41 protein-coding genes (1 of these 41 running past the window's edge) are annotated in these 57,671 nt (G+C 60.0%); 13 read left to right on the forward strand and 28 right to left on the reverse strand.

Annotated elements, in window-relative coordinates; genetic code table 11:
• Positions 1 to 107: 107 nt before the first annotated feature.
• The 4 genes from queA to ABCP74_RS02110 all read right to left on the reverse strand — a co-directional run bounded on the left by queA (position 108) and on the right by ABCP74_RS02110 (position 5,211).
• Entirely contained in the window at positions 108 to 1,319 is a 1,212-nt protein-coding gene (gene queA / locus ABCP74_RS02095; RefSeq protein WP_343000696.1) for a tRNA preQ1(34) S-adenosylmethionine ribosyltransferase-isomerase QueA, read from the reverse strand.
• 133 nt (positions 1,320 to 1,452) lie between these two features.
• Positions 1,453 to 2,463 carry an ornithine carbamoyltransferase gene (gene argF, locus ABCP74_RS02100; RefSeq protein WP_055285784.1) on the reverse strand — a complete coding sequence of 337 codons (1,011 nt, stop codon included), beginning with the start codon at positions 2,461 to 2,463 and terminating at the stop codon, positions 1,453 to 1,455.
• A 32-nt stretch (positions 2,464 to 2,495) separates the two neighbouring features.
• Positions 2,496 to 3,740, reverse strand: a complete 1,245-nt coding sequence (locus ABCP74_RS02105; RefSeq protein ID WP_343000695.1) for an arginine deiminase — start codon at positions 3,738 to 3,740, stop codon at positions 2,496 to 2,498.
• A gap of 28 nt (positions 3,741 to 3,768) precedes the next feature.
• A complete protein-coding gene (locus ABCP74_RS02110; protein WP_035137320.1) occupies positions 3,769 to 5,211 on the reverse strand; it encodes a YfcC family protein in 1,443 nt (480 codons plus the stop codon).
• Between the two features lie 253 nt (positions 5,212 to 5,464).
• Between ABCP74_RS02110 and ABCP74_RS02115 the strand changes: the two genes are divergently transcribed.
• Both ABCP74_RS02115 and ABCP74_RS02120 read left to right on the forward strand, forming a co-directional pair.
• Entirely contained in the window at positions 5,465 to 6,715 is a 1,251-nt protein-coding gene (locus tag ABCP74_RS02115; RefSeq protein WP_343000693.1) for an arginine deiminase, read from the forward strand.
• A 2-nt stretch (positions 6,716 to 6,717) separates the two neighbouring features.
• A complete protein-coding gene (locus ABCP74_RS02120; protein ID WP_052044062.1) occupies positions 6,718 to 7,374 on the forward strand; it encodes an XRE family transcriptional regulator in 657 nt (218 codons plus the stop codon).
• A 61-nt stretch (positions 7,375 to 7,435) separates the two neighbouring features.
• Here the strand turns inward: ABCP74_RS02120 and ABCP74_RS02125 are convergent, their stop codons facing one another.
• Both ABCP74_RS02125 and ABCP74_RS02130 read right to left on the reverse strand, forming a co-directional pair.
• Positions 7,436 to 8,011 (reverse strand): epoxyqueuosine reductase QueH, encoded by a 576-nt coding sequence (locus tag ABCP74_RS02125; RefSeq protein WP_148332089.1) that lies wholly within the window; start codon positions 8,009 to 8,011, stop codon positions 7,436 to 7,438.
• 10 nt (positions 8,012 to 8,021) lie between these two features.
• Positions 8,022 to 8,588 (reverse strand): DUF3267 domain-containing protein, encoded by a 567-nt coding sequence (locus tag ABCP74_RS02130; RefSeq protein WP_343000692.1) that lies wholly within the window; start codon positions 8,586 to 8,588, stop codon positions 8,022 to 8,024.
• A 132-nt stretch (positions 8,589 to 8,720) separates the two neighbouring features.
• Between ABCP74_RS02130 and ABCP74_RS02135 the strand changes: the two genes are divergently transcribed.
• Complete coding sequence (locus ABCP74_RS02135) at positions 8,721 to 10,871, forward strand: class I tRNA ligase family protein (RefSeq protein ID WP_343000691.1); 2,151 nt, start codon at positions 8,721 to 8,723, stop codon at positions 10,869 to 10,871.
• A 149-nt stretch (positions 10,872 to 11,020) separates the two neighbouring features.
• Positions 11,021 to 12,124, forward strand: coding sequence for an RsmB/NOP family class I SAM-dependent RNA methyltransferase (locus ABCP74_RS02140; protein ID WP_343000690.1), 1,104 nt, complete (start codon positions 11,021 to 11,023; stop codon positions 12,122 to 12,124).
• A 24-nt stretch (positions 12,125 to 12,148) separates the two neighbouring features.
• On the opposite strand, the gene ABCP74_RS02145 is transcribed toward ABCP74_RS02140, so the two are convergent.
• The gene (locus tag ABCP74_RS02145; protein WP_343000689.1) at positions 12,149 to 12,319 is read right to left on the reverse strand and encodes a hypothetical protein; all 171 of its coding nucleotides are present in this window, start codon (positions 12,317 to 12,319) and stop codon (positions 12,149 to 12,151) included.
• Between the two features lie 191 nt (positions 12,320 to 12,510).
• Here ABCP74_RS02145 and ABCP74_RS02150 point away from each other — a divergent pair, with 191 nt between their 5' ends.
• Positions 12,511 to 13,602 carry a beta/alpha barrel domain-containing protein gene (locus ABCP74_RS02150; protein ID WP_089572116.1) on the forward strand — a complete coding sequence of 364 codons (1,092 nt, stop codon included), beginning with the start codon at positions 12,511 to 12,513 and terminating at the stop codon, positions 13,600 to 13,602.
• Positions 13,603 to 13,683: 81 nt separating this feature from the next.
• On the opposite strand, the gene ABCP74_RS02155 is transcribed toward ABCP74_RS02150, so the two are convergent.
• Complete coding sequence (locus ABCP74_RS02155) at positions 13,684 to 14,574, reverse strand: DegV family protein (protein WP_343000688.1); 891 nt, start codon at positions 14,572 to 14,574, stop codon at positions 13,684 to 13,686.
• A 320-nt stretch (positions 14,575 to 14,894) separates the two neighbouring features.
• Here ABCP74_RS02155 and ABCP74_RS02160 point away from each other — a divergent pair, with 320 nt between their 5' ends.
• From ABCP74_RS02160 to ABCP74_RS02170, 3 genes are all read left to right on the forward strand, one after another.
• Positions 14,895 to 16,811, forward strand: a complete 1,917-nt coding sequence (locus ABCP74_RS02160) for a fructose-1,6-bisphosphatase (RefSeq protein WP_343000687.1) — start codon at positions 14,895 to 14,897, stop codon at positions 16,809 to 16,811.
• Positions 16,812 to 16,890: 79 nt separating this feature from the next.
• Positions 16,891 to 17,286 carry a GtrA family protein gene (locus ABCP74_RS02165; protein ID WP_271746517.1) on the forward strand — a complete coding sequence of 132 codons (396 nt, stop codon included), beginning with the start codon at positions 16,891 to 16,893 and terminating at the stop codon, positions 17,284 to 17,286.
• A 219-nt stretch (positions 17,287 to 17,505) separates the two neighbouring features.
• Positions 17,506 to 17,913, forward strand: a complete 408-nt coding sequence (locus ABCP74_RS02170; RefSeq protein ID WP_055250894.1) for a GtrA family protein — start codon at positions 17,506 to 17,508, stop codon at positions 17,911 to 17,913.
• A 159-nt stretch (positions 17,914 to 18,072) separates the two neighbouring features.
• Here the strand turns inward: ABCP74_RS02170 and ABCP74_RS02175 are convergent, their stop codons facing one another.
• The 7 genes from ABCP74_RS02175 to ABCP74_RS02205 all read right to left on the reverse strand — a co-directional run bounded on the left by ABCP74_RS02175 (position 18,073) and on the right by ABCP74_RS02205 (position 28,272).
• Positions 18,073 to 19,002 (reverse strand): DUF4430 domain-containing protein, encoded by a 930-nt coding sequence (locus ABCP74_RS02175; RefSeq protein ID WP_343000686.1) that lies wholly within the window; start codon positions 19,000 to 19,002, stop codon positions 18,073 to 18,075.
• 9 nt (positions 19,003 to 19,011) lie between these two features.
• Positions 19,012 to 22,440 (reverse strand): DUF4430 domain-containing protein, encoded by a 3,429-nt coding sequence (locus tag ABCP74_RS02180; RefSeq protein WP_343000685.1) that lies wholly within the window; start codon positions 22,438 to 22,440, stop codon positions 19,012 to 19,014.
• A 431-nt stretch (positions 22,441 to 22,871) separates the two neighbouring features.
• On the reverse strand, positions 22,872 to 24,635 hold the full coding sequence (locus ABCP74_RS02185) for an ABC1 kinase family protein (protein WP_343000684.1): 1,764 nt from the start codon (positions 24,633 to 24,635) through the stop codon (positions 22,872 to 22,874).
• Between the two features lie 8 nt (positions 24,636 to 24,643).
• Positions 24,644 to 25,060, reverse strand: a complete 417-nt coding sequence (locus ABCP74_RS02190) for a hypothetical protein (protein WP_161116160.1) — start codon at positions 25,058 to 25,060, stop codon at positions 24,644 to 24,646.
• 99 nt (positions 25,061 to 25,159) lie between these two features.
• Complete coding sequence (locus ABCP74_RS02195; RefSeq protein WP_343000683.1) at positions 25,160 to 26,683, reverse strand: C69 family dipeptidase; 1,524 nt, start codon at positions 26,681 to 26,683, stop codon at positions 25,160 to 25,162.
• A gap of 99 nt (positions 26,684 to 26,782) precedes the next feature.
• Positions 26,783 to 27,637 carry a bifunctional 5,10-methylenetetrahydrofolate dehydrogenase/5,10-methenyltetrahydrofolate cyclohydrolase gene (locus tag ABCP74_RS02200; RefSeq protein ID WP_343000682.1) on the reverse strand — a complete coding sequence of 285 codons (855 nt, stop codon included), beginning with the start codon at positions 27,635 to 27,637 and terminating at the stop codon, positions 26,783 to 26,785.
• 2 nt (positions 27,638 to 27,639) lie between these two features.
• Positions 27,640 to 28,272 (reverse strand): cyclodeaminase/cyclohydrolase family protein, encoded by a 633-nt coding sequence (locus ABCP74_RS02205; protein ID WP_343000681.1) that lies wholly within the window; start codon positions 28,270 to 28,272, stop codon positions 27,640 to 27,642.
• A 376-nt stretch (positions 28,273 to 28,648) separates the two neighbouring features.
• On the opposite strand from ABCP74_RS02205, the gene ABCP74_RS02210 reads away from it, so the two are divergent.
• The 3 genes from ABCP74_RS02210 (at position 28,649) to ABCP74_RS02220 (ending at position 32,872) form a co-directional block, all read left to right on the forward strand.
• Entirely contained in the window at positions 28,649 to 29,245 is a 597-nt protein-coding gene (locus tag ABCP74_RS02210; RefSeq protein WP_343000680.1) for a hypothetical protein, read from the forward strand.
• A gap of 241 nt (positions 29,246 to 29,486) precedes the next feature.
• Positions 29,487 to 30,080 (forward strand): hypothetical protein, encoded by a 594-nt coding sequence (locus ABCP74_RS02215; protein WP_195621080.1) that lies wholly within the window; start codon positions 29,487 to 29,489, stop codon positions 30,078 to 30,080.
• A 305-nt stretch (positions 30,081 to 30,385) separates the two neighbouring features.
• A complete protein-coding gene (locus tag ABCP74_RS02220) occupies positions 30,386 to 32,872 on the forward strand; it encodes a phosphatidylinositol-specific phospholipase C (protein WP_343000679.1) in 2,487 nt (828 codons plus the stop codon).
• A 94-nt stretch (positions 32,873 to 32,966) separates the two neighbouring features.
• Here the strand turns inward: ABCP74_RS02220 and ABCP74_RS02225 are convergent, their stop codons facing one another.
• The gene (locus ABCP74_RS02225) at positions 32,967 to 33,236 is read right to left on the reverse strand and encodes a hypothetical protein (RefSeq protein ID WP_217107993.1); all 270 of its coding nucleotides are present in this window, start codon (positions 33,234 to 33,236) and stop codon (positions 32,967 to 32,969) included.
• Between the two features lie 168 nt (positions 33,237 to 33,404).
• Here ABCP74_RS02225 and ABCP74_RS02230 point away from each other — a divergent pair, with 168 nt between their 5' ends.
• Positions 33,405 to 34,454: a PDDEXK nuclease domain-containing protein gene (locus ABCP74_RS02230; RefSeq protein ID WP_217108061.1), complete on the forward strand. Its 1,050-nt coding sequence runs from the start codon at positions 33,405 to 33,407 to the stop codon at positions 34,452 to 34,454.
• Between the two features lie 57 nt (positions 34,455 to 34,511).
• Here the strand turns inward: ABCP74_RS02230 and ABCP74_RS02235 are convergent, their stop codons facing one another.
• Positions 34,512 to 35,849 (reverse strand): TFIIB-type zinc ribbon-containing protein, encoded by a 1,338-nt coding sequence (locus ABCP74_RS02235; RefSeq protein ID WP_343000678.1) that lies wholly within the window; start codon positions 35,847 to 35,849, stop codon positions 34,512 to 34,514.
• A gap of 218 nt (positions 35,850 to 36,067) precedes the next feature.
• Here ABCP74_RS02235 and ABCP74_RS02240 point away from each other — a divergent pair, with 218 nt between their 5' ends.
• The gene (locus ABCP74_RS02240; RefSeq protein ID WP_217107995.1) at positions 36,068 to 37,249 is read left to right on the forward strand and encodes a cation diffusion facilitator family transporter; all 1,182 of its coding nucleotides are present in this window, start codon (positions 36,068 to 36,070) and stop codon (positions 37,247 to 37,249) included.
• 12 nt (positions 37,250 to 37,261) lie between these two features.
• Here the strand turns inward: ABCP74_RS02240 and ABCP74_RS02245 are convergent, their stop codons facing one another.
• The 11 genes from ABCP74_RS02245 to ABCP74_RS02295 all read right to left on the reverse strand — a co-directional run.
• Entirely contained in the window at positions 37,262 to 38,245 is a 984-nt protein-coding gene (locus tag ABCP74_RS02245) for a hypothetical protein (RefSeq protein WP_217107996.1), read from the reverse strand.
• A gap of 180 nt (positions 38,246 to 38,425) precedes the next feature.
• Entirely contained in the window at positions 38,426 to 40,093 is a 1,668-nt protein-coding gene (locus ABCP74_RS02250; protein ID WP_217107997.1) for a formate--tetrahydrofolate ligase, read from the reverse strand.
• 146 nt (positions 40,094 to 40,239) lie between these two features.
• A complete protein-coding gene (gene ruvB / locus ABCP74_RS02255) occupies positions 40,240 to 41,307 on the reverse strand; it encodes a Holliday junction branch migration DNA helicase RuvB (RefSeq protein ID WP_118079537.1) in 1,068 nt (355 codons plus the stop codon).
• Positions 41,307 to 41,927 carry a Holliday junction branch migration protein RuvA gene (gene ruvA / locus ABCP74_RS02260; protein ID WP_217107998.1) on the reverse strand — a complete coding sequence of 207 codons (621 nt, stop codon included), beginning with the start codon at positions 41,925 to 41,927 and terminating at the stop codon, positions 41,307 to 41,309. The genes ruvB and ruvA overlap by 1 nt, the downstream gene beginning before the upstream one ends.
• A complete protein-coding gene (gene ruvC, locus ABCP74_RS02265; RefSeq protein ID WP_035137351.1) occupies positions 41,927 to 42,448 on the reverse strand; it encodes a crossover junction endodeoxyribonuclease RuvC in 522 nt (173 codons plus the stop codon). The genes ruvA and ruvC overlap by 1 nt, the downstream gene beginning before the upstream one ends.
• Before the next feature lie 137 nt (positions 42,449 to 42,585).
• Positions 42,586 to 44,571 (reverse strand): NAD(+) synthetase, encoded by a 1,986-nt coding sequence (locus tag ABCP74_RS02270; protein WP_217107999.1) that lies wholly within the window; start codon positions 44,569 to 44,571, stop codon positions 42,586 to 42,588.
• 117 nt (positions 44,572 to 44,688) lie between these two features.
• Positions 44,689 to 45,051, reverse strand: a complete 363-nt coding sequence (locus tag ABCP74_RS02275; RefSeq protein WP_089572163.1) for a desulfoferrodoxin family protein — start codon at positions 45,049 to 45,051, stop codon at positions 44,689 to 44,691.
• A gap of 165 nt (positions 45,052 to 45,216) precedes the next feature.
• A complete protein-coding gene (locus ABCP74_RS02280) occupies positions 45,217 to 48,681 on the reverse strand; it encodes a DEAD/DEAH box helicase (protein ID WP_343000677.1) in 3,465 nt (1,154 codons plus the stop codon).
• 58 nt (positions 48,682 to 48,739) lie between these two features.
• Entirely contained in the window at positions 48,740 to 52,543 is a 3,804-nt protein-coding gene (gene dnaE, locus ABCP74_RS02285) for a DNA polymerase III subunit alpha (protein ID WP_217108001.1), read from the reverse strand.
• Between the two features lie 175 nt (positions 52,544 to 52,718).
• Complete coding sequence (locus tag ABCP74_RS02290; RefSeq protein ID WP_217108002.1) at positions 52,719 to 56,351, reverse strand: UvrD-helicase domain-containing protein; 3,633 nt, start codon at positions 56,349 to 56,351, stop codon at positions 52,719 to 52,721.
• Positions 56,352 to 56,354: 3 nt separating this feature from the next.
• On the reverse strand, positions 56,355 to 57,671 hold the 3' portion of the coding sequence (locus ABCP74_RS02295) for a PD-(D/E)XK nuclease family protein (protein ID WP_217108003.1). 1,782 nt of this gene lie beyond the right edge of the window; 1,317 of the gene's 3,099 nt are visible here — the last part of the coding sequence; its start codon lies beyond the right edge, outside the window; it ends in the stop codon at positions 56,355 to 56,357.

Below are 57,671 nucleotides of genomic sequence, written 5' to 3' on the forward strand. Positions count from 1 at the left end.
CGAAAGGGCGCTGACCTTCTGGTCGCGCCCTTGAAGTTGAACGTCAGATTGTCCAAATGCGGCCCGCGCAGCGTCGACCGGTTACGGCGTTTGTAAAACGCCGTAACCTACAAGATGAGCATGGCGTCGCCAAAGCTGAAGAAGCGGTAGCGCTCCTCGATGGCGGCAGCGTAGGCATCCATGATCTGGTCGCGGGTGGCAAGCGCGCTCACAAGCATCATGAGTGTAGAGCGAGGCACGTGGAAGTTCGTGATCAACGCGTCGACCACGTGATAGGTCGAGCCGGGCATAAGGTAGAGCTGCGTTGTCGCGTTCTCGCGCACCACGATGTCGCCGCGGCCGAGCGTGTCGGCCCCGTCCTCGCGGCCCTCAAAATAGCGCGCCGTCACAGCCGGATCGGACACCGGCGCGTCCGCGTCAAACGCGCTCTCGAGCGAGCGCACTGCGGTAGTGCCGACGGCGATCACACGATGGCCCTCGGCCTTCGCCTTATGCACAGCGTCGACAACCTCCTGCGACACGTGGTAGCGCTCGGTGTGCATCACGTGCTGTGTAGGGTCGTCCTCCTCCACCAGACGGAAGGTATCGATACCCACCTCGAGCTCGACGGCGGCAAACTTCGCGCCCTTGGCCTCGATAGCGGCCATGAGCTCGGGAGTAAAGTGCAGACCCGCCGTAGGAGCGGCAGCCGAGTGCTCCTCCTTCATGGCGTAGACGGTCTGGTACTTCTCGGGATCGCCCTCGTAATCGGTAATGTAGGGCGGCAGCGGCACGTGGCCGGCAGCGTGGATGGCCTCGTCGAGCGTGCGCGGGTCGCCGGCGGCATTGCAACCGGCCGGCTCAAAGCGCACCAGACGGCCACCGCGGCTATCGGTAACAAAGTCGACGACCTCGGCCGTCAGCACCACGGGCGCGCCCTCGGGCGCATGGGCGCCGCCCGCACGATACTCAATCTGAGCACCGGGCTTCAGGCGCTTACCCGGCTTGACCAGGCACTCCCAGACATGGCCCAGCGGATCCACATCCTCGCGGCGCTTGAGCAGCAGCGTCTCGACCACGCCGCCCGAGCCGGCCTTGCGACCGATCAGGCGGGCCGGCATCACGCGCGTCTTGTTGATGACGAGCACGTCGCCCGGCTCGATATAGTCGATGATGTCGCGGAAGATGCGGTGCTCAACGGTACCGCCGTGCTCCAGCGGCGTTCCCGCCTGGGAGCCCTTGCGATCAACCACCAGCAGGCGGCAGGAGTCGCGCGGCTCGGCAGGAGCTTGGGCAATCAGTTCCTCGGGAAGGTTGTAGTCAAAATCATCGGTACGCATCTTTGCCTCTTTCACAAAGCGCGTCAGTCGAAAAAATCGACTGACGCGCGCATCATTCTCCCCTGTATCCTATCAGCTTGTTGAGAGAAATATAGTATGGAAACAGATTTGCGACTGTTTTCTCAACGCCCCGCTACTTAAGCGTTGCGTACATCACCGCCTTAATCGTATGCATGCGATTCTCCGCTTCTTGGAAAACACGAGACTTATCGGACTCAAAAACCTCGTCCGTGACTTCCATTTCGGTAACTCCAAACTTCTCAGCAATTTCGGCACCAACAGTAGTATTAGTATCGTGGAAGCTCGGAAGGCAGTGGAGGAAAATCGCCTCGGGCTTTGCCATAGACATCACCTCAGCGGTCACACGATACGGCGACATGAGCTTAATGCGGCTTTCCCACAGCTCTGCGGGCTGACCCATGCCAACCCAAACATCCGTGTAAATTACATCGGCATCACGAGCGCCTTCCTCAATATCCTCTGTAATGGTAATCGTCGATCCATGCTCGGCCGCAATACGACTACATTCTGCAAGGAGTTCAGGATCATAGGATGTAGCCCCCTCCGAATTTCCCCCGATTGGGCCGCAAGAACAGTAGTTAATGCCGAGCTTAGCGCAAATGACCATGAGCGAATCAGCGACGTTTCCGGCCGCCTTACCAAAAAATGTAAGTTTCCTGCCCTTAATCTCTCCAAACTCTTCACGCATGGTCAGAATATCGGCAAGCACTTGAGTCGGGTGAAATTCAGTAGTCAGCCCATTCCAAACGGGAACCCCAGCTTTTGCAGCAAGCTCCTCAACCTTCGCCTGTTCAAAGCCGCGGTATTCAATTCCGTCATACATGCGGCCAAGGACGCGAGCCGTGTCCTCAATCGACTCCTTTTTGCCCATCTGAGACGAGCCCGGATCCAAATAAGTTACACCCATGCCAAGGTCAAGTGCACCAACTTCGAAGGCGCAGCGAGTACGCGTGGAAGTCTTCTCAAATAGCAAAACAATATTCTTGCCTTCAAGGTATTTATGCGGAACACCGGCACGCTTCATGCTTTTGAAGTTAGCAGAAAGCTCAAGCAGATACTCAATCTCTTCCGTCGTGTAATCAAGCAGCTTCAGAAAACTGCGCCCAGCGATATTAACACCCATATTCGCCATCTCCCATCACAGTGGATTTGCAACTAAATATCTTCGCGCCAGAAGGGCATGCTCATGCAGCGCGGGCCACCACGACCGCGGGACAGTTCCTCGGAGGGAACGACCAAAAGTTCCAAACCGTTCTTGTAGAGCTCATCATTTGTGACAACATTGCGCTCGTAAACACAGACTTTACCAGGAGCAACGGCAAGAGTGTTCGACCCGTCGTTCCACTGCTCGCGAGATGCCTCAACCATATCGCCGGCACCGCACTCAATAAGCTGCACCTTCTCCACGCCAGTAGCCATTTCAAGAATATGTTCAAGCGTGTCATCAATCTCTTGAACAGCGACCATTCCCTCAGAGTCACCACGAGTCAGACGATAAACACGAAGGGTCTCAAAAATACCGGGATAAACTGTGAACTTATCGAAATCCACCATGGTGCAAACGGTGTCAAGATGCATGTAAGCATAGCCGTTGGGGATTTTAATAGCGTAAACGGTATCGATCTCAGAATTCCCAGATCCCCAGAACAAATTCTTTGCAAGCTCCTCAATCGCAGCCGCCTCAGTTCGCTGGCTAATTCCAATAGCCAAGGTATGAGCGTTAATGTTAAGCACATCACCGCCCTCGATATGCCAGGGATTCTTATGGTCGTACCAAATCGGAGTCCCTGCATAATCGGGATGGTATTTGAAAATCGCTTCGTAGAAGGGCACTTCACGATCTCGCTGTTTCCAATACATATGGTGAAGCAGAACGCCTTTGCCCACGGAAGCAAGAGGATCGCGAGAGAAATATGAACTCGGAAGAGGCTTCAACACCAAATCATCGGGCTTCGCATCCTCATTATCCATCATACTAAGCGTAGTCGAAACGCGAGGCAGCTCAAGGTCACGATAACGATACCCCCCCATAGCCTCAAGTACAAACTGATACGAATCTGAAATAGCGTCGAGCTTTTCACGAACAGCCTGCTCAAGCATAGGATTGACAATCCCGCTCTCAGCCATAAATGTATCGGTAAACTCAGCGCGAGCCGAGGGGCATGCATCCAGCGCTTCAGCAACGAGTTTCTCCATATAGAGAACCTCAACACCTTCGCTCCTCAGAAGATCCGCAAAGGCATCATGCTCCTTTTGAGCCACATCAAGATAGAAACAGTCGTGAATCCAGACATCATCGAACTCTTCTACCTTTACGTTCACAAGGTCACGACCGGGGCGGTGAAGCACAACTTTCTTGAGCTTACCAATCTCGCTGTGTACATTCAGTCCTTTAGACATTCCTGTTACTCCATTTCAGCCATGAAACCTACAGGGCAATAAGTCCCGAGATTGCTACGAATACGATATTGATGAGCGACACGACCAAGAAGAATTTCCAAACGGTCTTCCACCACTGGCCAAGCTTGATCTTGCACACGCCCAAACCCGCTACAAGAATGGCGCTAGTAGGACAGATCAAAGACATCGTCGCGCTACCCATGGAGAGAGCCCACACGGCGGCCTCGGGATTAAGGCCCATGAGTTCGGTCAAAGGTCCAAAAATGGGAGCGGTCAGTGCTGCAAGGCCAGATGAGCTGGGAACCAGAATCGCCAGGAGGTTCTCAACCGCATAAAGAAGCGTAGTAAAGAGAACCGCCGGGATGCCGCCCAGACCAGTGGCGAGCGCATTGAGGATGGTATCGATGATCATGCCGTCAGAGGCAATGACAAGGATGCCACGCGCAAGTCCAACGACAATTGCCGAGAAAGCAAAGTCAGCGATACCCGCAACAAATTCCTGAGCGATGACGTCCTGACTAAAGCCCGCAATAACACCAGCCAACAGGCCCATGGCCAAAAAGACCGCAGAAATCTCGTTCATATACCAGCCCTGGGTCACAAGTCCCCAGATGATAAGGCACATACCAGCGATAAATACCGCAAGCACGCCTTTTTGACGACCCGTAAATTCCGCGTCAAGGGCAGATTCATCGGCAGCGAACTCGACTTTCTTGGCGATATCATCCTCAAATGTGATCGATGACTCAGGGTTCTTCTTTACCCTTCGTGCATAGAGGACAACCCAAGTAATTGCAACGGCAGTCAAAACAACCCAGGCAATCATACGCAGCCACAGCTGGGGGTTGCCCTGAATACCAAGAATACCTTGCGCAATGAGAACATTAAACGGATTAATCGTTGAGGCGATGTAACCCGTGCGCGCTCCAACGAACACGACCATGAACGCCGTCATCGAGTCGAAGCCCATAGCCATCATAATTGGCATGAAGATCGCAAAGAACGGGAGAGTTTCTTCCGCCATGCCAAAGCTCGTTCCGCCCAATGCAAAGAGAACCATCGCAATAGGAATAATTAGAATGTCTTTGTTCTTAAAGCGGCGAACGACACGACCCATTCCGCTCGTGATAGCGCCCGTTTTAGTAATAACCTGAAACGAACCGCCCACAATCAAGATGAATGCAACGACCTCAATTGCCTCTTGTATACCGCGCGTTGGAGCCTGAAGAACATCGAAGACGCCTTGTCTGAGATCTACTTCATCCCCGGTTTCCTCGTCAATATATGTCTTTTCACTCTGCTCATACGTACCTGCGACAGTGACTTCACGACCGTTCACCTCCTGACGCTGATAGGACCCAGAGGGAACAATCCACGTGAGAACAGCGAAGATGACCATAAGTGCAAAGATGATCGCATATACGTGCGGGACCTTGAACTGCTTGATGCCTTTCGAACTTTCCGCTGCCATATCTCCTCCTTCATTCCTTTTCCCATCTATCCAGCTGGCACCATAAATGTATGAGGTTGCTCAGCGGTGGTCGGCCAACCATCGCCATCGTGTCGCTTTTCACCTATGAACGGCAGCTAAAGTGACGTTATTAATCAATCTGATATTTAAAATTGATGTTATTTATCAATTACATACGTCTTTTAACTTTTCCGCAACACAACAAGGAACCTGCCTTAGCCTTATATAAAAACCAGCAGGACAGGAGACAGACATGCAAGGCGTACACATAACAAATGAAATCGGTCATTTAAAAGCCGTACTTGTCCATCGACCAGGAACTGAAACACAAAACTACCCTGATGCCGACTTCAGCCAAGTTTTCTCCCTGCGAAAATGGAGCGGTCGTTTTGACCTCGACAAAGCAATATATGAGCACGATTCCATGGTTCAATTGCTTGAGAAGCATGGCGTAGAAACCATTGAAATTAGGGACCTTCTCGAAGACTCACTTGAAACTGAGCCCCAATCACTTAAATGTTTTATTGATGACTACCTCCGTTGCAGTGGGGCAACAGGCAGAGAGTTCCTCGAGACAATAACCCAGCTGTTTGAGAACGCTAAGAACACCCAGGAATTGGTGAATATAGTACTTAACGGCATTCGCTTTGGAGACACTGAGCTATGTTCAAACCAGTCGGAAACACTACGGGCGCTCGTGCACGAGCAATTTGACCCCGCCTCGCTCTTGGTCAATCCCCTCAACACGCTTTTTTTCACTCGTGATCCTGCTGTGGTAGTCGGAGACGGCATCATCCTAAATCATATGTATTGGCCTGAGCGTGATCGTGAGGTCGCCTTATACCGGCAGATATTCACCCACCACAAGATCATGGGAGAAACCCCGGTATGTGATTTGAACAGGAGTAGTTACCATATCGAAGGCGGAGACATTCTTGTTATCAGTGCTAAGACATTATTAGTTGGAATCTCTGACCGAACTGAACCCGCCGCCGTCGAGTCACTTGCCAAAGAGCTCCTGACCTCAAATAAATTCCAGACTACCGAGCTAATTGCGATTCGAGTCCCCTCTGACGGGCTGCGTATCCACCTCGAAACGTTCATAAGTAGAATTGATCACGACGCGTTCCTCATCGATCGTGAGATATGCAATGCCGTTGATGCATACAGCATTCAACTAAAACGATCCGGAAAGGGCCTTACGATCACTCCTATCGATCGCACGATTCCGGAAATACTCTCTGCAGCCTGTTGCGAACCAATAAAAGTAATTGACTGCGGAGGCGGGAATCAAACCGCCTACGAAAGAGAGCGCCGGAACAACGCAACGTCTATCCTTGCGCTCTCGCCAGGAAAACTATGCGTATATGAAGAAAACGTTTGGACCAACGAAGCGCTTGAGAAAGCAGGAATGGAATTATTCCCGTTATCCATTGACGAGCTCACCAAAGGCTATGGTGGCACAAACTGTCTATGCCTCCCTCTGTGGCGAGAGGATCTATAGCCATGGGCTTCGGGGCAAATATTCGTAAACTCCGCACCATGGAGCATCTTGGTCAGGCGCAACTTGCAGAGATGTTGGGGGTATCTAAAGAGACCGTTTGTCGTTGGGAAAAAAGTCGGTATGCCCCCCGTGAGCGCCATATTGAAAAGTTACAAGCGCTCTTCGGTTGCACCCGCGATGAACTTGTTGGCGAGGAAAACGGTTTGGCCGTAAAGCTCGCAAATAAAAGAATCGTCACCGACGAAGACCCTGCTATCCACGAAATGGAGGGCGCATTTCCCGTCATCGATATCGAATCGCAAAAGCGCCGCATCACGCACAGCCAACAAAATGCTTGCGCGCCTGTAGACGTAGCCAAGCGTCACCCACATAGCGTTTTCGTTAAAATCAAAGGTGACGAAATGTCCCGCATTTACCCTCCCGGCAGCTTACTACTTGTCGATACCACCGCAAAGCCTTGGAACGGCTGTGCTGTATTGGCGCTCGCAGACGGTAAAACACCGGTAATTAGGCGATTTGCAGAAGGAAACGACATGATTGTGCTGTCGTCCCATTCATATGCAACAGCAAGTCCGGATCTGATGTTTAACAAACGGAGGATTAGAATCATAGGAGTCGTCGTTTGGTATCAAGCGAGCCACGATCACACGCTTAATTAAATCGACTTTCCCAAAAACGACCGTACCGCACAGACAGCTCAAAGCCCCAGCCCAAAATGAACTACTTTTTGGACGCTTTGCGCTCGTCGCGGATGCGGGCGCGGTCCATGGCCGCCTCGACGGCCGAGAATCGGCAGCCGCAGTAGTTCTGCCGATACATGCCCAGCTCGCGCGAACGACGCGTGGCCTCGGGGTAATACGGACGAAAATCACGAATCACCGGAGTGAGACCGCGGGCGGCAGCCAGACGCTCCAACACATCATTGCAGGTTTCGAACAACTGATACGGCGAGACGACGAGCGTCGTGCCCACAAACTCAAACCCGCGCTCCTGGGCCACACGGCACGCCTCGGCCAGACGCAGGGCATAGCACGCGCGACAGCGACGGGCTCGGTCGGCTCCCAGCGGGGCCACGCCGGCCTCCCAGCGCTTCCGGTCCTCCCCCGCCTCGATAAGCTCGATGTCGCCATCGGCACACCACCGGCGCAGCTCGTCCAAGCGGCGCTGCCATTCATCGCGCGGTTGAATATTGGGGTTGGTCCAGCAAATCGTGGGCTCAAACCCCTCCTCGCGCAGCAGGCGAACCGGCTCAAGCGAGCATGGTGCACAGCACGCATGCAGCAACAACGGCTTCATCGACATCTCCTCACCCAAAAAAGCACACGCCAAAGGACGTATCTTCGCAGGCGACAATGCGGCGGTCGCGCAAAATGGTCCGCACGTAATACCAGTCGCCCACACAGCCCGACAAATGCAAGCCGGCCGCCAGGTAGCACAGCAGTGGATAGCCCGAAAACACAAACCCCAGGGTAAACGCTGTCGTCACAACAACCGTCGGCGCCAGGCAAACCGCCATGTACCGCCGGCGCGAATACACAACACCCTCGGCGCAGGCATAGATCATCGCCGTCTCGCGATTCGCCCCAAAGGTCACCTTCGCGCCCGCAGGCGCCAGCAGCTTAAAAAACACACCGTGCACCAGCTCGTGCACGGCAAATGAAGCCGCCGAAACCGCAGTCAAGCCGACCATCCAGCCCAAGACGGCCATCCAGCCGCCCGCGTCAGCCGCATCCAAGTCTGCAGGCCCGCCCAGCAGCATAAACACCGGCACCAGGCACACGGCAAACACCACAAGCACGGCCATCCCCCACACAAAGCAAGCGTGCAGAAAATCCTCGTCTTCAAACGCATGTATGTTGGAAATCTCATTCATAGCATCTTAGGATAGCGCCCCTGCCACGTACCCGTCCGCATGTGCGATAATGTCGAACGATATGCACGAATTGACCACCGCGCCGCCAGGCCTTGCGCCCGGCCGCGCTCCCACAATATGCGAAGGAGTCCCATGGCATCCAAATACTCCATGAACGACCGTCCCAGCTGGCCTCGCCGCGCCATCGTTACCGCCGGCGAGCCCTATGGCAACAAGGGCCTTCACTTTGGCCACGTTGGCGGCGTCTTTGTCCCTGCCGACTTCTTCGCCCGCTTCCTGCGCGACCGTCTGGGCCGCGAGAACGTCATCTTCACCTCGGGCACCGACTGCTACGGCTCGCCCATCATGGAGAGCTACCGCAAGCTCAAGGAGAACGAAGGCTACGACAAGTCCATCGGCGAGTATGTCGAGTCCAATCACTCCCGCCAGGCCGCGACCCTCAACAACTACAACATCAGCTGCGATATCTACGGCGGCTCGGGCCTTGAGCCGGCTGCGCAGATTCACAACGAGGTAACCGCCGAAATTATCAAGCGCCTGCACGAGCAGGGCACCATCTCCAAGCGCTCCACGCTGCAGTTCTACGATGCCAAGGCCGGCACGTTCCTCAACGGCCGCCAGGTGATCGGCCGCTGCCCCATCCAGGGCTGCAAGTCCGAGAAGGCTTATGCCGACGAGTGCGACTTGGGTCACCAGTTTGAACCCGAGGAGCTCATCGCGCCCAAGAGCCAGCTCACCGGCGAGGTGCCCGAGCTGCGCCCGGTAGACAACCTCTACTTCGACCTGCCGGCCTACCTCGACTTTATGAAGACCTATACCGCCAAGCTCGCCCAGAACCCGCAGGTTCGCTCCGTGGTCTCCAAGACTATGGAGGAGTGGCTGCTGCCGGCCCAGCTCTACATCCAGAACAAGTTCCGCGAGGCCTTCGATGCCGTCGAGGATCAGCTTCCTGAGCACACCGTGCTGGAGCCCGAGGGCAACAAGAGCAGCTTTACCGTCACCTTCCCCAGCTGGAAGGAGCGCGACGACGCCCACGCGGTGCTCGCCAACGGCGGCGTGCGCTTCCGCAGCGGCAAGGCGCTCGTGCCCTTCCGCATCACCGGCAACATCGACTGGGGCGTTCCGGTGCCCGAGGTCGATGGCGTCTCCGACGTCACCTGCTGGTGCTGGCCCGAGAGCCTGTGGGCGCCCATCAGCTATACACGTACCGTGCTCGCGCGCGATGCCAAGGCCGCCGGCGTGACCGAGGGCGTCGCCGCCCAGGATGCCGCCCTTATGGGCGAGCCCGCAGCCGATTCCACGCAGGTCCCCACGCCCACCTACCAGCACAGCTCGCTCGACTGGCGCGACTGGTGGTGCTCTGACGACGCTCAGATTTACCAGTTCATCGGTCAGGACAACATCTATTTCTACTGCATCGCGCAGACCGCCATGTGGGAGGCCCTGGGCTGGGACCTCACGCAGAGCACCGTCAGCGCCTGCTACCACCTGCTCTACATGGGCAAAAAGGCCAGCTCGTCCTCGCAGACGCCTCCCCCGCCGGCAGATGACCTGCTCAACCACTACACCTGCGAGCAGATGCGCGCGCATTGGCTGTCGCTCGGCCTGTCCGAGAAGCCGGTGAGCTTTAGCCCCAAGGCATACGACACGCGCGTGACTGGCAAGGACAAGGACGGCAACGAGGTGCGCGCCTGCGACGACAAGCGCGTTATCGACCCGGCCCTTAAGGAGAGCGCGCTGCTGACCGGCGTGTTCAACCGCCTGGCCCGCAGCTGCTTCTACGGCGTCGCCGTCAAGGAAGGCGACGAGAGCCCCTACCGCAGAGGCTGCATCCCCGCCGGTGCCGCTTCTGACACCGTGGTCGAAGCCGCCCAACAGGCAGCCCTCGCCTTTGAGCAGGCCATGTACAAGTTCGAGACGCACCGCGCGCTTGCCGTGTGCGACGACTACCTGCGCGCCGCCAACAAGCGCTGGAGCGACGCCTCCAAGGCCGCCAACAAGCTCGAGGGTAACGAGGCAAACGCCGCGATGACGCAGGCCCTCGTCGACGCCTTTACCGAGCTACGCGTGGCGACCGTCCTGATGCACGGTATTGTGCCGGCCGGCTGCGAGCTCATCTGCGAGTACTTCGACGTCGATCCGGTCGCCTTCTTTAGCTGGGATAACATCTTTGCCTCCACGGACGAGTTTGTGGAGAGCCTGGGCGAGAAGCCCGGTGAGCACCGCGTGAAGCCGCTGCCCCCGCGCTTCGACTTCTTCAGCAAGCACGAGAGCCAGTACTAGGCAATCGCAACGCGCCCGGGAATGATTATTCTGGGACGGGGATTAAAAATCATTCCCGGGCGCCACAGTACAGTCTTTTGTGACGGGGATCATGGAATGATTTTTTAATCCCCGTCCCAGAATAATCATTTCGGTGGAAGGAAAGACGGATGTCCAAGCCGCGTCGTCGTAAGCAGAAAAAGCAGGTCAAGGCCGAGCTCAAGCTCAGGCAGTTTGCTGCTACCGAACTTTCCGACCAGCTTGCCGCCCTTCCCTGCGCCGCCGACCTGCCGCGCTTTATGGTCGACACGGTCGCCGGCGCCTATGCCCCCGCCGATGCCGAGCTCATGATCGAGGGCTTTGGCGCCGCGGTCACACGCCCGGTCACGCTGCGCGCCAACACGCTCAAGGCAACCGCCGAGGACATCGCTGCGGCGCTCGATGCAGCCGGCATCGCCCACAACCCCGTCGCCTGGTACCCAGACGCCTTTATCCTGCCCGAAGCCCAGGTTTCCGATCTGTGGGACCTCGACATCTACCGCAACGGCAAGATCTACCTGCAGAGCCTGTCATCCATGATGCCGCCGTTGGTCCTGGGCGCCCAGGCAGGCGAGGACATCCTGGACATGTGCGCAGCCCCTGGCGGCAAGACGACGCAGATCGCCGCCCTCACGCAGGGACAGGCACACCTCACCGCCTGTGAGATGAGCATTCCCCGCGCCGAAAAGCTTGAATCAAACCTCCATCGCCAGGGTGCCAAAAACGTGCCCGTCATGCGCATCGATGCACGCGAGCTCGACGAGTTCTTCCGCTTCGACCGCATCCTGCTCGACGCCCCATGCACCGGCACGGGCACCGTCATCAGCGGCAACGAGAAAAGCCTGCGCGGCCTGACCGAGCAGCTGCTTGGCAAGTGCGCCCGCTCGCAGCGCGCGCTTCTGGACCGCGCCATGGGAGCCCTCAAACCGGGCGGCACGCTCGTCTATTCGACCTGTTCGATTTTGCCGCAGGAAAACGAGGACGCCCTGCAAGAGGCCCTCGACAAGCATATGGACTGCGAGCTCATCCCCCTCGACGGCACGCCAAGCGAAAGCGAAGCACGCCGCGCCCAGGAAGCTGGTGAGGAGCCGCGCATCGAGTCCAACGCCCTGACCGAGGCCATTGCCGCTGGTCAGGTATCGGCCATCGCCAACGGCCTGCCCGGCACGCTCACCATTCCGCCTAGCCGCGACTTTGAGGGCTTCTACATTGCCCTGATCCGAAAACGCAGCTAGCGCACGGGTCCAAAACTCAACAAGTTATCTCTGTGCGCGTTTGCCCTGCTGGTCGCGATGCTGTTTAAGCATCGCGCGCTCTTTGCGTTCGGCCCTTTTGCCCTTAATGGCCGTGACAACAAAGTAGATGAGCGCGGCGGCAACGATTGCGGCCACACACAGGCCAATCGAGCCAAACATTGCTGTCAATTCCATACCGCGTCACCTCTCTTTTAAACGGGACTTTCAAGATAGCACCTCGACACCCGCCACCACAGCTCCTTCACGTTCGCCGGCCCTTCGGTCTAACGGATGGCGCGGCGGGGAAAAATCAACTCGTCAAACGATTTAGCATTCGCAATTCCGGCTGCATAGAGCCGGCCGTTATCACATAGAATCGAGCCTCCATGGATACCCTCAACGATCTAAATGAGCGCGTCGACGCCTTCGTCGGCACCAGCTCCTTCGACACGCCTGCCGCGGCAAACGACCAAGCTCCCATCGATGTGCCCGCCGAGGTTCACGAGGACATCGTCGCCTCGGTCGATTTCTCCGAGGTCGAGCTCGCAGACGAGTTCACCGAGCCCCAGGTAGCCGTGACCCCCAACGGACTGCTCCCCATGGAGCCACTGCCCATCGACGGACGTTTGCGCAAGGCGGCCCTTCGCATGCCCGACGAGATCGAGGAGGCCAGCGGCTTCACGCTCTTCGGCCGTCGTATCAAATCGCTCATCTACACCACCGACGTGGCCGTCATCCGCAACTCCAATGCCGATGCTGTCTTTGCCGTTTACCCCTTCACGCCGCAGCCGGCCATTACGCAGGCGCTGCTGACCGTCGCCGAGTGCCCGGTCTTTGTAGGTGTGGGCGGCGGAACTACGACCGGTAAGCGCTCCGTGCAGATGGCAGCCGTCTCCGAGATGCAGGGCGCGGCGGGCTGCGTGGTCAACTCCCCCGCCACTGCCGAGATGGTCGAGCACATCACCAACATCGCCGATATCCCCGTCATCGCCACGGTCGTTCGCTGCGATGACGATGCTCACGCCAAGGTGCGCGCCGGCGCCAAGATTCTCAACATCGCCGCCGGCAAAAACACACCCCAGGTCCTGCGTGAACTGCGCGAGCACTATCCCAACCTGCCGCTCATCGCGCCGGGCGGCAAGACACCCGAGAGCATCCGTGAGACCATCGCCGCCGGCGCCAACGCCATCATCTGGACGCCGCCTTCGGCCCAGCAGCTACAGACCGACATGATGCAGCGTTATCGCAAGATGAAGGAAGACGCCACACCTGTCATCTCGCGCGACGATGTGCCCATTATCGACCAGGTCGCCGCCGCCGAGGTCAGCCAGGTCGAGAACATGAATCCCGACGTGCCGATTCCCGACGAAGTCATCGAGCGCGTTGCTTCGATCCACGAGCGCGTCGAGGAGCATCGCGCCAACCGCGGCCTTAAGCCATCACTGCACGGCTTCTTCTTCCGCGGAAAGAAACGTTAGCCGCAACAGCAAGGCCCGCCCCACAAACGTGAGGCGGGCCGTTTTCGTTTGAGCAATCACGCAGCGACGTGATGAGCCAAGTTAATCCACGCGCTTGTCGCCCATAAAGAAGAGCGCCACCGTACCAGGCCCGGTATGCGAGCCAATCAGAGTACCGATGTCATTGATCTCAATCTTGCCTTTAAGCTGCGGAACCTGTTCCTCAATCAGCGCCGCAACTGCCTCGGCATCCTCGCGGCACGCCGAGTGCGACATGATGCACTTACCCGAATAATCCGCACCGTCCTGCACGTGTGCCATCATGGTCTTGGCCATCTCGGAAATCGCGCGCTTCTTAGTGCGAATCTTCTCACGTGGCGACAGCTTGCCGTCGCAATCGACCGTCATAAGCGGGCAAATCTTAAGCGCCGTGCCGATGATCGCGCTCGCGGCCGAAATGCGACCGCCGCGCAGGTAGCTCGACAGATCGGTCGAGAAGAACCAGTGGTGCAGGTTGAGTTTGTGCTCCTCGATCCAGGCAGCCGTCTCGTCGAGTGAAGCCCCGCTATCGCGCACGTCGGCGGCATATTCCAGCAACAGGCCAAAGCCCGAAGACGCCGCCAGCGAATCGATGACGCGCACCTTGCCGCCCTGGGGATAGCGATCCGCGAGCATCTGCGCCGCAACGCAGGCCGATCCATACGTGCCCGAAATACCCGACGACAACGCGAGGTGCAGCACGTCTTTACCCTCGGCAACAAACGGCTCCCAAAACTCCTCGTACTCACCCACGCTCACCTGAGACGTCTTGGGCATGGCGCCCGCGGCAATCTGGGCAAAAAACTTGTCCGGCGTAATCGACTGATACAGATCGTCCGTATGGACAACATCGTCGATCTCGTAATGAAAACACACGACAGGGATATTGCGCGACGCAAAGAACTCACGGGTTCGGTCGGCGGCGGATTCACAGGTCAGGACAAAATCACTCATATGAGGCTCCTTACTCATTGCTGCGCAAATTATCGCACAGTGAGCCTACATACGGTACATATGTCCACTATTTACCAAATCGAACCAAAAATAGCGAACATCTTTACCACCATCGTCTCCACCGACCCCACGCATAAATATCTGAGAAAACACCCTCTGTCGTCTCCACTCAACCGCCATATCTACCTCAACTAAATCGATTTACCAAACCGTTCAGCCGACAATTCAGCCGCTGGCGCAAAATCGAAACAAAAGCGGCGCATACTGATAAACGTTTGACGCTGTTTATCAGTTTTACCAACCATATCGGAAGGTGTTTCATGGTCGCATTCGATCGCAACCCGCAAGACTTCAAGTATCTGCGCCTGCTGTCGAGACAGTTCCCCACCGAACAATCCGCGTTTACCGAAATTATCAACCTCTCGGCCATCCTCAACCTGCCCAAAGGCACCGAGCATTTTATGAGCGACGTGCACGGCGAGTACGAAGCCTTTATGCACATCCTCAACAACTGCTCGGGCGTCGTGCGCGAGCATGTCGACGAAATTTTTGGCGACACGCTCACCTTTGACGAAAAGGGCGAGCTGTGCACGCTCATCTACTACCCGCGCGAGAAGATCGAGCTGGTCCGCAGCCAGCGCGAGGACTCGCCCACCTGGTACAAGACGATGCTTGACCAGCTCATCATGGTTGCCCGCTCGCTTTCGAGCCGCTACACGCGCTCCAAGGTGCGCAAGGCCATCCCACGCGACTACGCCTACATCATCGACGAGCTGCTGCACACGCACCCGGACGAGAATAACTATCGCGTGCGCTATCACGAGCGCATCGTGGAGTCCATCCTGGAGACCGCCAGCGCCGACGACTTTATCGAGTCGCTCGCCTCGCTCATCAAGCGGCTGGCCGTCGACCACCTGCACCTGGTGGGCGACATCTTCGACCGCGGCGGCGGCGCGGCCAAGATTATGGACCGTCTGCTCACCTACCATTCGCTGGACATCCAGTGGGGCAACCACGACCTGCTGTGGATGGGTGCTGCGGCCGGTGAGCCCGCCTGCATCGCCACGGTGTTGCGCAACAACCTACGCTACGACAACTACGAGATCTTGGAGAATGACTACGGTATCTCGCTGCGTGAACTTGTCGCCTTTGCCGATGCCACCTACACCGGCGGTGAGTCCATCACCCCGCTGATCAAGGCCATCAACGTGCTGCTCTTTAAGCTCGAGGGCCAGATTATCCAGCGCCACCCCGAGTTCGATATGACCGACCGCCTGTTACTCGACAAGATCAATCACGACACCGGCACGGTCACGCTCGCCGACGGCAGCGTGTGGCCGCTCACGACCAACGACTTCCCCACCGTCGACCCGGCGGACCCTTATACGCTCACGTCTCAGGAGCAGCACATCATCGACAAGCTCGTGTCCGAGTTTGTCACCGCCGATCACCTGCATCGCCATATCGATTTCCTCTATTCCCACGGCTCGATGTACAAGGTCGCCAACGGCAACCTGCTCTTCCACGGCTGCGTTCCGCTCAACGAAGACGGCACCTTTAGCAGCATGAACTGCCTGGGCACCTGGCACGCTGGCCGCGATTATCTCGATTTTTGCGACCACATCGCCCGCCGCGCCTGGCGCGTGGGCGACCGCGACGCCCTCGACTGGATGTGGTACCTGTGGATTGGCTTTAACTCACCCGCCAGCGGACGCCTGGTGCGTACCTTTGAGCGCGCCTATATCGCCGATAAGAGCACCTGGGTCGAGCCGATGGATCCGTACTTTACGCTTACCAAGTCACCCTCGGTCTGCGATGACATTATGCGCGAGTTTGGCGTCGCGCCCATGGCGTGTTCACCGACCGGTCACATCATCAACGGCCATACGCCCGTCAAGACGACCAAAGGCGAGCAGCCTATCCGAGCCGAGGGCAAGCTGCTGGTCATCGATGGCGGCTTCTGCCGCGCTTACCATCCCAAGACGGGTATCGCCGGCTATACGCTCATCTCGAGCTCGCGCGGCTGCCGCCTCAAGTCGCACCGGGCCTTTACGACGGTTGCCGAGGCACTCACGCGCAACGTGGACATCGAGAGCGAGACCAATCGTTTTGACCAAGCAGACCGTCGCCGCATGGTGAGCGACACCGATTCGGGAGCCAAGATCCGCAGCCAGATCCAGGACCTGCGTCAGCTGCTCGATGCATATAGAAACGGTGCTATCGAGGAGCGCGCCTAGCACCACCCGCGGGGATTGGCTAAACTTGCTGAGTTTGTCATCCCCCGCGGCGCTTCGGCGCCAGCTTAAGGCAGGTACCATGCAAAAGCTCCTTGCGCAGATCATGAAATTTGGCGTCGTCGGTGTCATTGCCACGGTTATCGACTTTGGCATTATGAATCTGCTCCACTACGGTCTGGGCCTCAACATCCTAATCGCCAACACCAGCGGCTTTATCATCTCACTCATCTTTAACTACCTCGCAAGCATGAAGTACGTGTTTGCGCACAAGGAAGGCATGAGCCGCCGCCGCGAGTTCATCATCTTTGTCGTGCTGTCCGTAATCGGCTTGGCACTCAACGACGGCATCGTGCTGGCGCTCAACGCCGGTCTGGGGCTCGAGGCCAATATCGCCAAGATCTGCGCCACCGCGCTTGTCATGGTCTACAACTTTGTGACCCGAAAGATCTTCCTGGAGGGCGACGAGACCAAGTAACTCGCAACCTTACGGCCTTACGATGCCCACGGACAATGCGCGCTCAGCACAGTATCGCCCGTGGGCATCGTTCGTTTACGGGCAAATTTTCAACGTTTGCGGATTAGCTCTTGAAAATTTGGCGAGTTCGTATAGTTCTTTCCAAAGACCTTACGTTTCCCATTCAAAAGCTCTAAAGTAACTCGTTGCTCGATTCATCAACGCATTGGATGTGATTACGTGCGCAAGGCACTGGCACAACCTCATACCAAGCAGTTCCTCAAGTTCGCTGTCGTGGGTCTTATCTCCTTTGGCATCGACTGGGGCATGCTTATTGCGCTCGTCGAGCTGTTCCACCTCGACTTTTTGATGAGCACGACGGTCTCGTTTACCACGTCCGTCGTGGTTAACTACTGGCTCAGCATGAAGTACGTGTTCGACCATCGCGAGGGCATGAGCCGCAAGCGCGAGTTCACGATCTTCACCATCCTGTCGGTAATCGGTCTGGGCCTCAACGACCTGTACATGTTTGTGGGCGTCACGTTTTTGAGCATCGGCTACCAGGCCATGAAGGCCATCGCAACGTTTCTCGTCACCTGGTACAACTACTTCAGCCGCCGCTTCTTCCTCGAGGGCGCACGGTCGTAGTCGATTCACTATTTGCTTGAATGTACAACCGGTTGGAATTCCCATTCCAACCGGTTTTTTGTTTGCCGAGAGACCCGGCGACCCAGTCCTCTACGCATGAAAAACGGGCAGCCCGGATGTTTGTCCGAACCGCCCGTTTGGTGCGATATTTCGAGGTCTCTAGCCTGTAACGTAATACCAGACTACGTTGTCGCCATTGGAGAGAACGTAGTTACTGCAGGCCGTCATGGGCGTTGTGCCGTTGACGGAATACATCCAGCCGCTCGTGCCGCCGTACTGTTTCTCGGCCAAACCACCAATCGCAGAAACATACGTGCCGTACGACGAGCCATGTGCGTTGACAGAAAGGCCCAGCGCGCACAGGGCATCGTAGACGGTAGCACCTTCGTTAAAGGTAAAGGTGCCACCAGAGGACACAGGATTGCCCACAGCGCTCGATGTGACCGAAACCGTCACCGTTACGTAGCTAGGCTGCTGCGAGCTGCCCTGGTCGCCAGTAGAGGCGTTGCCGTTATCGGGGGCAGAAGATGCCCCGCTGGATGAGGAGGAGGCGCCAGGCGTAGAGCCGGCCCCGCCAGAAGAAGTCGAGTTCTGAGAAGTCGACTGATTGCCGTTGGTCTTTTTATTGCTGTTCTTCTCTCCAGACTTCTTGCCATCCTTGTCTTCGGACTTTTTGCCATCCGAGCCCTTGTTTGATTCCTTGTCCGAAGACTCGGACTCCTTCTTAGAGTCAGATTTATCCGAACCCTTGGACTCGTCTTTTGCATCATTCGATGACTTGGAGTCCTCGGAACTGGCCTCGCCCGAAGTCGTAGTCGAGCCAGACGCCTTGGTGTCCTTGGTGACGACGCTCTCCCCCGTCACGGTCTGAATGATCCAGTCAATGGACCAGGCGCCACTATCGGAGGGATGGACAAAGCCCAGCGAGACGACGATCAGAATGGTGCACGCGGCAGTCAGAACGCCAAGGAGCGCCTTCCGTCGAGGGGCGGACGCCGCCGAAACGGCGCCCTGTTGCTTTGCATCATCGAACTGAATGAACGAGGAATCTGGTTGCTTGGGGTCAGCGTCCTTGGATTTATTGGACACAGCCCCCACCTACCGACGTTTGGTGAACACGAACACGCCGACGATGGCGAGACCGATGACGCCGGCGGCAACGCCGACGATGGCGAGCGGATTGGTGCCAGTCTCCTGCTCGGAAGCACTAGAGGACTTCTTAGCAGTGGTCGTGGAAGCAGCACCCGCATCGGACTTGGAATCGGACTTCTTGTCGGACTTGCTGTCCTTCTTGTCAGACTTCTTGTCAGACTTCTTCTCGTCCTTCTTATCGGACTTATCGGAGTCCTTCTTGTCGGACTTGTTGTCCTTGGTCTCGGTCTTGGTCGACACCGTCGTCTTGGTCGTCGGCTTATGACCCGGGGCGACAGCGCCGCCAGCCTGCTGGCCCTTCGTGCCGGAGCCGGAACCCGTGCCAGTGCCAGCGCCAGCGCCGGAACCGTTGCCAGCGCCACCGTTGCCACCATTAGTGCCAGAACCGCCATTACCGCCAGGGTTAACGGCATTCTTGGTCCACTTGGCATACAACGTCAGGTCGGCCGTCACCGGCGTACCGAAGTCATACGCCTGCGTGCAAGCCTCATCGGTATACCAACCGCCGAAAGCGTAGCCATCGCGCGTCGGATCGGCCGGCTTGACCAGCTTGCCATCGGCCGTAGTCTGGAAGTCGACCTTAGAGCCCTCGCCAGTCTCAAACGAGACCTTAACGCCACCACTCAGCTTGAAAAGCGTGCCGGAATCGTTGATGTAGTAGAGGTTACCCTTGGCATCGCAAGCAATCGGCGAGTCACAGTAATTGTTGTGTCCCGCTGCGCTAAACGCACCGGTCGCCTGTGCGTCACCCATCTTGTAGCGATACACGCCACCGCCCGAGGTGTAGTTCACATAGTCGGAAGTCGCACCATAGTTGACAGTGAAATAAACGTACGTGCCATCCGCCTGGACACTCACGAGCGGTGCGCCCTTGATGCCACCGGCAGGAAGCACGGTGCCATCGGCAGACGAAACCAACGTCGTAGCAAAGTCATTATCAAGGTCGACAATCGCCAGCGCCGAACCGCCAGAAACCTCGCCACCGACAATCAGCTTATTGCCATACAGCGTGGGCATGCAGGCACAACCCGTAAGACCAAGATCGATGACGCGTTCTTCGGAAATGCGCGAAGAGGCCCTTGCCTTTGTATCGGACAGCGCCAGCACGTGGAGCTTACCGTCGCGCGAGATCACATAGGCATGCTTGCCGTCTTTGGACAGCACACAGCCGGAGTTGACGATGGCACCAACCGAAACGCTGCTGAGCACATCACCCGTCGACTTGCTCAGCATCTCAACGGTACCTGCACTCGTCGGAACCAGAATATAGCCGTCGCCCACTGTAGCGCTCGTCCAGTAGTAGCCCTCATCAGCATTAACATGCTGCCAAGAAACAGCGCCGGTCAGGATATTAATACGCGTCAGATGACCGTTATTGTACGTACTCGTTCCAAAGTCGACATCAACGGTGCCGACGTACAAATAGTTGCCGTCGACCGTCAGCTGAGAATTCGACTGAGCAGATTTGCTCACAGAGTCAGTGACCCAAACCGTCGTCAGCGTATCGGCCGTCAGAGCCTGGACCGCACCGCCGTCGAGCGGAACGATAACCAAACCGTTCGCATAAATCGGACGCGCGGTGTAGCCAATCGCAGTCTTAAGGCTCGACTCGACAAGCACCTTGCCCGACTCGGCATCGATCTTAAGCAAACGCTTGTTCACGGCAAGGTAAACGTTGCCGTTCACGACAATAGGCTCGCTCGCATTGGGATACGTGGCACCCGAGTAGGCCTTCCAATCGAACGTCCAAGAGCTTGCCAGTGCGCCCGTAGGCGTGGACACGTTCTTGACCACCGCATTGGAATTGCCACTCCAGTCGGCTTTCCAATCGGTCGGGCGCGAAGCGCTCGGATCGACTACGACTTCATCGGGATTAGGAACAGTGTCGCGAGGGGCGTAAGCCCAGACGATTTTGTCGCCCAACTTGAGCACGTAATCGCTATCAAGCTGAGGCCCCGGAACGCCGTTAACAAAGAACGACCATGCACCCGACAGCTCGGTGCCATCAAGCGGAGAGACAAGACTATGAACGCCCCAATAACCAAATTGGTCGTACATCTTGGACTCAACGCCAATGGCATCGAAGTAGGCAGCGGAGGCGTCCTTGATCGTCGTGCCCTCGACAAACACCTGCGTTGAAGGATCGGTCCAGCGCTGCGCCTTATCATCCTTCTTGCCGATGATCTCCATTGAAACGGAAACCTGGCCGGGCATGGTTCCATCAAAGCCATAGACCCAGGTGACCTTGTCCCCGGCCTTGAGTGTGTAATTGCCCGCGCCGACATTGGCCGCCTGACCGTTAACGAAGAACTGCCAGAATTTCCAAGTGTTTTCGTTAACTTTCTCGCTCGAAAGCTTCACGGTCTTGTTGAACGGTGAAGTCAGCGACTCGAGATACCAGCCGTACGCGCCTTTCCCCGTTTTGGCACCAATGCCGGCTTTTTTAAAGGCCTGCTCGGAAAGATCCGCAGCGGTCGCGCCCTCTTCCACCAAAGCTGTCGTGGGCTGCGCCCATGTCTGCTGAGCACCCGAGGCGTCCTGGCCGATAACGGTACAGCTAACGGAAATCTGATTGGCGGGCGCGGGGTCACCGTACTTCGAGTAGCACCAGACGACGGAGTCGCCGTCCTTGAGCGTGTAGCCGCCCGCGCCGACCTCGGAGGCGCTGCCGTTGACGAACAGCTGCCAGTACGCGCCGGTCGCCGAGTCGTAGCCGAGCGTGCGGCTGGAGTCGAAGGGCGACGTGATCGAGTTGAGCGCCCAGCCCCAGGAGCCGTTGGGGTCGTAGTCGGCCTTGAGGCCGGCCTGCTTGAAGAGCTGCTCGGAGAGGTCGGCCGCAGTCGAGCCCTCCCTCAGAGCGATCTTCTGCGCGGCGGCCCAGGTCTGCTGGGCGCCCTTGGCGTCGGTGCCGACGACGGAGCACGTGGCCGAGACCTCTTGGCTTGCGGCTTCGGTAGGCTGAGATTCAGCCTCACCGGAAGCGGCTACAACGCTTTTGACGTTCTGTTCGGATGAATCCGGCGAAGCAGTAGAAGCCTCGACTGCGGCAGAATCGTCCGACGCTACGCCGTTGCTATCTGCGGCATTCGTCGAAGTGCCATCGTTAGTCGACGCATCGCTCGCGTTAGAGCCGGTTTCAGAAACGACACCGTCGGCAGCACCGTCCGCGGCCCCCGTGCCCTCGCCCGGCGTCGCAGCCTGAGCCACAGCCTCGGCAATGCCCTCGGCGCCCTCGGCCCACAGCTGAGCCGGCGTGGTGCCAAAGGCCATCGCGAAGGCCAGGAATGCCACCAGGCCGCGCTTGACTACACCGCGTGCAATCGCGCCACGGCGATGCATCGAGGCGCGCTCGCGCTCGTCCTCAAACATATCCATTTGTCCCCCATTGTCTGTACTTGGAGCGATGCCTTGAGGCTGCCCCACGTCATCGCGCATGTTGCGTTCGAGTTCCCCCATCGGGGTCCCCCTTCCCTCCAGAGCCCTATGCACACCGGCGGCATACGCCGCAGCCGCATGCAAGATGGGAGGCGATCCGACTTAACCTTAACGGCTCAGGCGCGCCGTCCGATCTGCGACGCGAACATCCCGAGCCAAGAGGAATTACGGTTACTGGTACAGCCGGGGACTTGCACCCCGATTCTCCCAAACGCGCAGGAAAACCGCGCGTTCGTGCGTCTCCGCACCACCATCTAGGCCATCGATTATTACCGTCAAAATGGTATCACGCAAAAGGGCCCCGCATACAGGCGAAGCCCAAGGTAAAAGCTATTGTTTGCGATAGGAAATTGCGGTGACGGTCGCAGCCTCTAGTGTTTGCCGCCGTGGCTGTTGAGCCAGATATTGCGGCCCAGCATAAGCGCCAGCACCAGCGCGCTCACGTAGCCCATAAAGCCAATGACCGGGATACCAAACACAACCGGCTCGATGCGTGCGTAGTACACCACCGACGAACCGATAAACAGGCCGGCGATAACGATAGCCATCGACATGCGGTCGATAATTCCGCCCAGCTGTCGCAGTGCCTTATCGCTGCTCATGATCTGCGTGTTCACCTTAAGCTGGCCGCGCGTAAGCATGCGCGAAGCCAGCCCCAGGTACTCAGCCGCCTCGAGTGAGCCCTTCGCCGCGCGATAGCTGCTCGCGGCAAAATCGCGCCCCATGTCGCGCACGCGCGCATAGGTGCTTTTCTCGTTTTTAATGTGGGTTTGGATGATCTGGATCATGTTGACGTTGGGCATGTACTCGGTCAGCAAACCCTCGAGCGTCACCATGCCGCGCGCGAACATCGTCACCACGCTCGGCAGCTCAACATCGTTTTTGCGCGCCAGGTTTAGCAGCGAGGTCAAAAACTCGCCGATATCCAGGTCTTTAAGGTCGAGGCCCGCAAAGTCAGCCACGATAAAGTCAAGATCGGACAAAAAGGCCGAATGATCGAGCTCAGCCGAGTCGCCACGCGTCACGGCAAAGCGCATGAGCGAATCCTTGAGCTTGGGCACGTCACCCTCGGCCACGGCGAAAATCATGTCCTTGACGATACCGCGATCGTGGCTCGACATGCGTCCGACCATGCCCAAGTCGATAAAGTAAACGATGCCGTCCTTGAGAATGATGTTTCCCGCATGCGGGTCGGCATGGAAAAAGCCGTCATCGAGCACTTGTGTCGAGTAGTCCTCGACGATTGCGGCACCGATCTTTTCCAGGTCATAGCCCTCGGCCACCAAGCGTTCAGGATCGGCGATCGAAATGCCGTCGACGTAGTCCATAACCACCACGTGCTCGGTGCACAGGTCCAGATAGGATTTAGGGCACGTCACGCCATGAACGCTCTTATGGAACTCGTAGAAGTCGTTGAGGTTTTTGGCCTCGGCCAAAAAGTTGGTCTCCTCGCGAAACGAGGTCCACAACTCCTCGACTACGCCGTGCAGGTCAACGAATTGATCGGTGTTGACGAACTTGGAAACGATACGCACCACCGAGCGGATGATATCGATGTCCTGTGCCATAACCTGCTGCGCACCGGGGCGCTGCACCTTGACGGCCACGTCCTCACCCGTCACCAGACGAGCGCGGTGCACCTGCGCGAGCGATGCGCTACCGAGCGGATTGGGGTCAATCGCATCGAACATCTCCCCCAGGCGCAGGCCGTATTCTTCTTCCAGACAACTGAGTACGACCTCGTACGGCACCGGCTCCACATCGGAGCGCAGACGACGCAGCTCGTCGCAAAAGCGTTGCGGCAGAATCTCGGACCGGTTGGCCAGAATCTGCCCCATCTTGACGAACATGGGGCCGAGTTCCTCGAGCAGGCGGCGCAAACGAACCGGCGTGAGGTTATCCCACACGCGGTACTTTTTGACCAGGCGAACAATCTGCCCGATGCGCTCGCGGCGACCCGCCGGCGTGAGCTGGTATTCCTCATCCGGCGCCATCGCGTCGGGCTCCTCGGGGACCATATCGACAGCGCGCGGCTTCTTGCGAGCGCCCGAGACGGCGGCGTCGACCTCATCGACAACCGCCGCCTCGTCACCCAAGGGATCTAGATTGTTGTAATCGGTGGTGGAATCTGCCATCTGCGCTGCTACTCGGCCTCTTCGGTATCCTTCGCATCGTCGGGCTCAACGGACTCGACGGGCACCGAGGTCACGTTGTCCTCGACCGAATCGACGATGTCGCGCACATGGGCCAGGAAGGCCGTGCGCTCGGGGGCGGTCATAACGCGGACACGGGCAAGGATGAGCTCGTCGAGCACGCGCTGGGCCGCGGTCTCGCCCTGCGTGCCCAAGCGCTCGGTCAGATCGGAGATGGTACCGCCGGCCTGCTCGAACATGTCGGACACGCTGCGGGCGATATCGGGGGTGGCGGTGTCCTTGCGGACCTGCTCGCCTTTGGTGTTAAGGTCGTCGAGGACCTTCTTGCCGCCTTCGACAGCAACGGCGGCAGCGCCAAAGCCAACGTTGATGGCGCCGTTAACAAGCTGATCGAGTTTCATAACCATGGTTGTCTCCAATCACAAACAACTGCATTGGCGTTCTTGTACCCAAGATTGAGTGAAAGCGACAAAGCGTTTTAGCGCTATTCGATCGACGGGAAATCCCTACCTCACGTTATCGTTCATCGCGAAAGAGTTCTTCATGGCGCAGCTCGTTGTGTAGAGCACCTTGCCCAGCAGGGCATCGGTCTCTACGCGAACACGCTCGGCAAACTCCTCGTTGGCGCGTGCAAGTTCGGCAGGCACCTCGGCCTCGGGCAGAGCGGCTACGGCAACATCGACGTCATGGATCTGCTTGTGGCCCATGCCACCGACCTTCTCCTGATAGTCCTCCACAGCGCGGCCGCACTCATGGAAGCGGACGTCAGCCAGCGCACCGATCAGGCGGTTGGCCCAGTAGAAGTTTTCGGACGTTACGCGAGCCTGCGTGTCGGCATAGTACTCGGGCATGGTCTCGACGTTGGCGTACAACGGAACCAGCGCGTTAAACGAGTTGGAACCAAAGGCCATCCACTGCACGGCGCGATACGCCGGCTGCGCATAGGGGCGCAGCTGCAACACGGCGAGCTGGCTGTTGCGGTTGATGCCGATGGGGCGATAGGCGCCACGCGTAGCGGGCGTGCCCTTGCTGCCGTAGCAGTCGTACTCCGTGCCCTGGTAGTGGCTCGAGAGCACGTACTTGATGTCCTCGATGGTCACCTTGCGCTCGGGCACGCGGCTCCAGGGGATATCGTCGCTCTCGGGCGTGTAGTCGGCGTCGGGGCCATCCCACACGTCGCTGGGGTTGAGGCAGCGCTGCATGTACCACGCGCGCGGCGTGTTGTAGACATGGTCGCTGTCGCTGTGCGAGCCAAAGGCCTCGCGCGGGTTAAAGACCGCAGCCGGGCCGTCGCCCTCGACGCCCAGCGTCAGGTCCAGATGCCACTCGGCCATCCAGGCGCGCAAGTCGGCGGAGCACATGTGGTCGGCCTGGGCGCCCTCGGCGTCATCCAGGTCAAAGCTGTCGATACCCAGCTGGTTGGGCATGGTCACATAGGCGTCGTCAGGCACGCGCTTGGCAATCCAGTGGTGGCCGCCGATGGTCTCGAGCCACCAGATCTCGTCCACATCACTAAAGGCGATGCCGTTGTTCTCGTAGGTGCCGTAGCGCTCGAGCAGGTCGCCCAGGATACGAACGCCGTCGCGGGCGGACTTGGCATACGGCAGCACCAGGGTCACCATGTCCTCCTCGCCCAAGCCGCCGGGCTGTGCCGGAACGTATCCGTCCTCGCCCTCGTTGCCCTTGGCGGGTACGTAGTCGACGAGCGGATCGGCGCCGCGGACGCGCTCGTTGGTGGTGAGCGTCTCGGTTGCGGACATACCCACATTGAGCTCGTTGAAACCGGCCTCGGCCCAGATGCCGTGGCCCGGGACAACATCGGGGACACTCGTGTAGCGCATGGGGTTATCGGGCAGCTCAACGGTCAGGTGACTCAGGACGCTCGTGTAGACGCGCGGCTGCTCGTCGGGATGCACCACGCGCATACGCTTGGGCTCAAACACCCCGTTGGACGAGTCCTCGTTACGCGCGACAAGCGTCGACCCGTCGTAGCTCGCGTTCTTACCGACCAGAATCGTTGTGCACGGCATGCGCATCCTCCTTGAGCGAAGAAATCAAACGGCAACAGTGTATCGCTTCGACGCAAAAAGGGCGAAACCACGGCCTCGGCAGCCCTTGTGATCAAAAACCTATTTCGATGCGCGCTCGGCCGCTTCGATCACGTGTTTGGCGAGAATCGCCGTTGTCACGGCGCCCACGCCGCCCGGCACGGGGGTGATGGCACCAACAACCGGCTCCGCGGCAACAAAATCGACGTCACCCACCAGCTTGCCAGCGTCCTCATCCCAGTTAATGCCCACATCAATGATCGTCTGGTCCTCGCGAACGGCATCCACGCCAATCGTGCGCGCGCGTCCAACGGCGGCAACCACAATATCAGCCGCACGGCACTCGGCAGCAAGGTCGCGCGTATGCGTATGGCACGTCGTCACGGTCGCATTGCGCGCCGTAAGCATGGCAGCAACAGGACGCCCGATCACCAGCGAGCGCCCGACCACAGCAACCTTAGCTCCATCCAGCTCAACGCCATAATGATCCAGCAAAGCAAGCACGGCTTCGGCTGTGCAGGGGGCAAAACCCTCACCGCGCCCCGAAAGCGTGGTGAGCAGCGAAGCCGGTGTCATGGAGTCAACGTCCTTGGCGGGATCGAGCGCTGCGGCGACGGCGTTCTCGTCAAGGCCGGCGGGCAGCGGGCGGAACATCAGACAGCCATGGACAGCCGAATCGATATTGATGTCCTCGATGGCCGTCAACAGCTCGTCCTGCGAAACATCGGCGGGAAGCAAAATGCGACGAACCTCAATCCCCACTTTTTCACAGCGCTTGAGCGCACCGCGCTCGTAGGATAGGTCGTCCTCGCGCTCGCCCACGCGAACGATGGCGAGCGTCGGCACAACGCCGCGCTCACGCAAAGCGGCACAGCGAACAGCAAGTTCCTCGGTCAGCGCGCGAGCAACAGGAGCACCCTTCAGTAGCTCAGCCATGGCTATCCTCTCTTCCTTGCAGCGTCGGCGGCGCGGCGCGCCAGCGCGTCGGCGCGCGGCAACCATGTGTCGAGCAGCTCATCACACGCCGTCTCGAGCTCCTCGGCACGAACGCGATCTTTCATAGACGTGGTGTTCGCAAAGAGCGTCAAGCTCGCGCCCTGCATAGCGGCACGGCAGAACACGGCGCCGCACGCCACGTCGGACAGCAGCTGACGCGAACCCTTGTCGGCCATGTCCTCGAGCAGCGCCAGCGCACGCCCGCAGGCATCCATAATGCGATACGGCGGCATAGCGGCCACATGCAGCGCATCCTGAATCGCGGTCGCTCGAGCCGGATCGTCACGCGGAATACCGTACGCCGCGGACACCCGCCTGTAGGCACGAACGTCCTCGGAAACCAACTCGACAAGCTCCTGGGCCAGCTCATCAGCCTGGGCAAACGCGCGCGTCAGGTCAGCCGCACGATCAGCAAGCGCGGGATTAGTCGCACCGTAGCGGGCAACCATTCCGCACAGCGAGGCGCCCAGCGCGCCCACAAAGGCGCTCGCGCTGCCACCGCCGGGAACCGGCTCGCGCGCGGCCAGCGCCTCGGCAAACCCGCGGCAGGTCTTGTCCATCATCTCTTGGCTCATACGCATGCACCTTCAAGTCATATACATCGGTCGGGTGGAAACCGCCGACCGACCGCATCGATCACATAATGGTGCTAAGTCTAGCCCATAAGTACATAAGCGTCAGCGCACCTGGCCATCGCGGATTTCTATGACGAACGATAGGCGTCGGCACCGCAAACATGGGACACATGGCCCACCTTTCGAGACTTCCGGGCAGCGGCAACTGGGGCATACATATAGGTAAAGAGCCCTATGTTGGGGCAAGCTCATCACGGCACCGGACGACGAATGGAAGAATAACCGCACAGTAAACAAAGACATCATGCGCATGCGTAACCGCCGCCCCAGCGATCCGCGGCACACGATGTCCCTGGCAGACAAGGAGGACGCCACCATGAAGAAAAAGACCCTATCGATCCTTTCCCTTTGCATCGCCCTCTTTGCCGCGTTTGCCCTTGTCGGCTGCGGCGGGAGCGCATCGGGCGGCGGCAGCGCCCCCAAGAGCGAGAGCAAGGAAAAGGCCCCCGTCGCCAAGAAGACCGACTTTATCTGGTTTAAGGTCGAGATGCCCGAGAGCGTTGGCGTGAGCGACTCCGCCGGCAAGAACGCCGACAGGGTCCAGCTCACCTTCCCCGAGAACGAGAACACCACGGTCGACCGCTTCATACCTGTTTGGGAAGAGAAGATGACGGCAGAAGAGGCTCTTGCCGATGAAGGTCGAAAGAGCAGCATGTTCCAGTGGGAAGTTGGCGACCCCGTCGAGTACAACGGCAGGACATGGCTCACCGGAACGTGCAAGGACAACCGCGGCACCCATACCTATCTCTTTACCGACGTTGAGCCGGGAAGCGTCTGCGTTCTCATCGCGAACTTCGACCTGCACAAGAAAGAAGCCGAGGCGCTTCTCAACTCCATCGAGTTCCCCGACGACATGAAGAAAGCAGTTGACGAGGCACGTGAAGTCGAGATTTCGAGCATCGAGATCAAGTAACGGGGCACCCGTACGCGCCTACGCGAACCCGCGTAGGCGCGCCCCATTAAAACAACGGGCGCCCAACCCGGGGAGGGCCGACAGCATCGGCCCTCCCCTCTTTTGCGCCCTCGCATATTGCCACTTGTCGGCGCAAATCCTGCCCCCAGAATGGGACACATGGCCCACCCGAATGAGCTGCTCACGCGTACAGTAAAGACAGGTAATCCATGGGCGGTTACAGATCGAGGAGGACACGACCATGAAAAAGAAGGCCTTTGCGATTCTCACCCTCTGCATCAGTCTCTTTGCCGCAGTTGCCCTGGTGGGCTGCGGTGGCAGCGGCGACGCTACCGGAAGTGGCGGTGGCGGCGGGGCAGAAAAGCCAGCCGTGGATATGAGGACCGACTTCATTTGGTTTAAGGTCGAGGTTCCCGAGGGCGTCGAGATTACCGACGTTGCCGGCGACACCGCCGACAGGGCCCAGTTTAAGTTCACCGAGAGCGAGCACGCCAGCGATCGCTTCATCCCCGTCTTCGATCCTGACAAGAACGCCGACGAGCTGTTCGACTACGAGGCAAAGTGGAATGCCAGCTTTGAGTGGACCGAGAATGACCCCGTCAAGTACAACGGCAAGACTTGGCGCAACGCTTCCTATACACACTCGGGCGGCGTAACGACCGAATACTTCACCGACGTTGACGGCGGCAGTGTGTATGTGCGTATCGACAACGTCGAGGAGCACAAGGACGCCGTCGAGACCATGATGAAGTCTCTGGAATTTGCCGACGACATCGCCGAGGCCAAGACCGAGGCCATGGACGTCAAGCTCGACGATATCGAGATCAAGCGCTAAGCGACTGGCGAGCGCAACGGGAAACACGGTCGCAGTGCAAACAAGCGACGGTACCCCAGCGCTTCGTACCCAGGGAGGGCCGGTAAACCGACCCTCCCTTTCTTATGCCTGTAGCCGACGAACGCGAGGATGCCGGACGCCGGAACCGCCCCAAATGTGGCAACAGTACGAAAACGACAAACACCCCAACACGTCCGCCCACCGATTTATTGCGCCGCGCAGACAATTAAACCAGCATCTTTAAACATCTGGGCAGTATAGTGACCAAAACTATCGCATAACCGCACTCTGCGAATGGAGAAGTTATGACCGAACACCATGCCATCAGCCGCCGAGCGTTTACGCTGGGCCTAGGGCTTGCGGCGTTGTCACCACTTGCAAGCCTGCCCGAAACCGCAGCGCCGGGCATTCCCCTGCGAGCGGCATTTGCAGACAACACACCCGCACCGTCGGACAGCCTCGACAATTTCGTCATTCGCCTTCGCCCCGCGGGCTATTTTCGCACCGCGAGCGTCAACCAAGACGGCAACGTTCGCGGCAACGTCTGCCACCTGTTTAACGACGGCACGTCCAGCAAGCTCATCCTTGAGAACGTAACGACCAAGAATGACGATACAAACTGGTATGCTATCCGCACCTTGCTCAATTTCGAAGAGCATAAAAAGACGGGCTACAGCATTTGGTCGGTCGACGACGACTCTGACAAAGATGGAAAGGTCATCCACGTATGGGGCGGCGAGTATGACAACAAGCCCAGCCGCGCTTTTGCGTTCGAGCGTCAATCAAACGGAACCTATATCATCCGAGACCGCACGGTCGAGAAAGAAACCGAGAAAAAAGACATTAAGTACCTGGCAATAGAATCGAACGGCGAAGACCAGGACAACAATAAGATCTGCCATAAGAGTAAGAGCATTCCGTGGGAGCTCGAACTTATCGGTTACGACATGAAAAAGAACGATGCCACGGTTAGCAGCCTCGACTGGATCACGTACAGCAGCTACGTCGACGGACCATGTTGGATGAAATACGTCGACGACAACAAGTTCCTCGACGAGCTGAGCATCCCGGGTACGCACGATTCGGGCACCTGCAGCGTGGACAACGACACTGAGCCCCAATCCTCGCAAGTAAAATGCCAGCAGGATTACATTCCCACGCAGTTGCTCGAAGGCATTCGCTATTTTGATATCCGGCTCGGAAAGGGCGATGACCCCGGCATCGACCACGGGATTTTCTACCTACTCAAAAAAGACGGGAACTATCTGCATCTCTCCGATGTCATCGGGTACTTCAAAACGTTTTTGAACGAAAACCCGTCAGAAGCGCTCATCATGCTCGCATCGCGCGGCAACGATGAGGCTACCGACGAAAGCATAACGACGGCCTTCGCCAAGGTTATGGCCGATAACCCCAACCTGTTCTACACGTCGAGCCACGTCCCCACGCTGGGCGAGGTGCGCGGAAAGATCGTCCTGCTGCGTCGATTTGGGCTCGCCGGCAACAGCGTAAGCGGCCACACGTGGGGCCTCGACCTCACCCAATGGGATGACAAGATCAAGGCGCATTCCGGGCAGTCGATGTGTCTCGTCCAAGACGCGCGGGGATTTGAAGCCATAGGGGAAACGGGCAATGAAGAGCCCTATTGCACCAAGGTATATGCCCAGGACAAGTACAAACTCACGGGAACCGACAAGCTCAGCTGGGTCGATAATGCGCTGAAGGAAACGACCGGGCGCACGTGCAACAAGGTGGACGTCGTGGACGATGCCGGGGCCAATGTGCCAGTCCAGGAGCGTTGCTGGTCTATCAACTACACCAGCTGCACGGGCTTGTCGCACGGAGGCAATCCTTTTACCTCGGCACGAGTAGTCAACGAGCATCTGTACAAGAGCCCGTACATCAATCCCAGCGGCACCGAGGATACAAAGTCAGATTACCTCAAGCACATTGGCATCATCGCATCCGACTTTGTTGATGCGGCGCTGGCCCGGAGCATCTACCAGCGCAATTACGATTACGATACACAGCACAAGCAGACAGCTTCGTACTACCTCCCGACCTGCATGCGCATGACGTACGGCGACTCGCTGAGCGATGCCTCGCTCCAGGATGGCAAGACCGTTGGCGAGGGCCATTTCCGCCTCGTCAACAGCAGCAACGTACTCAACGTGGCGGCTTCGGGCCATGCGTTTGCCATCGAATATGTTGATGTCGATGCTCTGGGTAACGAGACCGTCACGGGGCTGCAGGGCTCCGTGCCCATCGATATCGATCCACGCGCGCTGACACCCCATTTTGAGGGACTCGAAGGCCTTAAGGCCGGCGAGGACGTGCGCGCCAAGATCACGGCGCTGCTCGACGGCAAGCTCGAAAACGATGCCTGCACGGCTCAGCTCGAGTTTGTGCACGACGCGGACGGCGCTCCGGGCACGGCAATGGTCGAGGGCGAGGCATTTACCGCGGGAACGTACTGGGTGCGCGCGAACGGTCTTTTGGGCGACGCGGCGCAAAACTACAAGCTTGCTAATGACGGAGCCGCGAGCTTTACCGTAGCGGCCTCGAGCAGTGCAGGCGGCACCGGCACCGACGGTGGCACGGGTTCCAACGCAGGCAGCGCTGATAAGAACGGTAAGGGCAACAAGGGCAAGAACTCGGGCGGAAAACTCGCCGACACGGGCGACGGCTCTGGCATCGCCGCCGGGCTCGCTGCCGCCGCCGTAGCGACAACGGTCGCCGGCGCGGCAATGCTTGCCAACGACCGCGAAAACGCTGGGGACGGTAGCGAATAGGCAAGCCGGCCTTTTAGACACATCGACTCAATGGGGGGCGCAGGACACCGTTCTGTGCCCCCGATTTTTACCTTGGCCCGAACGCCGCCATAGGCTACATCACCATGTTCAGCGCGTTAACAAACTCCTGGGCCTTCGCACGGCTGCTCAGACTAAAGACGCAAGCGGTTAACAGTCGATTGCGCAGAAAAACATTGCGGCCTTTGATTCTATTGACGCCCGTGATGACCTTAAGGTAGACAATCTCGGTGTGCTTGCCACCAAAAGTGCCCTTCTTGAGCACCTCAATACGGTTGGGGTAGATCTTGACGTCTTTATACCTACCCGAACCTTTGTCCTGGAATAGCAGCGTGTTGTTGTCCATACGCGTCACTCCCGTGGGGTTCGCTAAAACTGCCTCTATGGTCACATTTTAACCACCGCAAGGCTCCCATGCGAAGGTGCCAAACAGCACAGTAATGCGAGTCCGCGCGAGGCTTTAAACTAAATGCGATAAAGATGCATTCCACAAGAGGAAAGTGGGGCGACAGTGATGGGTGAACTGGTAAACCGTGGAGAATCGGCAATCGTGCCCGAAGGTTTTTACAAGCAGGTCTCCTCGATTCTCAACGCCGCTCGCGACAAGGCCTATACCGCCGTTAACTTTGCGATGGTTGGGGCATATTGGGAGATCGGCAAGAGTATTGTTGATGAACAGGGCGGAGAGGAGCGCGCCAAGTATGGCGATGCACTGATCGACGAACTTGCCGTTAGATTGACTAAGGATTTTGGCAGAGGCTTCAACGCCAGAAGCTTAAGATACATGCGTCAGTTTTATCTTGCGTTCCCAATCCGGAACGCGCTGCGTTCCGAATTGAATTGGACACATTACCGCAGGTTATCGCGTATAACCGACCCTGATGCTCGCACCTGGTACATGAACGAATGCGCCGATTCTCGCTGGAGCACGCGTCAGCTCGAACGCCAGATCAACACCATGTTCCGCGAGCGCCTACTTGCCAGCAAGGACAAAGAGGCCGTCACCCAGGAAATCCAAGAGAGCGCCCCGGCTCGTCGCCCCGAGGATATCATCCGCGACCCATATGTACTGGAGTTTTTAGGTTTCTCGGACGATGCTACGTTTCGCGAGAGCGATCTAGAGCAGGCGCTCATCACGCATCTTCAGAAGTTCCTGCTGGAGCTTGGCCGTGGCTTCGCTTTCGAGGCGCGCCAAAAGCGCATCACCTTTGATGGACGCCATTTCTATATTGACCTTGTTTTTTACAACTATCTGATGCGCTGCTTCGTGCTCATCGACCTTAAGACCGATGACCTTACGCATCAGGACCTGGGCCAGATGCAAATGTATGTGAACTACTACACGCGCGAGCTCATGAACGAAGGCGACAATCCGCCCATAGGCATCGTGCTCTGCGCGGACAAAAGCGATTCGATCGTCGAGTACACGCTGCCCGAAGACAACGACCAAGTGTTTGCCGCCAAATACCTGCCGTATCTTCCAAGCAAGGAAGAGCTGGCGCGCGAGCTGAGTGCCGAGTACCGCGCCATCAACGAAGCGACTAATGGCGAAGTGCAAGGATAGCGGCACGTTGCGACCGAAACCACCGCACGCGTGCGAGCCGTCCCGTGCTGCGCTTCCCTACTTCCCAAAGATCGCAGCGAGCAAGCCCTTGCGTTTGGGCTTTTCTTCTCGGTAGGAACCCTCGGCGACCGCTGCAACCTGGCGCGGTTGCTCGCCGTCTCCACGGCGCACGATCTGGTATAGGAACGGCGATTTAACGTATTTGACCTCGATGGGCGTGGCGTGCACGGTACTTTCGCCGGACAGATGCAGGCTCGGGTTGAGCGGCGCCACCACATGCGTCTCGCGCTTGTCACTAAACACCACCGCAGCTGCACGACCCGTCTGGCCGTTCACAGCGATACGCACCTGCTCGCCATCGCGGCCATCCGTCGCCGGGCGATCGACAAAGTAGACCGGCAACATCACCAGGCCGTCCTTATGCTTTCGAGCCTTGCGTGCCCAGGTTCGGATGCTCTTTTTATTGAGCCCCAGTACCGCCTCGGCATCGTTGCCGGCAATGTCGAGCGCCAGCTTATCAATGACCACCTGGTCCTTGGTAGACGCATCGACCGAGACGACACGGAAATCGCCTTCCTGCATGGCGGGATCGAACGGACCGACCTTGGCAAAGTCCCACGGCTCCAAAATGCCCATGAGGCGAACATCCAGGTAGTTTGCCCTGGGGTATGCCCAGTCGAGCACCTCGTAGTACACCAGGGTTTCCTTGCTCAGGCCCTTGCCCGGGAAGGACGCCATCATGCGCAGGTCCGCGAGCGCCATGGGGAAGTAGAAGAGCATCATGTCGTTTTGGATTGCGTCTTCCACGTCGTGCCCGGCAAAGGCTTCCGCATACTGGCGCACCAGCTGCAGCGCGTTGGCACGTGCCTGCTGCGGCGAAATCTCGCAGGGAATGCCCTGCTCCGGCACATATTCCGCACCCACGCCCATGGTCAGACGCTTGCTAAACGTCCCCGGCTTGAGCAGGTCGGCAATGCCGATCTTGTTGCCGCAGGACGGGCACTCGAACACACGCTGGGTCGACTCGCCCTCAAAGGACGCTCCGCAGAAGGGGCAAGGAATGCTCACATGCGTGGCCTCTTGGAACTCCTGCGCCGTGCCGCGATCCTCCCACAGCAGATGTTCCAGAACCGACTGATTGCGCCAGTGCGCATTGAAGAAATACCAGTCCGGGTCCTCCGGGCGCTCGAGTTGCGACACATGCGTGAGCTTGAGCAGTCCATCCACCACCGTCAACGGCGTATGGCGAATGCCCAGGGCGCTCTTGGGCTCCCCCGCATCAGCCTGCCACGGAACGACCGTGCCGCAATAGGCGCACTCAAAGCTGCGCTTAGCCTGGTGCGAGTACATAGGGCCGCCGCAGTTTTGACATTTAATGGCAAACATCTCGTCCATGGAAACGTCCTCCTTTGCACAGGGGCTGTCGACATTAAGTATCTCGAGCAAGCAGGCACATGCCCATACCCATGTGGCCCAAAATGGACCACCCAGGCAGACGAGAAGGCTCGCTCGTTAGCACCGGCAGACTATTGCTGCATTTTCTGAGCATCGGTGCACGGCGCCCCCGCGCGAGCTACACTATCCCCTTAAACATGATTGTGAGGACGACCGCTATGCTATTTGTAAATCGGCTGGTACATACGCTTGTTCCCGGCAGCGAGAGCGAGCCGGTCGATACATCTTGCCGCACCAACGTGGGCTTTTCCGCAAGCCTCGTCTGCATTGGCCTCAACATCACCCTGTGCCTGGCCAAGGGCATCGCGGGCCTGCTCGCCGGCTCCGTCTCCCTCATCGCCGACGCTTTCAACAACCTCTCCGATGCCTCGAGCAACATCGTGAGTCTGCTCGGGTTCCGCCTTGCCAGCCGCCCGGCAGACGAAGGCCACCCCTATGGCCACGGTCGCTATGAGTACCTAGCCGGCCTGTTCGTCGCCGTCCTGGTTTGCGCCGTCGGCATCAACCTGGTGCTCGAGTCCGTTACCAAGATCATCAAGCCCTCGCCCACCGCTTACACGCTCGTTTCCCTTGCGGCACTGGCTACGTCCATGCTCGTTAAGCTCTGGATGGCCGCGTTCAACCGCACGCTGGGGAATCGCATCGACTCCGAGACGCTCATCGCCACAGCGCAGGACTCCAAGAATGACGTCATCACCTCGGGCTCGGTCTTGGTGGCGGCGCTTATTTCGCAGACGACTGGCTTTGACCTCGATGGCTGGGCAGGCCTGGGTGTGGGCATCTTCATCTGCATCAGCGGCATGGCCCTGGTGCGCGACGCCATCAGCCCGTTGCTGGGGCAAGCGCCCGACCCCAAGCTCGTCCAGGAAATCCGCGACAGGATCATGTCGTACCCCCAGGTCCTGGGCACGCACGACCTCATGGTGCACGACTACGGCCCGGGCCGCCAGTTTGCCAGCGCACACGTCGAAATGCCCGGCGAGGGCGATGCCTTTGAGCACCACGAGATCCTGGACACCATCGAACACGATATCAAACGCCAGATGGGCATTGGCATTACGCTGCACTGCGACCCCATCGCAACAACCGGTGACGACCTGCGCGGCTGGGTCAAGCGCGGCGTAGCGCAGATCGACCCTGCGCTCTCCATCCACGACTTGCATGAGCACGACGACTTTGTTTCGTTTGACCTGGTGCGTCCCGACGGCTTTGACATATCCGACGAAGAGCTGCTGGAGCTCGTCACGCGCATCGTGCACGAGCGCCGGCCCGATGCATCATGCGTCGTTACGTTTGACTCGGGCTTTAGCTCGCCCGAGCGTCCGGCAGAACAGCTGTAGCCCGCTTAACAGCTAGTTACCCTGTGCGCCCGAAATGCCGTTTTGCAGAGCGTCCCAGGCATTGGTAGCCATATCGCCCAGATTCTGAGCCGTATCGCCGAGGTTTTGCGCCGTATCGCCCAGCTCTTGCGCCTTGTCTCCCAACTCCTGCGCCTTGTTGCTCAGGTCCTCCAGTGTGTTGGAGCTCGAGCTGTCCGTGGCGCTTTGGCCGCCGGACGAGTTGCCATAGCTGTTCTTGTGCGTGAGCTGAATCTCCAGGTTGCCGTTGTCGTTATAGTAGGCATTCGTAACAACCCAGTTGGAATCGATGACGGGCGTTGAGCCATCGTCGGTCAGGATCACGGCGTTCGAAAGGTCGGCTCCGCGCGACTTGAGGAGCTTCTTGGCGTTGGACCAGTACTGTCCCGGGATATCGCTCAGGTCGACGGCAGCAGACTGGGTGGTCTCGGCCTGCTCGGTCGTGGCATCGGTCGTGGCGCCCCGCTTGTTGAGCATGCCCGACACGATGGCGAACACGACCGACAAGGCAAAGAAGATCGCCAGCACAATCAGGATTTTCTTGATCACGCTCGACGGACGCGACGGTGCCTTCTCCTCGTCCTCACCATACTGCGGAATCGATTTGGGATACTCGCGATACGGCTGGCGCGCATGCGGATCGCGCGACTCATAACGAGACTGAACCTGCGCCGTGCGCGGCATATACGTCGTCTGCTGAGGCTGCGGAATGGGATTATGCGGCAGGTTGTTATAAGCATCTGTCGCCGCATTGCCATACGGGTCCGGCGCCGCATTGTCATACGGGTCCTGCGGTGCATAATCAAACGGATCCCGTGGTGTATCGCCGTAGCCAATAACCCGTGTGGGTTCGGCAGACGCCTGCGTCGCATCGGGAGCAGCATTGCCGGGATTCGGCACGATACGGGCCACATCGGCGCTGCCGCCAGCCTGTGCGGAGCCATATCCGCCCATCACGGTCGTCTTATCCTGGTCCATGCAACGTTTCCTTTCCGTCGCCTGCAAGCATCAAGTTATCCATGCATTCTACCCGCGCAAAAGCCTATGATGGGCAAAGCCCGCCGGTATCTACAAGACATGCGCGTGCCTAAGGATCAAAAAGCCCCGCCGGGCCTTGGTAGGCGCGGCGGGGCGGGCAAGCGGCTATGAGCAGCAGGCTTAGAACAGGCCGGTGATGTTGCCGTCGTTGTCAACGTCGATATTCTCGGCCGCGGGAACCTTGGGCAGACCCGGCATAGTCAGGACGCTGCCAGTCAGCGCGACCACAAAGTGGGCACCGGCGGAAACCTTGAGCTCGCGCACGGTGATGCGGAAGCCCTCGGGGGCGCCCAGCGCCTTGGCGTTGTCGCTAAAGCTGTACTGGGTCTTGGCGACGCACACCGGCAGGTTGCCAAAGCCGTTCTCGCGCAGCTCGGCGAGCTGACGCTTGGCAGCCGGCGTAAAGTCGACGCCGTCGGCGCGGTAGACCTTGGTGGCGACGGCCTCGAGGGCATCGGCGACATCGGCGCCGTCCTCGTAGGCAAACTTGAGCTCGCTCGGCTGCTCAATCAGGCGCATGACCTCATCGGCCAGGTCGAGCGCACCCTCGCCGCCCTTGGCCCAGACCTCAGAAAGCTTGACGTTAACGCCGAGCTTCTGGCACTCGGACTCGATGAGCTCGAGCTCGGCCTCGGTGTCCGTCGGGAAGCGGTTGATGGCGACCACACAGGGAAGACCATAGACGTTCTGGATATTGTCAACGTGGCGCAGCAGGTTGGGCATGCCGGCCTTGAGGGCCTCGAGGTTCTCGTCGTTAAGGTTGGCCTTGGCAACGCCGCCGTTGTACTTAAGCGCGCGGGCGGTGGCGACAATCACGACGGCGCTGGGGCGAACGCCCGTCATGCGGCACTTGATGTCGAGGAACTTCTCGGCACCCAGATCGGCGCCAAAGCCTGCCTCGGTAATGGCGACATCGCCAAAACGCATAGCCATACGCGTGGCCATGATGGAGTTACAGCCGTGGGCGATGTTGGCGAAGGGACCGCCGTGGACAAATGCGGGCGTACCCTCGAGCGTCTGCACCAGGTTGGGCTTGAGTGCATCCTTAAGCAGCGCGGCCATGGCGCCCTGGGCCTTAAGGTCGCGTGCGCGGACGGGCTCGCCGGCATAGCTGTAGCCGACGACGATCTCGCCCAAGCGCTCCTTGAGGTCGTTGATGCTCGTGGACAGGCACAGGATTGCCATGACCTCGGAGGCAACGGTGATATCGAAGCCGTCCTCGCGCGGCACGCCCTGGGCCTTGCCGCCAATGCCGTCGATAACATGGCGCAGCTGGCGGTCATTCATGTCGACGACGCGCTTCCAGGTGATGCGCTTGACGTCAATACCGAGCTGGTTGCCTTGCTGAATATGGTTGTCGAGCATGGCGGCCAGCAGGTTATTGGCGGCACCGATAGCGTGGAAGTCGCCGGTAAAGTGCAGGTTGATGTCCTCCATGGGGATGACCTGGGCCCAACCGCCGCCGGCGGCACCGCCCTTTACGCCAAAGACGGGACCGAGCGAAGGCTCGCGCAGGGCCACGGCGCTCTTGACACCGCGACGGCGTAGACCATCGGCCAGACCGATGGTCGTGGTGGTCTTGCCCTCGCCGGCGGGCGTGGGGTTGATGGCGGTCACGAGGACGAGCTTGGCCTGGTGATTGGTCGGCTCGTTGAGCAGTGAATAGTCGACCTTAGCCTTGTCGAAGCCGTACGGAATCAGGTGCTTTACGTCGACACCGGCGTTCTTAGCCACCTCGGTAATGGGCAGCGGCGTGACGGAACGTGCGATTTCGATGTCAGTAGGCATGGACGGTCCTTTCGTTACCGGATGAGAAAAAGACCAATTCAGCATAGCACGGGCGCGCAATAGTAAAACACCCGTAACCGATGAATGGCGATATGTTTATCCAATGCTCAGCGATAGCCTACAGACCAGCCAAAACAAACCCGCCTCTAAACGGCTGGCTCGATGCCCAAGTGCTCAAAGGTGCGCAAGGTTGCCTGGCGGCCCTGGGGCGTGCGAATCATCAAGCCGCACTGCAGCAGATAGGGCTCATAGACATCCTCGAGCGTACCCGGGTCCTCGCCTACCGCGCTGGCAAGGGTCGTCAGACCCACGGCACGGCCGGAGAACGTCTTGGCAAGCGTCTCCAAAATTCGAATGTCCATCCAGTCCAGACCAAGCTCGTCGATCTCGAAAAACTCGAGCGCCTGACGGCAAATATCAAGCTCAATAGGACCGTTGCCGCGCACCTGCGCATAGTCGCGCACGCGCTTGAGCAGACGGTTGGCCAAGCGCGGCGTGCCACGCGAGCGCGAGCCGATCTCGAGCGCGCTCGGATGGTCTATCGTCACGCCCAAGATGGTCGCCGAGCGCGTCACGATCTGAGCAAGCTCCTCGACCGTGTAGTAGTCCAGGCGATACGAAATGCCAAAGCGGTCGCGCAACGGGCCGGTCAGCATACCCGAACGGGTCGTTGCCGCCACCAGCGTAAACTTGGGAATATCTAGGCGAATCGAGCGAGCGGCCGGGCCTTTACCGATCACGATGTCGAGCGCAAAGTCCTCCATAGCGGGATACAGGACTTCCTCGACCGAACGGTTAAGACGGTGGATCTCGTCGATAAACAGCACGTCACCCGGCTGCAGGTTAGTCAGAATGGCTGCCAGGTCACCGGTACGCGCGATAGCCGGACCACTCGTCGTCTTGATCTGAGCGCCCAGCTCGTTGGCGATAACGGTAGCCAGCGTGGTCTTGCCCAGGCCCGGAGGACCCGAGAAGATCACGTGATCGAGCGTCTCGCCACGGCTCTGCGCCGCCTCGATCAGCACGCGCAGGCTCTGTTTGATATGCTCCTGACCGCAGTAGTCGTCTAGGCGCTGGGGACGCAGGGTACGGTCGACATCGAGGTCTTCGGGTGTCAGTTCCGAGCCCACCATGCGCTCACCGTGCGCCATGGATGCCGCCGGCGAGTTGCCGGGCGTCGCCCACAGGTCCTGAGAGTCATCGGCTTCCCACATCACGCATCCATTCCGAGTCGCTTAAGCGCCGCGCCGAGCAGGTCCTCGACACGCATATCCTGCCCATCATACCCGCTCAGGGCAACCTCGGTCTCCTGCGGGCTAAAGCCCATGGAAAGGAGCGCCGCGCGGGCATCATCGATCGCCGAGGGAGTGGCGGCGGGGACCGGCATCGCAACCTGACCGGGGATTACGTCGACCGGAACAAAGCCCTTGTCCTTGGCAAAGGTACTCTTGAGCTCTAAGATGAGGCGCTGGGCGGTCTTTTTGCCTACACCGGGCACCTTGGCCATGCCCTTGTCGTCCTCGGCCATCACCAGGGAATACAGCTGTCCCACGGTATAAGTGGAAAGCACGGCAAGTGCCAGACGCGGACCGACGCCCGAGACGGAAACGAGCCGATCGAACATCGTGCGCTCGTCCTTGGAGGCAAAGCCAAAGAGCGTCACGGCGTCCTCGCGCACCTGCATACGGGTATAGAGGCGAACCTCGCCGCCGGGCGTAGGCAGCGTGGCGGCAGTGCTGCCCGAAATACCGAGCTCAAAGCCCACGCCCGATACATCGACGACGGCCGAGCTCATCGTGGCCTCGACAAGCGTTCCATGGAGCTGGGAGATCATCAGTATCCGGTTCCTCTCTGTTGATAGAACTCGCCGCCGGTAAGCGCCCGGGTACGGCTTAGGTTAACGTGACAGATGGCGCAAGCCAGGGCATCGGCGGCATGGTCTGGGTGCGGGTCGTGATCGAGCTGTGTGAGCGTACGAACCATATACGCGACCTGCCGTTTGTCCGCGGCGCCGGTGCCCACAACAGCCTGCTTAATCTGCATGGGCGTATACTCGCCAATCTCGAGCGCGCACTCCGAAAGCGCCACGAGCGCGGCACCGCGGGCATGCGCCGTGGGGATGGCCGAGCGAACGTTAGCGCCAAAGTAGATGCTCTCGATAGCCGCGGTATCGGGACGGTAGCGCTCGACGACGCCCTTGAGGTCGCGGGCGATATGCGACAGGCGCACTGCGAGCGGGCTGCCCGCGCTGGTCTCGATACAACCGTAGGCACGGCAGCGAACCTCGCCACGCCGCTCCTCGATAATCCCCCAACCCGTATGGGCCAAACCAGGGTCGATACCCAAGATAACCAAGCCGACCTCCCCTCGCCACAAGCGCAGCGCAAGACAAGGCCCCGCGCATCATTCACGAACGTCTGTTCTAGAATAACACAACGGGGTCAAGATGCTTAGATGAAGTATCGGGGCTGAGAGCGAATCCCATCCCCAGTTTAGTTCTGCGAGAAAAAGGGGAACTGCCTCGGATCCACCGGCGGATGCGGCATCGGGCCACCCTGGGGACTACCTTGCGAGCCGCCCTGACCGCCCATCATCTTATCGATGGCGTCCTGAACCTCGCCCTCGAACTTTTTCATTCCCTCGTGCAAACGACGCTGACCGTCCTCAGAGCGCAGCTCCTCCATCTGCTCGGGCGAAATACCCAGTAGCTCGCCCAGCACGCCCATCATCTCGTTTCGCACGCGCTCGCTCGTATCCTCGTCGGCAAAACGGCGCACCTCGGCGCGCGCCAGCGAATCGACCGTCATACGCTCCTTGCCGTTAAGCCCCAGGTCGGACCACGCGAGCATGTACGGCCAGGAGCGCTCGGCAAACGAACGGGCCGAGACGATCGGCGCCGTCGGCAACATGCGGCGGGCAGCTTCACCCTGTCGAGCGAGCATCAGGAGCAGCGAGCAGGCCTCAGGCTTGCCAGCGACCATCGGGATATCGTCGAAAGATCGATTGCGGTCCACGTGCGCCTCGAGCGCGCCATCGACCTCACCCGGCTCAAGCCCGCCGAGCAGCTGTGCCGCGCGGTCGAGCATATCGACCGGACCGTCGAGCGTCGAGAGCGCCTGCGCCAGCACACGCTCCATGCAATCCTCCACCGCGTTGAGCGTCACGAGCTCTTGGGGCACCACAGAAGACGTGCGGTTGCGCACACGCGCCACAAACTCAAGCGTCGACAGGTACACATCGCCAAAAGGCGCGTAATCGCCCTGATAGCCGCCGCAAAGCGCCGGCGCCGCCAGCGCGTACTCGGTTTTGGACAGCGGGCTCAGCGCCATCGCACCCAGCTCGAGCGCCGTGTCCTCCAGCATGAGGCCCAACGTGCGCGAGCGCAGACGCTCGGCATCGCCCGCCGACACGTCGCGATCGAGCACACGCGCCGCATCCGGTGCATCGCGCTCGACGGTGCGAATGTGCAAACGCTCGGCGATGGCGCGGACGGCGGCACAGCGGGCAGCCTCGGCCTCTTCCTGCGCCGGCGTAAAGATACGGTTGCGCCCCAGCACCAGGCCAATCACATTACGCGGGCCCAGAGCGTCGACGGCCAGCGCCGCCAGCAAAGACGACGGCAAGTCACCCTCGAGTGCCATCACAGCACGCGACGCACCGTGGGCTCGGGCGTTGTCGCGCACGGCGAGCACCAGCGCCTGCCACAGCCACTCCTCGGAACGGAACTCGGGCAGTTCGTGATCTTCCAGGGCATCGAGCATCACGCCACGCTGAATCTCCTGAACCAGCAGGCTCTCCTCAAAACACGGCGCCTGGGCCACCACGCGACCGCAGTCGTCGAGCACAAACGAACCGCCGGTATACACCGACTCGTCATAGGCACCGACCGGCGCCATGCAGGCAAACCACACGCTGCGCTTGGATGCGATCTTGCGGTAGGCGCCGCTGCGAACGGCGGCAATGGCGGCAGTCTCGCGGTCGGTCATGTCAAACGCGTTGAATTGGAAATACGCGATGAGGTCGACGCCGGTCGGCAACATCTCGAGCTCGCGGTCCAAGTCAAAAATCACGGCGATGCGCACGCCGTCCACGTCGAACACCGGCGGCGCCCAACGCGTGTCGTTGTTCTCGCCACGCTGCAAAGCAATGCTCGAACGCGCCGGCACCACATGACCGTCCTTGAGCATCATGTAGTCGAGCAGCGGCTGGCCCTCAAACGAAACCGCCGCGGGCACGATGCAGATCATGTCAAGCTCCTGGATACGCTCGGCGACACCAGTCAAGCCGGCAAGCATGTCGTGCTCAAAGTCGGCAGCGCCCACCAGGCCACCGGGCATGGCGCCCATAAAGAGCGGAGCCGGAACGCACAGCACGCGCGCTCCGCGCTCGTGGGCCAGACGAGCCTGGTCCTCGATGCGGCCGCAAATGCCCTCAATATCACCCAGGCGCATATCGATCTGTGCAAGCGCGAGCTTCATGGCTCAGCCCTTTCCGTCGTAAACCATCGAAATCGTAGTAAAAGCGCCGGCCGCATAATGCAGTCGGCGCTTGCATGTGCATATGCTAGCTATGATACCCCGAGCGGGGGCGCGCTCCTAGAATGTCGCGGACCACAGCCCGTGCAGGTTGCAGTAGGCGTAGACGGTACCGGTCTTGGAGCCGCCCGCGAAAAACGTCGCGGGTTTCATGCCGGGCTCAAGGTAATGGACCTCTAAGCGGCCCTCGGCCTCAAGGGCGATCCACTCAATGTAGTGCTCGGGCAGGCTGGGGTGCTCGACCGAGCCAACGCGGGCGCGAATCACATGACCGTCGCGCTCGGTCTCGACAACAGGCACGTGCTTCTCGTGCGCCGCGTCCTCAGTGTTTGCGGTCAGTTCCGTGCAACCGGCAGGGGTTGCAACGTCGTTGCCAAGAGCGGCGATGAGCTTACCGTCGGGGTCCTTAAAGAATTTCGCCATGATGTTCTCCTTTGCTGATGTGCCGATGTTCTTGATGGTTCTTATGCCCAAAGGCAGACGAACCATCCACGGCATTGCAAATGAACACATAACGGATCAGGCAAGCGGTCAGGCTAAAATGCGTCGACCGTCCTGCCCACTCCAGCAGTCCCACCCCGCGCGCGGCTAGCGCCCGTCGCCGCCGAGCAGCGCCAGAACATCCTCACGGGTAAACAGCGCCGAGGAGATGCCGTCGCCGCCGAGCACGCTGTTGACCAGGTCGCGTTTGGACTCCTGCATCTGCATGATGCGCTCCTCAATCGTGTCCTTAGCGATGAGCTTGTACACGGTCACGGTATGTTGCTGGCCAATACGGTGCGCTCGGTCGGTCGCCTGGTCCTGCGCGGCCACGTTCCACCACGGGTCGTAGTGGATGACCACGTCGGCCGCCGTCAGGTTGAGGCCCACGCCGCCCGCCTTGAGCGAGATCAGAAACACCGGCACCGCGCCCGCCTGGAACTGCACGACCATCTTGGCGCGGCTCTCCTTAGACGAAGCGCCCGTGAGCTTAAGGAAGGCGATATCCTCCTTGGCCAAACGCTTGCCGATGATATCGAGCATACCCGTAAACTGGCTGAACAACAGGATGCGATGCCCGCCGTCGAGCGCACCGTGCACGAGTTCCATACAAGCGTCGAGCTTGGCGCTCCCCGCCTTGTAGTCCTCGTAGTGTAGATGCGGGTCGCAGCAGATCTGGCGCAGCTTGGTGAGCTCGGCGAGCACCTTGAGCTTGTCTTTCTTAAACTCGGATGCCTCGCGGTGCTGCACCTGCTGGGCGATGCGGTCTTGGTTGGCCAGGTAGAGCTTGCGCTGCTCGCCGGTGAGCTGCGCCATGACGGTGTCCTCGATCTTCTCGGGCAGGTCGGCCACCACGTCTTCCTTAACACGGCGCAGCACAAACGACGACACGAGCGCCCGCAGGCGAGCGGCGCTATCGCCCTCGGCATGCTCGACGGGGCTTTCGAAGCGCTTTGCAAACGATTCACGCGTGCCCAGCAGGCCCGGCATCAAAAAGTCGAAGATGCTCCAGAGCTCGGATAGGCGGTTTTCGATGGGCGTGCCCGTCAGGGCAAAGCGCACGCCGGCCGGCAGGCGCTTGGTGGCACGTGCCACCTGGGTGAGCGGGTTTTTAATGTACTGGGCCTCGTCGAGCACCACGCGGGCAAAATCCTGCCCGGCGTACTCATCGATATCGCGGCGCATAAGGTCATACGACGTCACGACCACGTTATGCTCAGCCACGCCGGCAATCTGCACGCGACGCTGCGCCTTGGCGCCCACGATTGCGCAAACATCGAGCGAGGGCGCAAAGCGCTCCAGCTCGGCAGTCCAGTTGTACACGAGTGAGGCCGGGCATACCACGAGCGTGGGCTTGGTGTCCCCCGCCTCCACGCGCGCCAGGATATGCGCGATCATCTGGAGCGTTTTGCCCAGGCCCATGTCGTCGGCCAAGATGCCGCCAAGGCCCAGGTGTTCGAGCGAGCCGAGCCACTGGTATCCGTCGACCTGGTAGCCGCGCAGTGTGGCCTTGAGCGAGACCGGCACCGTAAAGTCCATCTTGCCGAGCGTGTCCAGGCGCTCGACGGTACGGCGGAACGCAGCGTCGCGATCGGCCTCGAGCGCGGGCGTGCGCGCAAGCATGCTGTCGACGAACAGGGTACTCGACGCGGGAAGCGACACACCGTCGAGCAGGTCGACAGCATCGACCCCCAGATCCTCGGCAAGGCCAAACGCGGCGCGCGCCCCCTCGTCCAGGCGAATGATATCGCCCGACGTGAGACGCGCAAACGTCTGGTGACGCTTATAGGAGTCGAGGTAGACGGCAAGGTCCGCAGCCGAAAGCCCGCTCGCGCCCAGCTCGACATCGAGCAGGTTACTCTTGACGGTCGCACGAACCGAGAGCTTGGGCGCAGGGCGGACCGAAATCTGGCGCAGACGGTCGCTGAGCATGACCTCACCCAGCTCGGACAGGGCAGACAGACCCTCGGTCAGCAGGCAGAACAAGCGGGCGTCATCGCGCTCCTCGAACGCCAGACCGCCCTCGTAGAAATCGAAGTACAGGGCCGCCGTGTCCATAACGCGAAACTCCGCCACCTCGTCGCGGGGTGGCACGCCAGGGCGTTGCTCTTCGAAGAGACTGCCCGGAGCGCCCAGGCTAAAGAGATCCGCCGACCAATCGCCGTAGGTAACCGTAATTTTGCAGGTCACGAGCCCATCATCGACGCCGATCGCCATAGCAAAGCTCGGCTCGGGTGCCACGGTATCGAGCGCGGCGGGCGCGGTGAGGTCGGTGTAGTCGCGCAAAATGGGCAGCGCCATACGACAGAACTCCCCCACCTGGTCGGCAGCGATATGGACCGGCGTGCGACAGGGCAGCAAACGCGATAGAAACGGCGCCGCATGCTGGGCAAACGCCACATCGGCGCGGCGCGCACGGCGGGTGTCGACCAGATAGGCAACGTCGCCCGAAGCAAAGCAGTATGCATCGGCCGGCAGGCGCAGATCGTAGCTGCCACCAGCCGCCGGCGCGATCTTGGCGGCAAGGAGCGGCGGTTGTTTTGCCGAGGCCTCGTCCTCCCCCACCGGCGACAACTCAACCGCAACCTCGTAGGAACGATGCGTCGTCGTTCCCCGCGACCAGGCGGGCTCAAAGGAAATGGTCCGGCCACGCAGCAAGTCCAGCATGTATACGATGTCATGCTCGGACAGCGGCAGCTGGCGCTCGGCGACAAAGCCGCTGCGTGCAAAATCGTACGACGCCGAACGCGAACTCGTGATGTCGCTCAGATACACAACCGTTGCCACAACAAGGTCGAGCAGACGCACCGAAACCTCGTCGAAGGCCTCGGGCGCATGGAGGAACGTGAGCTTCTTGCCGTACGAGAACGTGCCGCCGCGCACATAGGCGGCGGCCATGCCGTCGATGTCCCTGACCACGTAGGACACCGAGCCGCAGCGGATACGAAGCTCGAGCGCCCAGCTAAAGCGGTCGGCGAACAGTGGATTGTAGTACGGCACCAACGAGGGCTCCAACACCGCCTTGGGGGCATCGGGGTCGACAGTGCCGGCGAGCTTGCGGCGCATGCCCGCCAACTCATCCATGCGCGCGTCCGAAAGATCGGAGAGCGCCTTCATGAGGCTCGGGCTCGTGGGAACTGGCGCCGGGAAGGGAAAGTTAGGGTTGACCGCCGGTGCGGCGGACGCGGGACGCGCGGCTTGCTTGGGCGCCGCCGTAAACGTGCGGACCGGCGTGCGTAAACCTTCGACGGGCTCGGTGCCGCTTGCGTCCAGATACGCCAGCGCCGTGGCGATGGCGTGCTTGCACATGCCGGGGTAGCGATAGGCAGCAGGGCAATCGCAGTCGTAGTCGATCACCTCGCGCTCGTCCATGTCGAGCGCCACGTGCGTCTTGTACAGGTCGCCACGCGAGCCGCGCACTGCACCCTCAAGCGTCACGTTTTTGGAGAAGCGCGAGCCGTTGTCCTCGATCGACAGCACGGCACCGTTGAGCATGAGCGAACGCCCTTTCATAAAGGTGCCGCTCAGCGCCGCCTCTTTCCGGAGCGCCTGCACAAACGTCCCCTGCGCCATCACTTCCTCCAATCCACCCACCGGATGATTTTTCTGGGACGGGGATTAAAAAATCATTTTAGATCACCGTCACTCTGCCTTGGTTGCCCACGATGGCCTTTGCCTCGGCTAGCAGCGGAATCGAGCGTGCGTTGACCTTGGCCGGCACCTCGGCACGCAGTACGCGCCCGTCCACCTGCTCGATAAAGATCTCCACGCGGTCGCCGCCCGGGTTGGCGGTAAGCACCGTGGCAAGACGCGCCATATTGCCCTGGCTAAAGCGGTTGTTGGGCACCATGACCTCAAACACCTTGGGCTTGTTGCTCTCCTCGTTAAGCTCCAGCGGCACGATCTCCTGCGCGATGATCTGGTCGCCGCGGTCCGAGCGCTCGAGCTTGCCCTTAATGCGCACAAACGCATCGGACAGCTGAGCACCGGTCTCGGGATCGACCTCGCCGTACAGGTATCCCTCGGCCTCTTTGTAGGTCTTGGGGAACACCACGACCGTGGCCTCGCCTTCCATGTCCTCGAGCTGCACGATGCCCATGGGGTCGCCGTTTTTGGTCACGCGCTTGGACACGCTCGAGACCATGCCGGCCCACCACAGCGCCTTGCCCTCGGGAATCTCCTGGTTGATGGTACCGCCCGTGGGGTTTTGCACCTCGTAGCCGGTATCGATCTGCGAGAACGAGAAGTCGCGTGCCTTGGCTAGCGCATACTCAAACGGGCGCAGCGGGTGGTCCGAGACATAGATGCCCAGAACCTCCTTCTCCTGGCTCAACTTAAGGTGGCGGTCCCACTCCTGGCCATCCGGATCGGGCACGCTCACCTCAAAGCCCGAGCCCTCAACGTCGCCAAACATATCGAAGAACGACGTCTGGCCGCTCGCACGATCCTTCTGGCGCTTCACGGCGGCATCGATGATGTTCTCGGGGTTGTTCTTGTCCACAAAGTGCATCATCTGGCGACGCGGATACCCCGTGGAGTCAAAGGCGCCTGCCTTGATGAGCGATTCGATCACGCGACGGTTAGCCTGGCTCGAGTCCACGCGCTCGACAAAGTCGTGCAGCGTCTTAAACGGGCCGCCCGCCTCGCGCTCGGCGATAATCGCCTGCGCCACGCCGGTGCCCACGCCGCGGATGCCAGCCAAACCAAAGCGCACGCCTTCCTTGGTAGCCGTGAACTCGGTACCGGACTCGTTGACATCTGGCGACAGCACGGGGATGCCGTCGTGACGGCACGCCGAGACGTAGTGAACGATCTTGTCGGTCTTGCCCGTATAGGACGTCAGAACGGCCGCCATGTACTCGTGCGGATAGTGCGCCTTGAGCCACGCCGTCTGCATAACCAGGATGGCGTAGCCGGCGGAGTGCGACTTGTTAAAGGCGTAAGATGCGAACTCGAGAACATCGTCCCAAATCTTCTGGGCGACCTCGCGCGTGTAGTTGTTCTTGATAGCGCCGTTCATCCAGTGGTCGTAGGTAGTCTCGTCCGAGCCATCCTCCCAGTGGAGCACCGTCGACGTGAGCAGCTTGATCTTTTTCTTAGCCACGGGCTTACGGATACGCGAGTCCGATTCGCCCTTGGAGAAGCCGCACATCTCAACGGAGATGAGCATAACCTGCTCCTGGTAGACCATGGTGCCGTAGGTTTCGCCCAGGATGTCGTCCAGGCGGTCGTCGTAGGAGACGGCCGGCTCCTTGCCGTTCATACGGTTGATGTAGGACGAAACCATGCCGGCGCCCAGCGGGCCCGGGCGGTATAGAGCGATCAATGCCACGACGTGCTTGTACTCGGTGGGCTTCATGTTCTTGATCGTGGCCGTCATGCCGGCGGACTCGACCTGGAAGACGCCGGCGGTGTGACCGGAGCCCATGAGCTTAAAGATCTCGGGGTCGTCAAAGGGAATCTCTTCCTCTTTGATGTCGATGCCGAAGTTCTTTTTGATGTTTGCCTTGGCCTTGGAGATAACCGTCAGCGTGCGCAGGCCCAAGAAGTCCATCTTGAGCAGGCCCATGTCGGCAACGGTATGACCCTCGTACTGGGTAATCTCGACGCCGCCCTTGGTATCGAGCTTGGTGGGCACATGCTCGTTGACGGGATCGCGGCAGATCAGGACGGCGCACGCGTGCACACCCTCGCCACGGGTGAGGCCCTCGATCGAGAGCGCCGTGTCGATGATACGGCGGGCGTCGTCGTCCTTTTTATAGGCCTCGGCAAAGTCGGGGTTAAACAGATCCTCTTTGCCGGGTTGCTTTTCGAGCACCTGCTTGAGCTTGACCTTGGGGTCGCTCGAGACCATCTTGGACAGGCGCTGGCCCATGTAGACCGGATAGTCCAGCACGCGCGCGGCGTCGTTGATGGCCTGCTTGGCCTTAATGGTCGAGTAGGTGATGACGTGGGTGACCTTCTCGGGACCGTAGAGCTGGCGAACGTGCTCCACGACCTCGAGGCGCCGCTCATCGTCGAAGTCCATATCGATATCGGGCATCTCGGTACGCTGCGGGGACAGGAACCTCTCGAACATCAGGCCGTTCTCGAGCGGGTCGAACGCGGTGATGTTCATGGCGTAGGCGACGATAGCGCCGGCGGCCGAGCCACGGCCGGGACCGACGCCGATGCCGTTGTCCTTGGCCCATTGCACGTACTCGGCGACGATCAAAAAGTAGGCGGCAAAGCCCTTGTCGCAGATGACCTTGTATTCGTACTCAAAGCGCTCTTTGATGTTGACGCCACAGATTTCGCGCGTGGCCCAGTCGTCACCGTAGTGTTGGCGCAGGCCCTTCTCGCACTCGCGGCGGAACTGGCTCTCGTGCGTCTCGCCGGGATCGAGCAACGGGAAGCGCGGCAGGATGATGGAGTCCCAGTCCAGCTCCACGTAGCACTTGTCGGCGATCTCGAGTGTGTTGTCGCAGGCCTCGGGGCAATACGGGAACATCGCCCGCATCTCTTCCTCGGTCTTCATATAAAACTCCGAGCCGGTCATGCGCATGCGGTTGGGGTCATCGACCTTGGCGTTCATGCCAATGCACATGATGACGTCCTGCACGGGCGCATCCTCGCGGCGCAGGTAGTGAAAGTCGTTGGTAGCGATGACCTTGACGCCCACCTGTTTGGCGATATCGATGAGCGTGCGGTCCATCTGCTCGTCGGTCAGGCCGTTATCGGTGGTAATGCCGTGTTCCTGAATCTCGATGTAAAAGTCGCCGGGGTCAAAGGTGTCACGGAAAGTCTCGGCCCACTTGATGGCGCCTTCCATGTCGCCGCGGTCGATGTATTTGGGGATGATGCCCGCGATGCAGGCGCTCGTGCAGATCATGCCCTTGGCGTGGCGGCGCAGGTTGTCGAGCGTCACGCGCGGCTTGTAGTAAAAGCCCTGCACGGCGGCCTCGGAAACCGTCTGCATCAGGTTGACGTAGCCCTCCTGGTCCTTGGCCAGAAGGATCATGTGGTAGAGCTCGGGCTTATGGTCGCGGGCGAGCGTCTCGTCCGGCGTAAAGTAGACCTCGCAGCCAAAGATGGGCTTGATGACCAGGGGCGGCTTGAGCTCGTCGATGTTGCCCTTCTCGTCCCACATGGCCATGTCCTTCACATACTGGGCATGCTCGCGCGGGTTTGCCTCGGGGTCGGGCTCCACCAGCTCGTCGCGGCGATCCTTTTCCAAGAAGGCCTTGTCGTGGCTCCATGTCTTGTACTCGGGCGTGTTGTGGTTGACGGCGTCGCAGGCCAGCGCCAGGTCGGGCACGCCGTACATGTAGCCGTGGTCGGTAATGGCCACGGCGGGCATGCCAAGCTCAACGGCACGATTGACCATATCCTGGATACGGGTTGCGCCGTCGAGCATGGAGAAGACAGTGTGGTTGTGCAGATGGACGAATGCCATATGATGAGCTCCGATGCGGGTTCGTGTTCTGACTGAACGATTTTACCGCACGGCGCGGACGGCACCCGAACCTAGCCAAACCCACACGGCTCCTCTTGAGTTGTGGTGAAATGCGGACTGTTTGGCGGCTTTTTTGGCCAAAACAGTCCGTATTCCACCGCAAGTTATCTGAGGATTAGAAGTTATAGGTGACCACTTGAGGTTCGGCGGGTTCGACGAAGATGGTTGGATTCGCCTGCTCCACGCGAACGAACTTGACGGTCACGGCCTCAAAGCCCGCCTTATGCAGAACATCAGCGTAGACGCGCGCCTGCAGGGCGTGCTTCTCCTGCAGCTGCTCCGGCGTCTCGTCCGGCGTGCCGCCCGTCTTGTAGTCGATGACCAGTGCGCGCGACGGATCGGCCGGGTCGGTGGCCAGTGCATCGATGGCGCCCTCGGCATATGCACCGTAGCGGGCAATGTCCTCGTCCTCGCAACCCAGCGAGAAGAACGGTACCTCGGCACGAACGCACGGCCAGGCAAGCAGCTCGGCACGGACCGCCGACTTGAGCCAGCGATTCAGGGCGGCATCGAAGCGCCCGCGCTGCTCCGGCGTCAGGCGCCACAGACGCGCCAGCGCATCGGCGCGCGCAGCGGGCAGCGCATCGGCACCCATCTCGATGAGCCACTGGCAGGCAGCGTGGAAGGCCGAGCCCAGCGCCATGGGGTTGCCAACGGGCTCGACGGCGGCCACGTCTGCATCCGTCATCTCGGAACCATCCGACTCCGCATCATCGCCGGACTCGTCCATGGGAACACGAGCCTCGGCGGCACGGTCTTCCGCCTCGGCATGGAGCGCCGCGGCGATTGACGAGTAGCTATACGAATCACGCATCTGATACGGACAGACACCCATGCGCACGCCCGCTGCCTGGGGATACACGAGCTCAAACGCATCGGGCTCGGGGTCGGCAGGACCGGGGACGATTGTACTGGCCGAATCGTCGGCAGTATCTGTATCGACATCGCCACGAACAAGCCTGCCCTCGACATCCAGCGAAGCGTTGGCCTCAAACGCCTGCTCGCCAAACGTAAAGTCCGTCAGCGAAATGAGCTCGTAGTCGCCCGGTTGGGAGTTGTCGAACACCAGGCGGTCGCTATCGAGCTGCGGCATGTCCAGACTGTCGGTCGGCAGGATGCGGCGCAGGACGTCGTAGGTCAGGTCCGTCTCGACATCGAAGGTCGGCGCCGTCACCTTGCCACGGCTCACGCCGGCGTCCATCGCCAAGATCACCAGCTCGCCCGCACGCGTCATGGCAACGTAGAGCAAGCGGGCCCGTTCCTCGAGCGAAAGCTGCAGGTCGTCGTTGCGCAGGCGGGCAAATGCCTCGGCGGGAGAGCCCGTCGCGCATACGTCCTCCATAAGCTCTGGCGGCAGCCACAGCGACGTGCCCTTGCCCTTAAACGCGTGTTCAAACTGCTTTTTGACGTCATCGCCCTTCACGAAGGTTCCGTCGGCAAGCTTAACGCCATCGAAGCGCGCCGGCAGCGCCACGACTTGCGCTCCGCCCTCGACGCGACCCATCTGTGCCGCACCGGACGATTTGCGCACGCCAAAACACTCGGCAACCGCCACGACCGGATATTCCAAGCCCTTGGACGCATGCACGGTCATGATGCGTACCGCGCCGTCACCCTCCTCGTTGAGGGCGCCCGGGGCCTCCTTGCCCGCCAAGAAGCGGTCGAAGGCGAGCGCGATGGAGCGCGGAGAATTGCCATGCTCGGCCTCTGCCTCGGCCACGGCATCGAGCGCCTTGAGCACGTTGGCGGCAATGGCCTTGCCCTCGGGGCCGCGCTGCGCCAGACGCACGAACCAGCCGGAGGCATTGACCACGTCGCGCGCGATGGCAGCGAACGAATCACGCCCCACGCGACGAAGCGCGTAGCGCAGCACCTCACGGGCGCGCGTTACGAGCGGCAAGCCCTGCAAGCCCGGCACATCGGAATCGCTCATGATACCCGCATCGATGTTGCGGCGCGACGTCTCGTCCGTCTGCTCGTCGAGCTTGGTCGCCAGCGCCAGGAACTCCTGGGCGCCGAGTGCAAACATCGGCGAGGCCAACAGCGGCATAAGACCCTGCGCCGTATCGGCCGGATTGGCGAGCGCGCAGACCAGGGCGCGCACCGTCTGCACCTCGGCAGCTTGGGCAAAGACTGAGCCGCCCGCGATGACGCAGTCGAGCCCCTGGTCGCGGAAGGCCTGTGCGTAGACGTCGGCATTGGTCATGCGACCCAGCAGCAACACCATATCGCCCTGGGGCTGCCCCGCTTTGACGAGCGCTTGGAACCGCTCGGCAATTGCACGAGCTTTCGCCTGCGTTCGCTCCTGCGTGCTGCCACCGGCAACGAACAGCGCCTGGCGGCGCGAAGCCTTTGCCTTGAGCTTGTCCTTGCGTTTGTCGCTCGGTTCAAGATCCAAGAACCCCTGCATCAAACCACCGGTGTCGCCGTCAAAGACGCGCGCCACGTAGCGCAGCACCTCGTCGTGGCTGCGGAAGTTGCGCACGAGTTTGACGAGTTCGCCGGCAGGGGCGTCGACCACGGCAGTCGCCTCGGGCGCGGCAGACGAGCCCACCTTGCGCTCCTGACGACGGAACACCTCGACCTCGGCGCCACGGAAGCGATAGATGGACTGCTGCGCATCGCCCACGGTGCACAGCGCGCGCTCCCCCGCACCCGTCAGGTAACGGATCAGATCGACCTGCATCTGGTCGGTATCCTGAAACTCATCGATCATGACCATCTTAAAGCGGCCCTCGTACGCAGCACGGATGGCAGGGTAATCGCGCAGGGCCTCGTAAGCCATACGCAGCAGGTCGTTATTATCGAGGGCGGACTGGGCAGCCTTCAGCGCGCGATACTCGGCCTCCACGGAACGGGCCAGGCCCACCAACGCATCGAGCGCCGGGCCACCACAGGCAAGCACGATATTGATAAACGCATCGGCGGCCTCGGCCTTGAGCAGCTCGACCTGCTCCTTGGGGAACGCCTTGCTCGCGCGCGGCATGGTGCACGACATCATGAGTCGCGCCGCATCGACCATGGTCTTGTCGCTCGCCTCGAACGCGTCGATGGCATCGAGCGCCGCCTGCGCCTTCTCGGTCGAGGACTTGCTTGCGCCCAGCGCCGCGCGATAGGCATCGGCGAGCGCCGAGGTATCGGCCTGGCCGCGCGCCACGCGCACGTCGTCCATACCGCCCGGCAACTGGCTCGACAGCTCCAGCAGGTCGCGCACCAGGCCCTTGATGGTCGTGCCGGTGCCAAAGGAACCGCCCTCGCCCGCCATGGGATACCAGGCATAGAGGGCCTTGAGCGATGCCGCGAGCTCGGGGGCGGCATCGGGTGCCGTCGCGCGGGCCAGCACGTGCTCAACAGCCTGGTCCATAAGCTCGTCGGTATCGGTGAGCACCGTGAACTCGGGGTCGATGCCCAGCTCCAGCGCATGCGCGCGCAGGATACGCGAGCACATGCCGTGAATGGTCGAGATCCACGCGTCGTCGACGGTCAGTGCCTCCTCGTCCATGCCCTCGTCGATAAGCGCACGGCGCACGCGGTCGCGAATCTCGGCCGCGGCATCTTTGGTAAAGGTAATGGCGAGCACCTGGTCCAGATGCTCAACGAACGGACCGGATTCGGGCGAGAGCGCATAGACGATGCGGCGCGTGAGGGTAAAGGTCTTACCCGAACCGGCGCCCGCCGAGACAAACAGCGGGCGGTCGAGCGTTTTGACAATCTGCAGCTGTTGCGGCATCAAAGTCGAAAGATCCATGGTCTACACGTCCCTCCTTACAAACGTTCCTTCGTGGTTATACGAGCAGCGCGCATGCGCGGCCTGAGCCGACGCCGGGTCGACGGCGGCAACGTTGCCCGCCTCGAGCTCGCGCAGGCGCTCGGCGATGCCGGCCTCCACGCGATCGAGCAGGGCATCGAAGTCCATGCTGCCGCCCTCGCCCGGGAAGCCCTTCTTGAGGCCCGGGATGCGACCGTCACCGCGCTCTTCCTCGAGCAACTCGGCGCTCGCCGCACCGCGCAGCGCGGGCTTGCCGCCCTTGGTCGAAAAATAGAGCGCTGCACGGGTATCCAAGCCCAGTGCCCGACGCATGGCCTGCGCGTAGATGAGCGTTTGGGTATGGGGCGGCAGCCAGCGCGGGTCGTCGATGGGAGCCTCGCCCGTCTCCTCGTCACGCACCGTGGGGTCGGCAAGCTTAAACTCCTCAACGCCCGAACGATGCTTGTAGTCGATTACCACGGCGCGGTTCTCGGCGTCCACATCCACGCGGTCGATGCGCCCGCCGAGCGGCCAACCGGCATACTCGACCTTAAGCTCATTAAAGGCGAACTCAAGGTAGCGTGGCGCAAAGGGGGCAAGTGCCTCGGACTCGTAGGCGAGCACGCCTTCCAGCTGCGGCAGAATCTCGGCCACCTGACGTTCCTCTACCGGAGAGAGCGGCACGAGCGGACCCTCGGCACCGCGCTTGCCGGCGTGCTCGGCCAAGGTCTCGTCAAAGACCTCGCGCAGCAGCTCCTGTGCGCGCGGCAGGTTCTCGGGCGTCACGCGCTCCATGCCCTCTTGGGGCAGACGGGCATGCAGATGCTCCAGCACGTCGTGGACAAAGTTGCCCTTCTCCATGTTGCCAAAGCCCGCGTCGATAGACTGGGGCTTGACGCGATACGAAACGAACCAGCACAGTGGGCAGGTAGAATAGGCCTCGATCTGCGAGGCGGACGTCAGACGCGGCACGAGCGGCGCGTCCTCGCCCTCGCCATCGCGACGGCGCAGGACCAGATACGGAATGGCTTCATCGCTCAGATGCTGAGGAGCTTCGCAGGTCACGCGCTCGCGCCTAAAACCTTCGCCTGCAGCGGGATCAAAGTCGGCGATGATATCGCCCTCGCCCACGCGCGTGGGCTTGGCAGCGCCAGCGGCCTCGGCATGTGCCCGCAGCTCGGTCCATACGGCTGCCGGGTAGCACTCGCGCGCCTGGCGATCGTGCGTCACGCGGGCGAGCGCGACCGGACCGCTCGCCGCCTGCATCGCACGGCCAAAGCGCACGCGCAACAGGGCGGCGGGCTCCAAAGACACGCCGTC

The sequence above is a fragment of the Collinsella aerofaciens genome (genome assembly GCF_039062315.1).
GTDB lineage: Bacteria > Actinomycetota > Coriobacteriia > Coriobacteriales > Coriobacteriaceae > Collinsella > Collinsella aerofaciens_BG.

What these genes read in the sequence shown, in the direction of transcription:
- ABCP74_RS02130 (WP_343000692.1), bottom strand. Translation starts at nt 8,588, where the DNA reads ATGAATGAGATTTCCAACATACATGCGTTTGAAGACGAGGATTTTCTG.
- ABCP74_RS02280 (WP_343000677.1), bottom strand. Translation starts at nt 48,681, where the DNA reads ATGGCGCAGGGGACGTTTGTGCAGGCGCTCCGGAAAGAGGCGGCGCTG.
- ABCP74_RS02165 (WP_271746517.1), top strand. Translation starts at nt 16,891, where the DNA reads ATGCAAAAGCTCCTTGCGCAGATCATGAAATTTGGCGTCGTCGGTGTC.
- ABCP74_RS02215 (WP_195621080.1), top strand. Translation starts at nt 29,487, where the DNA reads ATGAAAAAGAAGGCCTTTGCGATTCTCACCCTCTGCATCAGTCTCTTT.
- ABCP74_RS02145 (WP_343000689.1), bottom strand. Translation starts at nt 12,319, where the DNA reads ATGGAATTGACAGCAATGTTTGGCTCGATTGGCCTGTGTGTGGCCGCA.
- ABCP74_RS02210 (WP_343000680.1), top strand. Translation starts at nt 28,649, where the DNA reads ATGAAGAAAAAGACCCTATCGATCCTTTCCCTTTGCATCGCCCTCTTT.
- ABCP74_RS02245 (WP_217107996.1), bottom strand. Translation starts at nt 38,245, where the DNA reads ATGGACCAGGATAAGACGACCGTGATGGGCGGATATGGCTCCGCACAG.
- ABCP74_RS02125 (WP_148332089.1), bottom strand. Translation starts at nt 8,011, where the DNA reads ATGAAGCCGTTGTTGCTGCATGCGTGCTGTGCACCATGCTCGCTTGAG.
- ABCP74_RS02115 (WP_343000693.1), top strand. Translation starts at nt 5,465, where the DNA reads ATGCAAGGCGTACACATAACAAATGAAATCGGTCATTTAAAAGCCGTA.
- ABCP74_RS02250 (WP_217107997.1), bottom strand. Translation starts at nt 40,093, where the DNA reads ATGCCTACTGACATCGAAATCGCACGTTCCGTCACGCCGCTGCCCATT.
- ABCP74_RS02120 (WP_052044062.1), top strand. Translation starts at nt 6,718, where the DNA reads ATGGGCTTCGGGGCAAATATTCGTAAACTCCGCACCATGGAGCATCTT.
- ABCP74_RS02290 (WP_217108002.1), bottom strand. Translation starts at nt 56,351, where the DNA reads ATGGATCTTTCGACTTTGATGCCGCAACAGCTGCAGATTGTCAAAACG.
- ABCP74_RS02220 (WP_343000679.1), top strand. Translation starts at nt 30,386, where the DNA reads ATGACCGAACACCATGCCATCAGCCGCCGAGCGTTTACGCTGGGCCTA.
- ABCP74_RS02105 (WP_343000695.1), bottom strand. Translation starts at nt 3,740, where the DNA reads ATGTCTAAAGGACTGAATGTACACAGCGAGATTGGTAAGCTCAAGAAA.
- ABCP74_RS02180 (WP_343000685.1), bottom strand. Translation starts at nt 22,440, where the DNA reads ATGGATATGTTTGAGGACGAGCGCGAGCGCGCCTCGATGCATCGCCGT.
- ABCP74_RS02140 (WP_343000690.1), top strand. Translation starts at nt 11,021, where the DNA reads ATGTCCAAGCCGCGTCGTCGTAAGCAGAAAAAGCAGGTCAAGGCCGAG.
- ABCP74_RS02205 (WP_343000681.1), bottom strand. Translation starts at nt 28,272, where the DNA reads ATGAGCCAAGAGATGATGGACAAGACCTGCCGCGGGTTTGCCGAGGCG.
- ABCP74_RS02195 (WP_343000683.1), bottom strand. Translation starts at nt 26,683, where the DNA reads ATGCCGTGCACAACGATTCTGGTCGGTAAGAACGCGAGCTACGACGGG.
- argF (WP_055285784.1), bottom strand. Translation starts at nt 2,463, where the DNA reads ATGGGTGTTAATATCGCTGGGCGCAGTTTTCTGAAGCTGCTTGATTAC.
- queA (WP_343000696.1), bottom strand. Translation starts at nt 1,319, where the DNA reads ATGCGTACCGATGATTTTGACTACAACCTTCCCGAGGAACTGATTGCC.
- ABCP74_RS02135 (WP_343000691.1), top strand. Translation starts at nt 8,721, where the DNA reads ATGGCATCCAAATACTCCATGAACGACCGTCCCAGCTGGCCTCGCCGC.
- ABCP74_RS02150 (WP_089572116.1), top strand. Translation starts at nt 12,511, where the DNA reads ATGGATACCCTCAACGATCTAAATGAGCGCGTCGACGCCTTCGTCGGC.
- ABCP74_RS02110 (WP_035137320.1), bottom strand. Translation starts at nt 5,211, where the DNA reads ATGGCAGCGGAAAGTTCGAAAGGCATCAAGCAGTTCAAGGTCCCGCAC.
- ruvA (WP_217107998.1), bottom strand. Translation starts at nt 41,927, where the DNA reads ATGATCTCCCAGCTCCATGGAACGCTTGTCGAGGCCACGATGAGCTCG.
- ABCP74_RS02240 (WP_217107995.1), top strand. Translation starts at nt 36,068, where the DNA reads ATGCTATTTGTAAATCGGCTGGTACATACGCTTGTTCCCGGCAGCGAG.
- ruvB (WP_118079537.1), bottom strand. Translation starts at nt 41,307, where the DNA reads ATGTGGGAAGCCGATGACTCTCAGGACCTGTGGGCGACGCCCGGCAAC.
- ABCP74_RS02235 (WP_343000678.1), bottom strand. Translation starts at nt 35,849, where the DNA reads ATGGACGAGATGTTTGCCATTAAATGTCAAAACTGCGGCGGCCCTATG.
- ABCP74_RS02185 (WP_343000684.1), bottom strand. Translation starts at nt 24,635, where the DNA reads ATGGCAGATTCCACCACCGATTACAACAATCTAGATCCCTTGGGTGAC.
- ABCP74_RS02160 (WP_343000687.1), top strand. Translation starts at nt 14,895, where the DNA reads ATGGTCGCATTCGATCGCAACCCGCAAGACTTCAAGTATCTGCGCCTG.
- ABCP74_RS02155 (WP_343000688.1), bottom strand. Translation starts at nt 14,574, where the DNA reads ATGAGTGATTTTGTCCTGACCTGTGAATCCGCCGCCGACCGAACCCGT.
- ABCP74_RS02270 (WP_217107999.1), bottom strand. Translation starts at nt 44,571, where the DNA reads ATGAAGCTCGCGCTTGCACAGATCGATATGCGCCTGGGTGATATTGAG.
- ABCP74_RS02275 (WP_089572163.1), bottom strand. Translation starts at nt 45,051, where the DNA reads ATGGCGAAATTCTTTAAGGACCCCGACGGTAAGCTCATCGCCGCTCTT.
- ABCP74_RS02200 (WP_343000682.1), bottom strand. Translation starts at nt 27,637, where the DNA reads ATGGCTGAGCTACTGAAGGGTGCTCCTGTTGCTCGCGCGCTGACCGAG.
- ABCP74_RS02225 (WP_217107993.1), bottom strand. Translation starts at nt 33,236, where the DNA reads ATGGACAACAACACGCTGCTATTCCAGGACAAAGGTTCGGGTAGGTAT.
- ABCP74_RS02230 (WP_217108061.1), top strand. Translation starts at nt 33,405, where the DNA reads ATGGGTGAACTGGTAAACCGTGGAGAATCGGCAATCGTGCCCGAAGGT.
- dnaE (WP_217108001.1), bottom strand. Translation starts at nt 52,543, where the DNA reads ATGGCATTCGTCCATCTGCACAACCACACTGTCTTCTCCATGCTCGAC.
- ABCP74_RS02190 (WP_161116160.1), bottom strand. Translation starts at nt 25,060, where the DNA reads ATGGTTATGAAACTCGATCAGCTTGTTAACGGCGCCATCAACGTTGGC.